This window comes from Roseateles sp. GW823-FHT07B05 (genome assembly GCF_058794515.1).
In genome coordinates, this window is the sequence record NZ_JBXAGX010000001.1 from 508,185 (window position 1) to 561,225 (window position 53,041).

The window sequence follows — 53,041 nt, forward strand, 5'->3', positions numbered from 1 at the left end:
TAGCGGGAAATTTCAGCTTGTCTCGCGATGGTAGGCGGCGATGCGTTCGACCTCGTTTTTCGACCCCAGCGCCACGGCCACGCGCTCGTGCAGCTTGGTGGGGTTCAGGTCCATGATGCGCTCGGTGCCGTTGACGGCCGCGCCGCCCGCCTGCTCGATGAGGAAGGCCATCGGGTTGGCCTCGTACATCAGGCGCAGCTTGCCGGGCTTGTCGGGCTCGCGCTGGTCCCAGGGGTAGAGGAACACGCCGCCGCGGGTCAGGATGCGGTGCACGTCGGCCACCATGCTGGCCACCCAGCGCATGTTGAAGTCCTTGCCGCGGGGGCCGGTGGAGCCGGCCAGGCATTCGTCGATGTAGCGCGTCACCGGCGGCGCCCAGTGGCGCATGTTGGACATGTTGATCGCGAACTCGCGGGTGTCGTCCGGGATCTTGACCTCGTCCTGCGTCAGCACCCAGGAGCCGGTCTCGCGGTCCAGCGTGAACATCGCGACGCCGTCGCCCACGGTCAGCACCAGCATGCTCTGCGGGCCGTAGACGCAGTAGCCGGCCGCGGCCTGCTGCTTGCCGGGTTGCAGGAAGTCTTCTTCCGCCACGCCGCGCGAATGGCCCACCTTGCGCAGCACGCTGAAGATGGTGCCGATGGAGACGTTGACGTCGATGTTGCTGGAGCCGTCCAGGGGATCGAACAGCAGCAGGTACTCGCCCTGAGGGTAGCGGTTGGGCACGACGTAGATGCTGTCCATCTCCTCGCTGGCCATGGCGGCGAGGTGGCCGCCCCATTCATTGGCCTCGATCAGCACCTCGTTGGCGATGATGTCGAGCTTCTTCTGGACTTCGCCCTGCACGTTCTCGCTGCCGGCGCTGCCCAGCACGCCACCCAGCGCGCCCTTGTTGACGGCGATGGCGATGCGCTTGCAGGCGCGCGCGACCACCTCGATCAGCAGCCGCAGCTCCTGCGGGATGTGGCCGTGCTCGCGCTGTTGCTCGATCAGGTATTGGGTGAGGCTGGTGTGTCGACTCATGGGCATGCTCAGTTTCCGGAAGCGAGGGCGCGCTCGACGATCTCGCGGACGTCGGTGGACAGGTCGGGCTTGGCGGCCACGCGGGCCACGGCCTCGCGGGCGGCGCTGCGGTAGGGCTCGGCCAGCACTGCCCAGCGGTCCATCGCGCGGGCGATGCGGCTGGCCAGCTGCGGGTTGATGGCGTCCACCGCCAGCACCTGCTCTGCCCAGAATACATAGCCGCCCGCGTCGGCACGATGAAAAGCGGCCGGGTTGAACATGCAAAGCGAAGCCAGCAGGCTGCGCGCGCGGTTCGGGTTCTTCAGCGTGAAGTCGGCGTGCTTGGTCAGCGCCTTGGCGCGGGCGAACACGCGGCCCTCGCTTTCCGGCGCGCGCGCCTGCAGCGCGAACCACTTGTCGATGACCAGCGCGTCGTCCTTGAACAGCGCGTGGAAACGCTCCAGCGCGGGCTGGGCCAGCTCGGCGCCGGCGTTGACCAGCGCGGCCAGCGCGCCGAGGCGGTCCGTCATGTTGGACGCGTCCTTGAAGCGCTGGTAGGCCTTGCCGGGCCAGACCGTGTCACCGGTGGCGCGGGCGTCCAGCACGAGCATGGACAGCGCCAGGTTGGCGAGAGCCCGCTTGCCGGACGACACCGGGTCGGGCGCGTAGCCGCCCTGCACCTGGTGCGCCTCGAAGGCGGCGGCCCAGTCGTCGCGCAGCGCGCTGGCGAGCTGCTGTTGAGCGGCCATGACCGCGGCGTGGATGGCCTGCGGGTCGACGACGTCCAGCTGCTCGGCGATGTAGGCCTCGCCGGGCAGCGTCAGCGCCAGTTCCTTGAAGGCGGGGTCCAGCTCGGGGTGCTTGAGCAGGGCGCGCATCGCGTCGATGAAGACGGGGCTGAGCTGCAGCGGCTGGCCGGCGCGCAGCGCGTGCAGGATGCGGTTCAGCGCCAGGCGCTGGCTGGCTTCCCAGCGGTTGAACGGGTCGCTGTCGTGGCGCATCAGCACCAGCAGCGCGGCGTCGGACAGGCCGTCGTCCAGCACCACCGGGGCCGAGAAGCCGCGCAGCAGCGACGGCACGGGCTCGCTGTCGATGTTCTCGAAGACGAAGGTCTGCTCGGCCTGGTCCAGCACCAGCACGGTCTCGGTGTCGCCGGCGGCGTTCAGTGCCAGCGCCGCACCGTGGCGGTCCAGCAGACCCATGACGACGGGGATGACCTGGGGCAGCTTGTCCGCCTGGCCCGGCGTGGCGGGCGTGTGCTGCGTCAGGCGCAGCGTGTAGGTGCGGGCGGCGGCGTCGTGCTCGCCATGCGCTTTCACGCGCGGCGTGCCGGCTTGCGAGTACCAGCGCTTGAAGGTGTCCAGGCGCGTGGCCAGCGCCGAGCCGGGGTTGGCGTCGGCGATGGCCGCTGCGAAATCGTCGCAGGTCACGGCCTGGCCGTCGTGGCGCTCGAAGTACAGCTTCATGCCGGCCTCGAAGCCCGCGCGGCCGACCAGCGTCTGGTACATGCGGACGACTTCCGAGCCCTTCTCGTAGACGGTGGCCGTGTAGAAGTTGTTGATCTCGCTGTAGCTGTCCGGGCGCACCGGGTGGGCCATGGCGCCGCTGTCCTCGGGGAACTGCAGCGCGCGCAGCTGGCGCACGTCCTGGATGCGGCAGACGGCGCGGGCCGACGACGTGCCGGCCATGTCCATGCTGAATTCCTGGTCGCGGAAGACGGTCAGGCCTTCCTTCAGCGACAGCTGGAACCAGTCGCGGCAGGTGACGCGGTTGCCGGTCCAGTTGTGGAAGTACTCGTGCGCGACGATGGACTCGATGCGCGCGAAGTCGGCATCCGTCGCGGTGGCGGGCGAGGCGAGCAGGGCGGCCGTGTTGAAGATGTTCAGGCCCTTGTTCTCCATCGCGCCCATGTTGAAGTCGGACACGCCGACGACCATGAAGCGCTCCAGATCCAGCGGCAGGCCGAAGCGGGCCTCGTCCCAGACCATCGACGCGATCAGCGAGTTCATCGCGTGCTCGGTCTTCTCCAGGTCGCCACGGCGCACGTAGACCTGCAGCAGGTGATCCTTGCCGGCGCGGGTGCGCACACGCTGCTCGCGCGCGACGAGGTCACCGGCGACGACGGCGAACAGGTAGCTGGGCTTGGGGAAGGGGTCGTTCCAGACGGCGAAGTGGCGGCCGTTCTCCAGCGTGCCACTGTCGACCAGGTTGCCGTTGGACAGCAGCACCGGGTACTTGGCCGCATCGGCGCGCAGCGTGACCGTGTAGACGGCCATCACGTCCGGGCGGTCCAGGAAGTAGGTGATGCGGCGGAAGCCCTCGGCCTCGCACTGCGTGAAGAAGCTGCCGCCCGACGTGTACAGACCCGACAGCGCCGTGTTCTTCTCGGGGCAGACGGTGTTGCGGATCTCGAACGTGAAGTCCTCGTCCGGCGGGTTGTCGATGACGAGCTCGTGGCCCTCCTGGCGGAAGGACACGCCGGCGCCGTTGATCAGCGCGCGCAGCAGGTTCAGTTCCTCGCCGTGCAGCCGCAGCGGGCCGTGCGGCACGGCGCGGTTGCGCTCGACCTGCATCTTGCTCGTGACCAGGGTCTTGGCGGGGTCGAGGTCGAAGGTCAGGTCGACCTTGCGAATCCAGAACGCCGGCTGCTGGTAGTCCAGACGTTGGATCAGGGGGGCGGTGCCTTCACGCATGAGGGGCTTCCTTGGGGGGCAGAAAAACGCGCCGCGGTGGCGGCGGGAAACACAAGGGGCCGCGCGGTGGCGGCCCCGGGCATCAGATGCCTTGCTTGAGCGACTCGGTGATGAAGGGGTCGAGGTCGCCGTCCAGCACCTTCTGCGTGGCGGACGTTTCGTAGTTCGTGCGCAGGTCCTTGATGCGGCTCTGGTCCAGCACATAGCTGCGGATCTGGTGACCCCAGCCGACGTCGGTCTTGGTGTCTTCCAGCGCCTGCTGCTCGGCCATGCGCTTCTTCATCTCATGGTCGTACAGACGCGAACGCAGGCGCTTCCAGGCCACGTCGCGGTTGCTGTGCTGGCTGCGGCCGTCCTGGCATTGCACGACGATGCCGGTCGGGATGTGCGTCAGGCGCACCGCCGAGTCGGTCTTGTTGATGTGCTGGCCACCGGCGCCGCTGGCGCGGAAGGTGTCGGTGCGCACATCGGCCGGGTTGATGTCGATCTCGATGGAGTCGTCGACTTCCGGGTACACGAACAGCGACGCGAACGAGGTGTGGCGGCCGCCGGACGAGTCGAACGGGCTCTTGCGCACGAGGCGGTGCACGCCGGTCTCGGTGCGCAGCAGGCCGAAGGCGTACTCGCCCTCGACCTTGATGGTGGCGCTCTTGATGCCGGCCACGTCGCCCGGCGTCTCGTCTTCCATCGTCGCCTTGAAGCCCTTGCGCTCGGCGTACTTCAGGTACTGGCGCAGCAGCATGCCGGCCCAGTCGCAGGCCTCGGTGCCGCCGGCGCCGGCCTGGATGTCGATGAAGCAGTTCAGCGGGTCGGCCGGGTTGTTGAACATGCGGCGGAACTCGAGTTCCTCGACCTTGGCCTGCAGCTGCGCGGCGTCGGCCTCGATGGCCAGCATGCCGGCCTCGTCACCTTCCTCGCGGCTCATCTCGAACAGCTCGGTGTTGTCGGCCAGAGAACTGGTCAGGTGCGTGATCGTTTCGACCACGGTCTCCAGCGTGCGCTTTTCCTTGCCCAGCTCCTGGGCGCGCTTCTGGTCGTTCCAGACGTTGGGGTTCTCGAGGGCGGCGTTGACCTCGTTCAGTCGCAGTGCTTTGCGATCGAAGTCAAAGATACCCCCTTAGCGCGTCGGTGCGCGCTGAGAGGTCGGCCAGGGAATTGCCGATTTGGTTGATGTGTTCGATGTCCATGACGGGCACAGCGGTGCAGTTCGGGAAAGGCCGCGATTTTTGCATGGGGCGGAGCAGGCACACTGCAGGCCGCCGGGGTGGGCTGCCGAGGGCGGCGCCCGGCGGGAGAAATCAGCACATGCATTCCATGCCCGCCTGGCGCGCGCTGGCCCACGCGGCCGTGCTTGCCACCAGCCTGATCTGCGCCACCCGCGCCGTGCAGGCCCAGGACACCGCCACCGCCCCCGTCGCTGCCAAGAAGCCCCGTGACGTCAGCGTGCACGGCGACCGCCGCATCGACGACTACTTCTGGCTGCGCGAGAAGGACGCCCCCGCCGTGCAGGCCCACCTGAAGGCCGAGGCCGCCTACGCGGACGCCTGGTTCAAGCCGCTGGCCGCGGCCGAGCAGCAGCTCTTCGAAGAGATGAAGGGCCGCGTGCAGCAGCGCGACCAGGGCGTGCCGCAGCGCCAGGGGCGCTGGTGGTACGTGAGCCGCATCGACGTGGGCCAGCAATACCCGGTGTACGTCCGTCGTGCCGCGCAGGGCGCCGACCGTGTGGACGACGCGAACGCGCCCGAGCAGGTGCTGCTGGACCTGAACGAACTGGCCAGGACGCGCAAGTTCGTGAACCTGAACGGCCTGTCCGTCAGCCCCGACGACCGGCTGCTGGCCTATGCCGTGGACGCCACCGGCGCGCGCGACTTCGAGCTGCACGTGCGCGACATCGCCACCGGCGAGGACCGCGTCGTCGCCACCACGCCGCATGCCGACGCCTTCGAGTGGGCGGCCGACAGCCGCACGCTGTTCTACATCCGCCACAACGACGCGCGCCGCTCGCACCAGCTGTGGCGGCACCGCCTGGGCACGGCGGCCGACACGCTGGTGCACGAGGAGAAGGACGAGCTGTTCAACCTGGTGCTGGCGAAGTCGCTGGACGGGCGCACGCTGATGCTGGGCTCGCGCTCCAAGGACACGATGGACTGGCGCGTGCTGCCGGCCGCGCGGCCCGAGGGCCGCTGGCGCGAGGTGCTGCCGCGCCGGGCCGGGCAGGAGTACGCCGTCACGCCGTTCGGCGCCGAGCTGCTGCTGCGCATCAACGACCGTGGCGTCAACTTCCGGCTGCTGCGGCTGCCGATGAAGCCGGGCGCCGGAGCGCTGTTCACGGCCAGGGACCTGGCGCGCGGCCGCGAGCTCATCGCGGCCCGCGACGACGCGATGGTCGAGCAGGCAGTGGCCTTCAAGACCCATGCCGTCGCGCAGATTCGCGAGGGCGGTTCGGTCAAGCTGCGCATCTACCCGCTGGCCGGCGGCGCGCCGCGCGACGTGGCCTTCCAGGAGCTGGCTTACGGCGCCACGCTGGCCAGCCAGCGCGAGTTCGATGCGACGCGCGTGCGCTTCGCCTACAACTCGCTGACGACGCCCACCAGCACCTACGAGGCCGACCTGGCCAGCGGCCAGCTGCAGCTGCTGAAGGTGGCGCCGGTGCAGGGCGGCTACGACGCCGGCCTGTACGCCAGCGAGCGGCTGTGGGCCACGGCGCCGGACGGCGTCAAGGTGCCCATCAGCCTCATCTACCGCAAGGACAAGCGCCGCGCCGGCCCGCAGCCGCTGCTGCTGTACGGCTACGGCAGCTACGGCATCCCCAGTGACCCGCGCTTCGGCAGCGGCCGGCTGTCGCTGCTGGACCGCGGCGTCGTCTACGCCATCGCCCATGTGCGCGGCGGCGGCGACCTGGGCCGGCAGTGGTACCTGGACGGCAAGCTCGGCAAGAAGATGAACACCTTCACCGACTTCGTCGCCTGCGCCGAAGCACTGGTGAAGCAGGGCTACACCCAGCCCAGCCAGCTCATCATCCACGGCGGCAGCGCCGGTGGCCTGCTGGTGGGCGCGGCCACCAACCTGCGGCCCGACCTGTTCAAGGCCGTCGTCGCGCAGGTGCCGTTCGTCGACGTCATCAACACCATGCTGGACGCCAGCCTGCCGCTGACGACCGAGGAGTACATCGAGTGGGGCAACCCCAACAAGGCCGCTGAGTACGCCTGGATGCGCGCCTACAGCCCCTACGACAACCTGAAGCCGGCCGCCTACCCGGCCGTGCTGGCCAAGACCGCCATCAACGACAGCCAGGTGCCGTACTGGGAGGCCGCCAAGTACGTCGCCCGGCTGCGCGAGCTGAACCAGGGCCGGGCGCCGGTGCTGTTCGACATCAACATGACGGCCGGCCACGGCGGCGCGTCGGGCCGCTTCGATGCGCTGCGCGAGGCGGCGCGCACCAACATCTTCATGCTCCAGCAATGGGGGCTGCTGCATGAGTAGCGACTACTGGCGCCGCACGCGCCGGCTGACCGCCGGGCTGCTGCTGGCCTGGGCGCTGGTGGCCTTCGTGCCGGTGGTGTTCGCGCGCGAGCTGAGCGTGGAGCTGTTCGGCTGGCCGCTGGCGTTCTGGCTGGCGTCGCAGGGGGCGCTGCTGGGCTTCTGCGCCATCGTCATCGTCTACGCCCGCCGCATGCGCCGGCTGGACGAGGACGCAGGTTCCTAGTGCTCCAGCGCCGCCAGCTCCATGCGACGCGTCTCGGCCTCGCCGAAGTGGCGCACATAGGCCTGCCGCACCCAACCGCTCTTGACCATCGCCGCCAGCTGGTCGCGCAGCCGGTGGGCGACGGCGGCGGGCACGGCGGCACGGTTCACGTACAGGCCCAGCACCTGCGGGCGCGCCTCGGGGATGCTGACGGTGGCGATGTCGGGCGCCAGCGCGCCGTCGCGGCGCAGCTTGATGTGCAGCGCGTTGGGCATGATGACCGCCTGCACGCGCCGGGCGGCCAGCTTGGCGGCGAGGTTGGCGAAGTCCGGTGAGTACTCGGCGCGGCGCGTCGCCAGCAGCTGTTCGAGGTGCAGGTCCACGCGCGTGTTGGTGCGGATGCCGCGCACCACGCCCAGCCGCAGCTCCGGCCGGCGGATCAGGTCGGCCAGGCTGGCGATGCCGGCGGCCGCCTCGGGGGCCAGCAGCAGGTCATGCTTGGTGTAGCCATAGGGCAGGTAGACGCCCAGCGCGTCGCGTTCCGGCGTTCGCATCACCGACGTGATGACGTCGACGCGGCCGACGTCGAAGTCCTGCAGCGCGCGGGCGCGGGGCATGAACACCAGCGTCAACCGGCAGCCGCTGCGGGCTGCCAGTTCCTGCGTCAGCTCGGGGATGAGGCCGCGGATCTGGCCCTGCTCCTGGTAGCTGCCGACGCCCAGGTCGGACACGGCCACCTGCAGCGGCCGTCCGCAGTCGGCCACCGCGGCCATGGCGCTGCCGCACAGCGCCATGGCCAGCAGCAGCCGGCGGGCGACGAGCAGGGGTGGGCAGCGACGGGCCATGGGCCCGATTCTCTGGCGCACCGCCGCGCCGCCGGCGCGCTTCAGGACAGAAAGCGTTCCAAATGCTCAGCCAGCGCCTCGGGCTGGTCGTGGTGCAGCATGTGGCCGGCGTCCTGCAGCACGACCCGCTGCACGTCCGGCACCACGGCCAGCCGGGCCTCGAACTCCTCGCGCGGGAAGCGCGTGCCCCAGAAGCGCGCCAGCTGGTCGTCACTGCCCTCCACCCACAGCGTGGGCGCCGCGATGCGCTGCCAGCAGGCCAGCACCTCGGCCTTGCGGTACAGCACCGGGTTGGCGAGCTTGTGCGCGGGGTCGGCGTTCAGCAGGAAGCCCTCGGGGGTCTCGCGCGCCCAGTAGCCGGCCAGCCAGGCGGCCTTGTCGGCGGCCAGGCGCGGGTTGTTCTTGCGCAGGCGCTCGGCGACGTCGGCCAGCGTCGCGTAGGGGCGCAGCGAGGGCGGGTCTTTCAGCTCGTCCAGCCAGCGCGCCAGCCGCTCGGGTGCGGCGGCGGGCGCGACGTCGGGCATGCCGAAGCCTTCGAGATTGATCAAGCGACGCACGCGTTGCGGGCGAACGCCGGCGTAGCTCATCGCCACGTTGCCGCCCATGCTGTGGCCCAGCAGGTCCACCGGCGCGCCGGGGCTGACGGCGTCCAGCAGCGCGTCCAGGTCGCCCAGGTAATCGGGGAACCAGTAGCAGTCGGCGCCGGTGGTGCCGCTGAGGCCGAAGCCGCGCCAGTCCAGCGCGATGACCTCGCGGTCCTCGGCAGAAGCGTCGACGACGAACTGGAACGACGCACCGACGTCCATCCAGCCGTGCACCATCACCAGCGGCGGGCGGCCCGGCAAGGCCTGGCCCCAGCGCAGCACATGGTGGCGCAGGCCGCGCAGGGTCAGGAATTCGCTGCGGTGCGGGCGACGAAGGGGGTAGACATGGGGCATATCCGCACTGTAGGCCACGGTTGTCCGCAGACAATGGGGTCACCATGCCCGCACCCCGCCACGACATCCGCGCCGCCGAGCCGCGCGACCTGAAAGACATCGTCCAGCTGATCAGCGAGCTGGCCGAGTTCGAGAACCTCACGCATCTGCTGGCCGTGACGCCCGACAGCCTTAAGCCGCACCTGTTCGGCGACGACCCGGTGGCCGAGTGCATGGTGGGCGAGATCAACGGCGAGGTCGTGGCCTTCGCGCTGTTCTACAAGAACTTCTCGACCTTCCTGTCCAAGCCGGGCCTGTACCTGGAAGACCTGTACGTGCGCCCCGCCCACCGCCGCAGCGGCCTGGGCCGCGCGCTGCTCATCGAGCTGGCGCGGCTGGCCTGCGAACGCGGCTACGGCCGCTTCGACTGGACCGTGCTGGACTGGAACGAGGACGCCATCCGCTTCTACGAGAAGCTGGGCGCCGACGTGATGCCCGAGTGGCGCATCTGCCGCCTGACCGGCGACGCGCTGGAGCGCTATGCCGATGGCGACCGGCCCAGCATGTGGTCGCCTTCCGCGTGGCTGGGGTTGTGAGCCCCTCGCCCAGGTCGCCCCGCTGAACGCGGGCGATCCTGGTCGGTCCCCCTGGGGGAAGGCGATGCTTGCGGCGTTGAGCCGCAAGCACATCGCCCACCGCGGGCCGGCTTGGGAGCGGCCCTGCGCTCGGTCCGCTATTCGGACGGCCCGGTTTCGGCCAAGGGCAATCCATGACGCCGGCCCGGGACGGGCTGGCTAGCATCGCCCCTCGTTCAAATCGGGGGGCTGATGGCTGAAGACCGCTACGAGCAGCTGCACGCCGCCTTCCGCTGGCAGGTGCCGGACGACTTCAACATCGCCGAGGCCTGCTGCGGCCGCTGGGCCCGCGAGACGCCCAAGGCCACGGCCATCTATTTCGACAGCGAGAGCGGCTGCCGCGCCGCCTACAGCTACGCGCAGCTGCAGCGCGCCGCCAACCGGCTGTCCAACGCGCTGCTGGTACAGGGCGTGCGCCGCGGCCACCGCGTCGCCATCGTGCTGCCGCAGCGCTTCGAGACGGCCGTGGCGCACATCGCCCTCCAGCAGATCGGCGCGGTGGCCATGCCGCTGTCGATGCTGTTCGGTGCCGAGGCGCTGGAGTTCCGGCTGCAGGACAGCGGCGCCGTGCTCGCCATCGCGGCCTGCGAGGCGATGCCGGCGCTGCGCGAGGTGCAGGACCGCTGCCCGGCGCTGCGCCGCATCGTCGTCGTCGGCGACTGCACGGTGCAGCCCGGCGAGCTGTGCTGGATGGAGGCGCTGCAGGCCGAGGCCGCGCGCTTCAAGCCCGTGGCCACGCAGGCCGGCGACCCGGCCATCCTCATCTACACCAGCGGCACCACCGGCAACCCCAAGGGCGCGCTGATCCCGCAGCGCGCGCTGATCGGCAACCTGAGCGGCTTCGTCGCCAGCCAGGACTGGTTCGGCTTCGATCCGTTCGACGCGCGCCAGCCGAGCGACGCTGTGTTCTGGAGCCCGGCCGACTGGGCCTGGACCGGCGGGCTGATGGACGCGCTGCTGCCGACGCTGTACTTCGGCCGGCCCATCGTCGCGTGGCAGGGCCGCTTCTCGGCCGCCAAGGCCTTCGAGCTGATGGCCAGCTATGGCGTGACGCACGCCTTCCTGTTCCCGACGGCGCTCAAGGCCATGATGAAGGCCGAGCCGCGGCCGCGCCGCCATGGGCTGAAGCTGCGCGCGCTGATGAGCGCCGGCGAGGCCGTCGGCGACGCGGTGTTCAGCTGGTGCCGCGATGCCTTGGGCGTGCCCGTCAACGAGATGTTCGGCCAGACCGAGATGAACTACGTCGTCGGCAACTGCCAGGCGCTGTGGCCGGCCAGACCCGGCAGCATGGGCCGGGCCTACCCGGGCCACCGCGTGGCCGTCATCGACGACGACGGCCGCGAGTGCGCGCCGGGCGAGGTCGGCGAGGTGGCCGTCAACGCGTTCGACCGCCATGGCACGCCCGACCCCGTGTTCTTCCTGGGCTACTGGAACAACGACGCCGCGACGAAGGCCAAGTTCACCGGCGACTGGTGCCGCACCGGCGACCTGGCCCGCAGCGACGCCGATGGCACGCTGTGGTACGAGGGCCGCGCCGACGACGTGTTCAAGAGCGCGGGCTACCGCATCGGCCCCGGTGAGATCGAGAACTGCCTGCTCAAGCACCCGGCTGTGGCCAACGCGGCCGTCGTGCCCAAGCCCGACGCGGAGCGCGGCGCGCTCGTCAAGGCCTACGTCGTGCTGGCCGACGGGCACGTGGGCAACGCGGCGCTCGTCGAGGCGCTGCAGGCCCACGTGAAGGCGCGGCTGGCGCCGTACGAGTACCCCAAGGACATCGAGTTCATCGACGCGCTGCCCATGACGACGACGGGCAAGGTGCAGCGCCGCGTGCTGAGGCTGCAGGAGATGAAACGCGGGCTCAGCGGAGGTTGATCGCCCGCATGCCGCCCGTGAAAAATGGGCTGATGTAAAGGACACCTTGTGGCGACAGCGCCAGTGCGCCGCCCAGGTTCTCTCCCCAGACACGAGCGTGCGTGGTCAGGTCGATGGCGTCGGTGGTCCAGCGACTGGACACGAACACATGGGTACGCGTGGCAACCAGCGAGCTCTCCAACTCCCCCAACGTCGTGGCGTTGCTGTGCCAACTCCATAGCAGCGCGCCACTGCTGGCCGAACGTGCCTCCAGGTCGCGGCCGTTGACGACGAAAACCGTCGACCCGGAGACGACCGGTGTCGTGCTGAAACCCCCCTGTTGTTGCCACAGCAACTGCCTGGTGTTCAGGTCAAAAGCCAGCAGCCGGCTGGTCCCGGTGACCTGGGTGTCAAGCGAATAGACCGAAACGAAGGCGTGACCTGCACCATCGAGGACGGGCGGCGCTGTTAAATAGGTCGGGAGGCCATCGACCGCAACGCTGTAAGCCAACTGGCCGCTGGCGGCATTCACCGCCATCAATGACTTGTCGGCGAAGAGATAGAGCAGGGCGCCATCGGTGGCCGGTGTGCAGGTGTCTTGCCGGCCTGGCAGTGTGGTCGTGGCTTCGGACGTAAGGGACTGCGCGTCGTAGCGCCCGAGGCCGCCACTGGCGGTGCGGCACGTGAACAGCTTGCCGCCGAGTGCCAGCGGACCGGGTGGGTGGTCGGTGGTGTTGCCGCCAATGCTTCGCTGACCGAGCAGCTGACCGGACGCCAGGTCGAACCGCCACAGCATCGTGCGGTCGTAGTCCGACGTGAACACATACACGCTGCCGTCAGCAACGGTGGGGCCGCCTGCCGTGTCATTGACGGTGCCCAGCGGGCGGCGCCAGGCTTCGCTGCCGTCGTGCTCTCGGCGTGCCACGAGCGCCGGGGCGCCGTTGTTGCGATCGGAGACCACCGTGATCAGCAGGCCGCCTGCTACGACTGCGAGGCTTTCGCGGGCTGTGGCTGATGCGGCTTCTAGTCTCCAGCGGCGGGAGAAGTCACTCGCCGATAGCGTCAGGGCAACTGTCGCACTGTGGCTGCTATCGCCGAGGTAGCCGCTCCATGCAGCGGCGCCAGGCACTGGGCTGAGCGGCTTGAGCGAGGTTTGAGGCTGGACTTTGATCTGATACGGCAGGCGCCAGGGCGAGCCGCTGACCGGCTTGCTGCACGTGGTGGGCAGGTCCTCGCAAACCCGCACTTCCAGAGTGCCGCTGTAGCTGCCAGCCTTGAGCGTGCTCGACAGCGGTAGCAATGCGTCATAGGCCAGCGTGGAGTTGGCGGTGATTTGGACGCCGTTGCCAAGGATGCCTGCGCTGTCCACGATCGCCACTTGAACCGGCGCGCTGTGCGGCTGGTTGGCTCGGGTTTGAACCAAGGCCGTGGTCGGTTCCCCCTCGTAGAAACTGGCGTTGAGCGTGCCCGGCTCGAAGCTCAGCTGAAAGCCGTTGGACGCACCACCTCCGCCTGCTCCTCCACCGCCACCGCCACCGCCACAGGCCGACAGCATGGCGGCGACTACCCAAGCCACTGCTCGCGTTGAGACCAGGCCAGCCTTCGCGGCGGCCGTAGCGGCGCGCCCGCGCCCGTCATGTGCGCACATGTTTTCCCCCTGCCTTTTGATGTTCTATGCCGTCCGCCACTTCGATGGCGCGACTTGGTCGGCAGTCTATCTTTGAGGTGAAGTGCCGCTGCGCACCTTGTCCCGGCGCGCGGGAGGCTTCATTTGCATGGGTAGGGTTGGCCCACCATCGCCACCGTGCGGGGTGCGACGCTGCTGTTGAAAGCGTTGTTGTCGGAGATGCGTGAGCGAAACACCTCTATACAGGTGCTTCCGCGGCGCAGGACGGTGCGGTACTCGCCGAGCGCGCCGACGGACTGGGCATGGTTTTCGACAGGCTCTTCCACCCACGCGCCGGCGCCGCCTGTGGCATCGGCAATGCGGTCCTCCAGCGTCGCCCGCGGCGTGTTGCTGCGCGGGTCGCTGAGCGCCGGGTTGCGCGCGGCCGCGCTGGACGCGGCATAGCCCGGTGGCAGCGTCAGCCGCAGCGTGGTGTGCGGCGGTTCGCTCGCAGGCGCCGCGCCCGGCGCGCGTGGGGCGGCTGCTGGCGGGGTGATGCCGGCGGGCATGTCGGCCTCCGTGGTGTAGGCGGGCGGCGAAATCAGTGGCACGGGCGCAGGCCTGGGCGGGCGCGTGATGCCGTTGATGTCATCGACGAGCGGCGGCACCCGTCGCTCGGGCTGGATCAGCCGAACGGTGGCGGATCGCCGTTCGCTGTCGGTCGCCAGGCCTTGCGGCCGGTGCAGCCACAGCGCCGCCAGCAACGCCGCGTGCAGCGCGACGACGACGGCGCGTGCCGCCCAGCGGTGGTTCATGCGCCTTGCAGCTTCACGCTGACGCGGCTGTTGGGCGGCGGCAGCAGGCGGGCGGCGTCGGGCCAGCTCTCCTGGCCGGTCAGCAGCGTGCACGGGCGGGGCTGGGCGGCCTTGCGCTCCAGCGGGTCGCGCTCGCCCGGGGCCACCGGCAGCGGCAGGCCCAGCAGCTTGCCGTCCTCGGCCCACTCCAGCTCCCAGGTGGGCGTGGCGCTGCACACGCGCACGCCCTCGATGCGCGGGAACAGCCAGCGCAGGTACCAGGGCAGCATCTCCTCGCGCAGCGTGCGGGCCACGCGCACGATCTGGCGCACCTTGGCCATGGTCACCTGCTCGGGCGTCACGTTCAGCTCCAGCGTGCCGCGCACGGCCATCTCACCCTTGGCCACGTTGGTCGCCAGGTCGGCCGTCTTGGCCTCGGCCTCGGGCAGGATGGGCAGCTCGAAGCCGCCCGCGGCATCGAGCTTGATGGGGTAGTCGGTGTCGTCGCTGCGCACGGCCATGCGGATGTCGGCCAGCGGCTTCTTGGTCTTCTCGGCCTCCACCTTGAAGTCCATGCGGAACAGGCCCTCGCCGTAGCGGCGGAGCTTGGCGATGACGGTGTTGATCTGCGCGTAGGGCAGCGCGCTGCCGTCGCGCTTGAGCTCGGTCCGGACCGGCGGCAGCACCACGGTCTCGGTGGGCGGCGTTTGGGCCTGGGCGGTGCTGGCGAGCAGCAGCAGGGCGGACAGCAGGAGGGGGCGCATGGCGGGGCGTGTGAGGTGTGGGGGGAGAAAGGAGGGCGGCGCGGCGTCAGCCCGTGCCGCCGGGGTCGTCCGGCTCGGGGCCGGGTTCCCAGGCGAGCAGATCGCCGGGCTGGCATTGCAGGACGTCGCAGATGCGGGACAGCGTGTCGAAGCGCACGCCGCGCACCTTGCCGCTCTTCAGCAGCGACAGGTTGGCCTCGGTGATGCCCACGCGCTCGGCCAGCTCGCGCGAACGCATCTTGCGCCGCGCGAGCATGACGTCGAGGGTGACGATGATGGGCATGTCAGCGCACCTCGCTAGCAAGTCGGTGGCGGATTTGCGGGACGAGCGCCGGGCCGCCCCAAGCCGGCCCGCCTGTGGCGATGTGCTCGCGGCTCGATGCCGCGAGCATCGCCGTCCCCTCGGGGGCCCGGCCAAGGTACTCCTTGGACGAGGGGCTCATACGAACTCGGCGTTCTCGTCCGCGACGCGCGCGGCTTCCAGCAGCACCTGCGCCAGCGCCAGCAGCAGCAGGCCGAACAGCAGCGCGAGGTAGTGGTCCGACGACAGGCCGAACCACAGCCGGCGCTCGCCCTTGCCGTTGCCCCAGGTCAGCGCCAGGATGGCCAGCGTGTGCCCCAGCGGCTGCGCGGCCGCCAGCGCGCACACGCCCAGGCCCAGCCGGCGCAGGTGCTGCGCCGGCCGGCGTGCCAGCAGCTCGCCCTGCGCGAAGCAGCCGAACAGCGACCACATCTGCCACAGCGCGAACAGGCTCACCGACGTGGGCAGCAGCATGGCCGCCAGGCCCCACAGCCGCGAGCCCACGTCCAGCTGCACCGTGCTCAGGCTCCAGGTCTTGGCCGCCACTTCCGCCACCCAGTCCGGCTGGGCCCAGAAGATGAACGGCAACGTGCCGATGAACACCACGCCCGCCAGGCACAGCAGCCGGACGATCCAGGACAGGCGGCGGATGCGCCGCAAGCCGTCGGCGGAAAAGGACTCGGGCATGGTGCTTTCGTGAAACAAGAAAAACTTACTGTAAAACAATAAATCGTTAACGCCTAACGGCATGCGCTGTTGACACGAAAATCGGGGGCATGAGCAAGAAGACCGCCCACGTCAGCGAAACGCCCGCCACGCAGATGCTCAAGCGCGCCGGCGTCGCCTTCACCGAGCATGTGTACGACTACGTGGAGCACGGCGGCACGGCCGAGTCGTCCAAGCAGCTGGGCGTGGACGAGCATGCCGTCGTGAAGACGCTGGTGATGCAGGACGAGAAGGCCGAGCCGCTGATCGTGCTGATGCATGGCGACCGCACGGTCAGCCTGAAGGAGCTGGCGCGGCAGATCCCGTGCAAGAAGGTGGAGCCCTGCAAGCCCGAGGTGGCGCAGCGCCACAGCGGCTACCAGGTCGGCGGCACGTCGCCGTTCGGCGTGCGCAAGGCCATGCCGGTGTTCGTCGAGGCCGGCATCCTGGCGCTGCCGAAGATCTGCATCAACGGCGGGCGGCGTGGCTACCTCGTCGGCATCGAACCGCGGGTGCTGACCGAGCTGCTCGGCGCGCGCCCGGTGACCTGCGCGAACTGAGCGGGCTATCCTCGCCCGCACCGCCGCAGCCGCACGGCGCAGGGAGCGTGTCATGAGCTTGTTGTTTCCAGACCTGGTGACGGACGCCGACGGCGTCTACCAGCCGTTGCCCGCGCCCTGGCTGCAGGCTGCGCTGCTGGGGGTTGGCGTGGTGGCCGCCGTGCTGATCACCTTCAGCAAGGGCGGGCCGTGGATGAGCTTCGTCGTCCCCATCGGGCTGGGCATCGGCTTCGCGGTGCGGGCTGCGCTGGAGTGGCGGCGCTGGGGGCCGCGTGGCCAGCCGCTGGTGCAGGTGGCAGGCGGCGTGCTGAGGCTGAAGCGCGCCCACTCGACCGCCGCGGACTTCGAGCACCCGCTGGCGCAATTGACGCATCTGATCGTCTACGGCGCCGTTGGGCAGCGCATCTACCGCTGCGTCCAGCCCGACGGCAGCTGGCGCGAGGCCCGGCCGCAGTGGAAGCCCCGGGCCGAGGCGCTGGTGATCGCGTTCCTGCAACAGCGCCTGCGCGAGCGCCTCGTCGTCGAGGAGCCGCAGACCGTCTTCGCGCAGGCGCGCGGCGACGGGCCTTACTTCGGCAGCTGAAGGCCGGCCGACGGCCGGGCAGGGGGTGGACCTGCCCGACAATCCCGCCCCATGGAAACCGTTCTCCCCCTGCTCGCCGCCGTGTGCGGCTACCTGATCGGCTCGCTGTCCTTCGCCGTCATCGTCAGCCGTGCGATGGGCCTGTCCGACCCGCGCTCCTACGGCTCCGGCAACCCCGGCGCCACCAACGTGCTGCGCTCCGGCAACAAGGCCGCCGCCATCCTCACCCTCGTCTTCGATGCGCTCAAGGGCTACCTGCCCGTGCTGGCCGTCTACCTCTGGGGCGCGCCCCACGGCCTGGGCGAAGGCACGGCCGCGCTGGTCGGCCTGGGCGCCTTCCTGGGCCACCTGTGGCCGGTGTTCTTCAGGTTCGAAGGCGGCAAGGGCGTGGCCACGGCGGCCGGTGTCATCTTCGGCCTGAACCCGCTGCTGGGCGTGGCCACGCTGGCGACCTGGGCCATCATTGCCTGGTTCAGCCGCTACTCGTCGCTGGCGGCCATCGTGTCGGCCGCGTTCGCGCCGATGTATCAGTTGCTCATTTGGGAAGCCGGCCCCACGGCGCTGGCGCTCATCATCATGGGCCTGCTGCTGGTGTGGCGCCACCAGGCCAACATCAAGAAGCTGATGGCCGGCACCGAGAGCAAGCTCGGGCAGAAAGCCGCCAACGCCAAACCGAACCCCTCCACCAAGCCCCGCAAGAAATCATGAGCAAGCAATCCATCGAACGCTTCGACGTCGGCGCCCGCATGTCCGAAATGGCCGTGCACAACGGCGTGGCCTACCTGGCCGGCCAGGTGCCCGAGGACACCAGCGTCGGCATCGAGGGCCAGACGGCCCAGGTGCTGGCCGCCATCGACAAGCTGCTGGCCCGCGCCGGCACCGACAAGAGCCACATCCTGCGCGCGCAGATCTTCCTGCCCGACCGTGCCGACTTCGCCGGCATGAACACCGCGTGGGAAGCCTGGGTGTCGCCCGGCCACACGCCGCCGCGCGCCACCGTCATCGCCGGCCTGGCCCGGCCGGAGTGGAAGGTCGAGATCGTTGTCACCGCGGCGGTCTTGTGAGGTTGTGGGACGAAGCGAGCAGCTTTGTCCCCGACTGACTAGTTCTGGGCTGCCCGCTGCAGCCAGAAACCGGTGTCGAAGCGTTGCTCGGCACCGGTTTTTTCATTGACGAGCCAGAACTCGCGGCCGTCGCCGCTGGCCCGCACCAGCTCGCCGGCATGCCGGCCCGCCGTCACGCGCCGGCCCACCGCGCTGGCCGGAAAGCCCGGCAGGCGCGCCAGCGCCTCCAGCGGCGTCGCCGCGCGCGGGTCGGCCGCCAGCCGCAGCTTGCGCACCAGCGGCCCGAGGAACCCGCCCGCCGCGTCCGCCGGCGACACGAACAGCACCAGCTTGGCCTGCGCGCGGCTCAGCGCCACGTTCAGCAGCCGCTGCGCCTCCTCGCCCTGCAGGAAGGGCTGGGCGCCGTCCGCCGGGTCGAACAGCACCACCGGCGCCTCGCTGCCCTGCGCACGGTGCACGGTGCTGACGCGCAGCGATTCCGGCAGCCCGTGCGCGCGCAGCCGCTGGCGGATCAGCGCGCGCTGGGCGCGAAACGGCGTCAGCACGATGAGCTCCTCGGGCTGCCATTGCCCGCTGGCCAGCGCCGTCTCCAGCAGCGCCGCGATGGCCTCGGCCGACTCGCGCCGCACCGGCCCGCGCTCGGCCGCCACCCAGCCGCCGTCGGTCTTGAGCGGGTGCACATGCACGTGCTCGCCGGCCGGGAGGTCGCCCAGCGCACGCCGGCGCGCCGCCAGCCAGTCCGGCGCGGCCTGCGCATCGGCCGCCACGCGCAGCACGCCGTCGTAGAACAGCTGGCTGACCAGTTCGCCCACCGGCGGCGCCATGCGCGACTGTTCGTCCAGCAGCGCCACCGACGGCGCGCGCCGGGGCATCTCCGCGAACGCCGACCGGCCCAGCCAGCGCCGGGCCAGCCGGTCCTCGCTGCGCTGCACCGGCGACAGCTGCTGCGGGTCGCCCGCGAACAGCCGCGCGCGGCCCAGCGGCATCAGCACCAGCGCATGCGCCAGGCTCACCTGGCTGGCCTCGTCGAACACCAGCAGGTCGAACGGCGGCTCGCCGTCGGGTGACAGCTCGCGCAGCGTCTTCAGCGTGAAGGCGGCGCGCGTGGTCGTCATGCTGGCGAGACGGCAGCGCCGCAGCACCTGCAGCGACGAGGCGCGCAGCTGGTCGCGCAGATCGGCCACGCGGTCAGCCCAGGCCTTCAGCGCGTGCGCGTCGCGCGCGGCGGGGCGGGCCGCCTCGGCGCGCGCCAGTCGGGCGATGAGGTCGCGGTCCTGCGTCGGGATGAGGTGCTCGCGCCCTGCGTAGGCGGCGGCGTCGAAGCGCGTGCCCAGGCGCTGCACGGCACCGCGCAGGGGCTCGCGGCGGCCCTTGTGCAGCGCCTTGTCGACGGCCAGCGTCGCCAGGTCCACCGCTTGGTTGGTGGTGGACAGCAGCAGCACGCGCGCGGCCGGGTGGCGCTCCAGGTACTCGGCCAGCAGCACGCCCAGCGTCGTCGTCTTGCCAGTGCCCGGCGGCCCCCACAGAAAGCCGCTGCTGAAGCCGCTCAGCGCCAGCGCCGCCCGTTGCGCCGGGCGCAGCCAGCGGAAGGGCTCGCCGGTCAGCGGCGTGCCGCCGCGCAGCGGCTGGGGCGCGGACAGGTCCGGCAGGCAGGCCAGCGCGGTTTCTGCCCAGGGCGTGTCCCACCAGGCATCGGCGACGGCGTTCAGGAAGCGCGTGGGGTAGATCCGGATCAGGTGCCCGGCCGGCGGCGGCGGGCTGCTGGCGTTCTGCAGCACCAGCTCGTCGTTCTCGGCAACGACGGCCAGCACGCTGGCGCCGCCCTTGGCCGGGCTGCCCCACCAGGCGGCTGCGCCGTCCAGGCTGTCGTCCAGCAGCGCCTGGGCCGACGCGGCGCCCGGCCGCTGCCCTTCGGCGAACACATAGCCGGGCTCCAGCGTCACGCGCCACAGCGTGCCGTCACGCTCGGCGTGCAGCACCTTGAAGTCGTAGTACTCGGGCGTGGCCGACAGCTCGGCGCCCAGCGCCGCGCGGATGTCGGCGAGGCTCATGGCAACAGGAAACTCGGAAGCAGAAAGGGTGTAACTGTAAATGCATACAGCATTGGGCGCCGCCTTGATCCCGCTCAAGACCCGCCACGCGTCGCGCGGTTAGCCTGCGCAGCCACCATCACTTCATCGGGTTGCCACGATGTCCATCGAGTTGTTCCGCCAGGACCGGCATGTCTGCGTCATGTTCGCGCGGCTGGGCGACGAGGGCGGCGACGCCGTGCAGTCCAACCAGTTCCTGCTCGTCAACGGCGACACCGGCGCCATCCTCGACCCCGGCGGCAACATCGCGTATCACGAGCTGTACCTGGGCATGTCGGCCTTCTTCCCGCCGCACAAGCTGGCGGCCATCCTGGCCTCGCATGCCGACCCGGACATCATCGCGTCGCTGGACCGCTGGATGACGGCCACCGACGCGCCGGTCTACATCTCGCGCGTGTGGGAGCGCTTCGCGCCGCACTTCTGCAAGCCCGGCAAGACGACGGGCCGCATCGTCGGCCTGCCGGATGCCGGCGAGCGGCTGCGGCTGGGCACGGGGGCGGACCGCTTCGAGCTGTGGGCGCTGCCGGCGCACTTCCTGCACGCCGAGGGCAACTTCCAGTTCTACGACCCGGTCAGCCGCATCCTGTTCTCGGGCGACCTGGGCGCCTCCATGGGCGTGAGCCTGAACCCGGAGCAGCCGGTCACGTCGCTGGCCGCGCACATCCCGCGCATGGAGGGCTTCCACCGCCGCTACATGGTCAGCAACAAGGTGCTGCGTCTGTGGGCGGCGATGGTGCGGCAGCTGGACATCCGCATGATCGCGCCGCAGCACGGCGCGCCCATGGTGGGCGCCGCCGTGCAGGAGTTCATCGCCTGGGCGGAGCAGCTGGAATGCGGCGTGGACCTGTTCGGCGCGGCGAACTACCGGGTGCCGGGCTGACGCTCGCCCGCGGCGGCGGGCCGGCATTCAGGGTTTTGCGTCGGCCAGCAGCGTCGGCGTGATGCTCAGCGACAGGTGCTCGCTGGCGACCGGGTCCTCGCGGCCTTGTTCGATCAGCGCCTTGATGCCGTTGCGGGTGATGAGGCGAGGGCGTGAGACGACGCTCAGCGGGTCGCCCTTGCTCACTTCGGCGCGCAGATCGATCTTGTCGTCGCCCAGGTCGTGCGCCACGATGGCCACGGCCACCTGGTCGGGCGCCGGTGCGCCGGGGCGGCCGTTGAGCATCAGCAGCGCGCGTTCGCCGAGGTGGACGCGCAAGGTCGTCTTGGCCGACTCGGTCTTGCGGTTCTCGGCGTTGCCGGTGCGGTAGCTCAACTCCAGCTTCAGTTCCACCAGCGGCCCCTCGGCCGCGGGCGCCTCGCCTTGCGCCGCGTAGGCCACGCCGGCCATCGCCAGCAGGCCCGCGGCCAGCGCGGCAGCGCCGGAGCGCGTGAGTCGGCGGGGATGGTTCAGCATGGCAATCCTTTCAACGAGCGGATGGGTCGTGCCCCAGCGGCTGGCCAGCGGCGCGCCGAGGTGGTGAAGGTCGTGGGCGGCGAGCAGCGCCTGCGTGTAGTCGGCCCGTGCTGCCGGGTGGGCGGCGAGCACGGCGGCGTCGCAGGCCAGCTCCTGGTCGGCCCGGAAGCGGCGCAGCGCCCACCAGGCCAGCGGGTTCCACCAATGCAGCGCCGCCAGCACGCAGGCGAGCAGGTTCCAGAGGTTGTCCAGCCGTTCGAGGTGCACGCGCTCGTGGGCCAGGATCAGATGGCGCTGTGCGGGCGGGAAGCGTTGCTCGAAATCCGCCGGCAAGGCCACGCGCGGGCGCAGCAGGCCGACGAGGGCCGGGCTGCTGCCAGCGGGCAGCCGGGCACCCAGCCGGGCCAGGCGCCCCTGCCGCCACGCCTGCCCCAGCAGCACGCCGGCCGTGCCCAGCAGCCACAGCGCCAGCCAGGCCGAGGCCGCGCCGGCCGGCGGCGCGGGCAGGGCGGGTGCTGCCAGCGGCTGGGCCGCGCCCGCGGCCTGCCACACCAGGCGCAACGGCTCGGTGGCCGGGCGCGGCAGCGCCGCGGTCAGCAGCAGGGCCGGCAGCAGCAGCCAGCCCCGGTAGAGCGCCCCGGCGCCCAGGCGTTGCAGCAGCGGGCGCAGCAGCGCCAGCAACGCCACCGCGACGCCGAACAGCGCCGCCTGCCGGAGCAGGCCGGCCAGCAGCGCCTCAGTCATGCCCCTGCTCCTTCAGCAGCGCCTTCAGCGCCGCCACGTCCTCGGGCTTCAACCGGCGCTCCGACGCGAACTGCGCCACCAGCGGCGCCAGCCGCCCGCCGAACAGCCGGTCGATCAGCGACAGGCCGGTGTCGGCCACCCAGGCGTCCTCGGGCAGGGCGGGGGCGTACAGGAAGCGGCGGCCGTCGCGCTCCGCCGTCACGGCGCCTTTCTTCAGCAGGCGGTTCAGCAGCGTCTTCACGGTGGCCATCGCCCAGCCGTGCTGCGGGGCCAGCGCCGCGGCGATCTCGTCGGCGGCCTGCGGGGCGCGCTGCCACAGCTGGCGCATGACCTGCGCTTCGGCGTCGCTGATGGGTGGGGGTGGGGTCTTGTTCATCGATTACGCCTGTAAACGTTGACGAATGATTACGCGTGTAATCGATCAGGTCAAGCGTTTCCTGTCATCGCGGCGCCACGTGGGGCACTTAGGCTTGGCGGCAAGGCCGCCGTTGCGGCCAGGAGTGACGACACGTGAGCCCCATCGACGACGAGCTGGTGAAGCGCATTCACCGCGACCTGCAGGACGATTTCGACGAGGAACTGGAGCTCGAACTGGAGGACCGCGATCACGGCGCCGCAGCCGGCGACGCGCCCGCCGACGAGGCAGACCAGCGAAAGCGCTACTTCCGCGAGCTGTTCCGGCTGCAGAGCGAGCTGGTGAAGCTGCAGGACTGGGTGCAGCACACGGGCCACAAGGTGGTCATCCTGTTCGAGGGGCGCGACGCGGCGGGCAAGGGCGGCGTCATCAAGCGCATCACGCAGCGGCTGAACCCGCGTGTGTGCCGCGTCGCCGCGCTGCCGGCGCCCAACGACCGTGAGCGCACGCAGTGGTATTTCCAGCGCTATGTGTCGCACCTGCCGGCGGCCGGCGAGATCGTGCTGTTCGACCGCAGCTGGTACAACCGCGCCGGCGTCGAGCGCGTGATGGGCTTCTGCACCGATGAGCAGTACGAGGAGTTCTTCCGCTCCGCGCCGGAGTTCGAGCGCATGCTGCAGCGCTCGGGCATCCAGCTCATCAAGTACTGGTTCTCGATCAGCGACGACGAGCAGCGCATCCGCTTCCTGAGTCGCATCCACGACCCGCTGAAGCAGTGGAAGCTCAGCCCGATGGACCTGGAGTCGCGCCGCCGCTGGGAGGCCTACACGGTGGCCAAGGAGGTGATGCTGGAGCGCACCCACACGCCGGAGTCGCCGTGGTGGGTCGTCAAGGCCGACGACAAGAAGCGTGCGCGGCTGAACTGCATCCGCCACCTGCTGGGCCAGATGCCCTACCGGGAGGTGCCGCACGCCGACATCGAGCTGCCGGCGCGCGAACGCCACGAGGACTACCTCCGCGGCCCGGTGCCCGAAGACATCATGGTGCCCGAGGTGTATTGAAGCGGGCCTAGCATGCGGGCATGAAGCTGCCCTGGTCACTGGTCGTCGTCGTCGCCGTTGCGTGGGGCGGCTCGTGGGCCTGGCGCAGCCATGTGTCGGCGAGCGACGGCGAGCGGCTGGCCGCTCGCGTGCAACCAGGCGACATCCGCATGATCTCGTCGGAGACCTGCGGCTGGTGCACCGCTGCGCGGCGCTGGATGACCCGGGAGGGCGTCCCGTTCCAGGAATGCTTCCTGGAGCGCGACGCGCAGTGCCGCGCGGATTACGTGGCCCGCGGCGGCCGCGGCACGCCCACGCTGGTGGTGCGCGGCCACACGGTGCTGGGCTTCGACCGCGCGCGGCTGCTGCAGCTGATCGAGAACGAGAACGAGAACGGGGCCGAGCCGAATCGGCAGCGCTGACTCAGCAGCGCTGGCGATTCGGCTCGGCGACGGTGGAAAAAGGCGTCATTCGCATGAAGTGGACGCCCGGCTCAGATGCGCTTGGTGGCGGGCTTGGCGGCGGCCAGCGTGGTGTTGCGCAGCAGCGTGGCTTCGCTGTAGCCGACGACGACGACGCGCGGCAGTTGGGCCACTTCGCGCACCGCGGTGCCGGTCACGACGACGCGGGGCAGCTGAGCGATTTCGCGAACGGCCTTGCCAGTGACGACGACGCGTTCCAGCTTGACGGTGGGCTGCGGCGCGGCGTTGGCGGCGAAGGTGACAGTCAGGGCGGCGGCGGCGCCGAGGACGGCGGTGAAGAGGGTGTCTTGCAGGTTCATGATGGACTCCGTTCGGTGGGTTTCGAACCGCGTGATTGCTGGTTCGATGGAGTCAGTTTCGTCATCACGGCGGCCTGCTTCCAGGCGCCTGCGATCAAGCGCGGGCGCTGCTGGATGAACTGCAGCAAGCCTGGATGAGCTGCGGAAAACCCGCGGCTCAGTCCAGCTGCAGCCCCAGCCGCGCCAGCTCGCCGCGGCCCTGGCGCACCAGCACGGGCTCCTCGCCCTGGCTGAGGTCCAGCACGGTGGTGGGCTGGGCCGGGCAGGCGCCGGCGTCCAGCACGAACGCGAGCTGGCGGTCCAGCCGGTCGCAGACGTCGGCGGCGTCGTTCATGGGCTCGCTGTCACCGGGCGGGATCAGCGTGGTGGACAGCAGCGGCTCCCCCAGCAGCGCCAGCAGCTCCTGCGTCACGCGGTGCTCCGGCACGCGCAGGCCGATGGTGCGGCGGCTGGGGTGGGACAGCCGCCGCGGCACTTCCTTGGTGGCCGGCAGGATGAAGGTGTAGGCGCCCGGCGTGGCCAGCTTCAGCAGCCGGTACTGGCGGTTGTCCACCATCGCGTAGGTGGCCAGCTCCGACAGGTCGCGGCACAGCAACGTCAGGTGGTGCTTGTCGTCCACGCCGCGCACGCGGCGCAGCGCCTCGGCGGCCGACTTGTCGTTCAGGTGGCAGACGAAGGCGTAGCTGGAGTCGGTGGGCACCGCGCCGATGCCGCCGGCCTGCAGCATCTGCACGCACTGGCGCAGGAAGCGCGGCTGCGGGTTGTCGGGGTGAACTTCGAAGAGCTGGGCCACCCGTGCATGCTACAGGCGCCGGTGGGCGAGAAGCGCCGATCGGGGTGTCGGCAGTCTTTACATCGCGGTGGGGGCCGGCGGCGGGCCGCCGGTGGCGCGCACCGCTTTTCTCCCATGGCAGCCACCACCGGCGGCGGCGGATGGTCTGGAATTTGCGTCGGCTCTCGAACATTGCCACTCGCTGGGGGAACCGACATGAAGCTGTTGCGAGATCTGGGCCTGCGTGCCATCGCCTGTGCGGCCCTGCTGTCCTCCGTGGCGTCGGCGCATGCCGGTGTCGTCTTCGGCCTGGACCCCACGGGCCTGACCGGCGGCATCTACCGCTGGGACGCCGCCGCCCGCACCATCAACGGCAATGAGCGCTCGCTGGACGGCGGCCTGCGCTATTCGCTGTCGGGCGGATCGTTCGAGGCCTTCCGCGACAGCTTCTCCTGGTCGGGCGGGACGCCGTCCGTCGCGGCCTTCACGCAGGCCGTCCAGGACTCCTTCGCGGCCTGGACGTCGGTGGACCCCGTGAGCCAGCTGGGCACGTCGCTGAGCTTCGTGGCCGACCTGGGCACGACCGTGCAGGGCGTGACGGGGGGCGGCATCAACATCAACGGCGCCGAGATCGACCTGATCGCGACGACGGACGCCTTCTTCTGGAACCCCGGCAACACCGGCCGGCAGGCGGAGACCTGGTTCGACGGCATCGACTCGCCCGTGACGCTGACCTCGGGCGTGGCGAACTATGCCGACTCGCGCGCCATCTCGGGCGTCGACCTCTACATCAACAGCAACAGCGGTGCGCTCTACACCCTGGACCTGTTCCGCCGCCTGCTGACCCACGAGCTCGGCCACGCGCTGGGCCTGGGCGACGTCGAGAACGAGATCAACCCCGGCGATTTCATCGACGACAACTTCAGCGCCGGCGACGCGGTCGGCACGCTGAACAACTCCTGGGCGCTGCTGGTGGACCCGCTGGACCCGTCCGGCTCGGCGGGCCTGCAACGCTATGGCATCGGCGACGGCACGACCCAGCTCGCGGGTATCGACCTACTGATGGAGTCCCGCGGCCTGGGCATCGGCGCCACCAATCCGGTCACCAACCTGGTGCCGCTCGGCAACGACGAGTACGGCACGCGCCAGTTCCTCTACCCGCAGCTGCAGGCCGCGGACAACGACCTGCCGGAGCCGGGCTCGCTGGCCTTGGCCGCGATCGCGCTGGTGGGGCTGCGCGCCGGCGCGCGGCGGCGTCGCGCCGCCGCCTGAGCGCGGTGCTCAGCCGGCGGCCGCGCCGGCGTGATGGATGCGGTGCTGCAGCGCCTGCCAGACCGGCGTGAGCCGGCCCGCCAGCGGCGGCAGCGCGCCCAGGTCGATGCGGCTCTCCTCGGGGCAGTGGAAGTCCGAGCCGCGCGAGGCCAGCAGGCCGAATTCCTGTGCGGTGTCGGCGTACTCCTGGAACTCGGCCGGCGTGTGGCTGCCGGTGACGACCTCGATGCCGCGGCCGCCGTGGGCGATGAACTCGGTGATGAGCGCGTATTCCTCGGTCGGCGTGAAGTCGTAGCGGCCCGGGTGGGCGATGACGGCGACGCCGCCGGCGCGCGTGATCCAGCCCACGGCGTCCTTCAGCGCGGCCCACTTGTGCGGCACGTAGCCGGGCTTGCCTTCGGTGAGGAAGCGGCGGAACACCTCGGGCACGTCGCTGCAGTGGCCGGCGTCGACGAGGAAGCGCGCGAAATGGGTGCGCGAGATCAGGTCGGGGTTGCCGACGTACTTCAGCGCGCCCTCGAAGGCGCCGGGGATGCCGGCCGCGGCCAGGCCGGCGGCCATCTCGCGGGCGCGCGGCTCGCGGCCGCCGCGGGTGGCCTTGAGGCCCTCGATCATCTCGGGGGCTTCATGGTCGAAGCCCAGGCCCACGATGTGCACGACGCGGCCGGCGAAGCTGACCGAGATCTCGGTGCCGGTCAGGTAGGCCAGCCCGTTGGCCTTGGCGGCGGCGATGGCGCGGGCCTGGCCGCCGATCTCGTCATGGTCGGTCAGCGACCACAGCTGCACGCCACCCGCCTTGGCCCGCTGGGCCAGGGCCTCGGGCGTGAGCGTGCCGTCCGAGATGACGGAGTGGCAGTGCAGGTCGGCGTTGAGCGTGGCGTCGAGGTTCACGCCCTGATTGTGTCAGTCCGGGTCAGAGCCGGAAGGCGTTGACGGTTTCATCCATGCCTTGCGCCTGGGCTCTCAGGCTGTCGGCCGACGCGGCGGCCTGTTCCACGAGCGCGGCGTTCTGCTGCGTCATCGCGTCGATGGCGCGCACGGCCTCGCCCACTTCGGTGGCCTGCTCGGATTCGGCGTGCGTCTGCTCGGCCATGCGGTGGATGAGCGCGCCCATGTCGCTCACCTGGCCCAGGATGGCGTCGACCGCGCTGCCGGCCTGAGCGGCCAGTGCGGTGCCGGCCTCCACCCGCTCGAAGGATTGCTGGATCAGCGACTTGATCTCGCGCGCCGCGCCGGCGCTGCGCTGCGCCAGCGCCCGCACCTCGCTGGCCACGACGGCGAAGCCGCGGCCGGCGTCGCCGGCCCGGGCAGCCTCGACGGCGGCGTTCAGCGCCAGGATGTTGGTCTGGAACGCGATGCCGTCGATGAGGCCGGTGATGTCAGCGATGCGGCGGCTGTCTTCGGCCATTCCCAGCATGCTGCGCACGACCTCGCCGACGACGCGCCCGCCCTGCGTCGCGACGGTGGCGGTCGAGCCCGCCAGTGCCTCGGCGCGGCGCGTGGCCTCGCTGCTGTGCCGGACGGCGTCGGTCAGCAGCTGCACGTGTGCGGCGGTCTGCTGCAGCCGGGCCGCGGCCTCCTCGGTGCGTTGGGCCAGGTCCTGGTTGCCGGTGGCGATCTCCCGCGCGGCGGTGCGGATGCCGCCGGCGTCGCCGTGGATGCGCTCGACCAGGCCGCGCAGGCGCAGCTGCATGTGGCCCAGGGCCGTCAGCACGCGGCCGAGCTCGTCGGCGCGGCCCGGCGGCACGGGCTGGCTGAGGTCGCCGGCGGCGATGCGCTCGGTCGCGGCCACCATCTGGCGCACCGGCTCCAGCAGCTGCCGGATGGCGCGCACCATCAGCCACAGCATGGTGGCCAGCGCGGCGGGCAGCAGCGCCATCAGCGCGTTGCGGCGGTGGGCGGCGCGCTCGGCGCGGGCCGACAGGCCGGCGTCCAGTGCCTGCATGACCTGGCCGCTGAGCCGCGCCTGCAGCGTGGCGGCCTCGGCGAGCTTGCCGGCCAGCTGGTCCAGCGGGTAGTTCACGTCGCGGGCGGCGGCGTCCAGCGTCTGGTCGACCTGCTCGCGCTGCGCGCGGGCCGCGTCCAGCAGCGGCGCGAGGCGCTGGTTCAGCTGGGCGTCGTCGGCCTGCAGCGCCAGCCGCAGGCTCTGCTGCATCTGCGCCGCGTGCTCGCGGTAGCGGGTGTGGGCGGTGGACATGCGGGCCGGGTCGTCCACGGCCGCGGCGCGGGCCAGCGCGGCCAGCTCGGACAGCGCGTCCTGCACGCGTGGCGCTGACTGCAGGCCGGCGTCGATGGCGTGGCGCGAGGCCGCGTCGGCGTCCAGCAGCAGGCCGGTACCGGCGTTCAGCTCGGCGATGGCCGTGAAGGCGGCGTCGGCGAGCGCCGATTGCGCAGACAGCAGGCGCGGCACGTCCAGCGGGCCGTCGGCCACGGCCTTTGCCAGGGCGGCCTGCCCCGTGCGCAGCGCGGCCAGGTGCTCGCGCTGGCTGGCGGCCAGCGGCGCCGGCAGGCCGTGGTCCAGCGCGGCGTCCAGGGACGCCAGCGCGGCCTGCACGGCCTGGGCGGCGGCCACGGCTTGCGGCCGGCTGTCCGGCCGGGTGGACAAGGCCTCGGCGGCCAGGCCGCGCTGGTCCTGCAACCGGGCCAGCAGCGCCTGCCAGGCCAGGTTGGCGGGCAGCGCGCGGTGTTGCTGTTCGGCCGTGTCGAGCTGGGTGGCATAGCCGCGCAGCAGCATGGCACCCGGCAGGGCGCCCAGCAGCAGCGACAGGCAGGCGACGACGGCGAGCCGCGTGCGCAGGCTCCAGGGTTGGGTGAGGTACTGCATGGCGGTGGGATGACGGGCGGTGGTGCTCGCCCCGGATGACGGATCAGGCCGCCAGCAGCGCGCGCGTTGGCGTGCGGCGGTCGACGAAGAAGCGGCTGCCGCCGGCGCGGCCCTTGGCCACGCGCTTGGGCTCGGCCAGCGCGGCGCTGAGCGCCCGGGCGCTGTCATAGCTGCCCGGCACGTGCAGCACGGCGCCGGCGGAGATGGTGGGCAGCGGGTGGAAGCTGGGCTGGTTCTGGCGGTTCAGCGTCACGTAGCCGCCGGCGGCCAGGTGCTCGGCCGAGAAGAAGCTGCGCACGCCGGCGTCGAAGGCCTCGCAGACGCGCGTGAGCCGGGCCTCCCAGTCGGCGCTGCCCAGCACCATGACGAAGTCGTCGCCGCCGATGTGGCCCACGAAGTCCAGCTGCGGGTCGGCGGCCTGCGTCAGCACGCGGGCAGCGAGGCGGATGATGTCGTCGCCGATGCGGTAGCCGTAGACGTCGTTGAAGGGCTTGAAGTGGTCGATGTCCCACACCACGGCGGCGAAGTTCTCGCCGGCCTCGATGAGGCGGTCCACGTGGTGGTCGATGGGCACGTTGCCCGGCAGCAGCGTCAGCGGGTTGGCATAGCGGGCGGCGTGCACCTGCAGGTCTGACACCGCCTTCAGCAGGTCGGAGCTGCGGCCGGAGCCGTGGTACGCGCCGTCGCGGGTGACGATGAAGCCGTCCATCAGCAGCCGCTCGTCAAGGTTGGCCAGGCCGTCGCTCATCGCGCGCAGCGGCGTGGCGACGTCGAACACCAGCGGGTGCGGGTCCATCAGCTCCACGCAGCTGCGCTTGTCGAAGATGTCCATGAAGTAGCGCTCGGTGCTGCGCTTGAGCACGTGCAGCGAGCGCAGCACGCCGATGGGGCGCTGCTGTTCGTCCAGCACGGGAATGGCGAGCAGCTGGTCGTCGGCGTGGAACAGGTCGACGATGCGGCGGCAGCTGCTGGCGGCCGTGACGGTGAGGGCGCGGCGCGCCAGCTGGGCGGCGCTGGTGATGGCGCCCTGGCTCAGCGGCAGTGCCAGGTCGTTCTGCAGCAGCCGGGGCTGGGCGTCGGCCGCCAGCCGGCCGCTCCACTGGGCGCTCAACGACGCGCGCGGCGTGGCGCTGGGCCGCGCGAACAGGTAGCCCTGGCAGATGGACAGGCCCAGGCGGCGCAGCACCTCCAGGTCGGGTTCCTGCTCCAGCCCCTCGGCGACGACCTCGCAGCCGCTGGTGACGGCCATCTCGACGATGGAGCGCACGAACTGCTGCTTCAGCGGCTCCTGCGCGATGCCGTCGATGAAGTGGCGGTCGATCTTGACGAAGTCGGGCCGCATCTCCATCCAGCGGCGCAGCGACGCGAAGCCTTCGCCCAGATCGTCCAGCGCGACGCGAAAGCCGCGCTCGCGCAGCGCCTGCAGCGCGTCGTCCAGCTGCGCCAGGTTCTCGACTGGGCGGGTCTCGGTCAGCTCGATGACGACGCGCGACGTCGGCAGGCCCAGCTCCGACAGCTCGCCGGCCAGCACGCCGGCGTGCGCGCGGGCGCCGAGCAGCGTGTCGGCCGTCACGTTGAGGAAGAGCTGGCCCGGCAGCCCCAGCGCCTTGAAGCGCTGGATGGCGCGGCGCACGATGAGGTGCTCCAGCTCGACAAGCCGGCCCAGGCGCGCGGCGGCCTCGAACAGCACCAGCGGCGAATGCAGCGGGCCGTCGGCGGGCCCGCGCGTCAAGGCCTCGAAGCCGTAGATCTCGCCCCGGTCGATGGCGACCAGCGGCTGGAAGTGGAGGTCGAAACTGCGCTGCTCGATCAGGCGATCGAGGGCATGGGCAAGAGGATCGGGCGCGTGGTCGCGCATGCGGGGCTCCGGGGTCGGCCGCCGGCCCGAGACATCCGGGCCTGGCTGGCGGGCCGGATTCTTGAAACACCTTGTGACACTCGGGTGACGTGGGCAGGCGACGCGGGCGCGCCTGCCAACTCCGTCACGGCTGCGCGGCTTCAATCACGTACTGCACGCGCTGTTGTCCCTGCCATTCATCGAGGCTGAGGCGGTAGGCCAGCACCACGCGCTCGGGCAGCATGTCCACGTGGTTGAACCAGATGCCGTCGATGAGCTTGCCGGCCTGGCGCAGCCGCAGCTTCAGGTGCTTCTCGCCCACCAGCCGCTGCGAGATCAGCTCGAAGCGGTCGCAGAACACCGGCGCCTCGAAGCCCTGGCCCCACACCTGCGCGTCCAGCAGCCGCGCCGTCTCGGGCGTGGCGGCGTCGGCCGGCAGCGTGCCGTCATGGCGCAGCGTGCGGGTCAGGTCCTGCTCGCTGAGCCATTCCTCGGCGACGCGCGCGAGCGCCAGCGCGAAGCGGTTGACGTCGTCCACCGCCAGCGTCGCGCCGGCCGCCATCGCATGGCCGCCGAACTTGGTGAGCAGGTCGGGCTCGCGCTTGGCGACGAGGTCCAGCGCGTCGCGCAGGTGAAAGCCCGGGATGGAGCGGCCCGAGCCCTTGAGATGCCCGTCGGCGCCGCGCGCGAACACGAAGGTGGGGCGGTGCACGCGGTCCTTGATGCGCGACGCGACGATGCCGACGACGCCCTCGTGGAAGTCCGCGTCGAACAGCGCCACGGCCGGCGGCAGCTCGCCCTGCAGCGCCTCGACGAGCCCATCCAGCCGCGCCTCGGCCATCTCGCGCATGCCGGCCTCGATGTCGCGGCGCTCGCGGTTGATGCTGTCCAGCTGCGTGGCCAGCGCCAGCGCGCGCTCGGGGTCGTCGGTGGTCAGCGCCTCGATGCCCAGCGTCATGTCGGACAGCCGGCCGGCCGCGTTGATGCGCGGGCCCAGCGCAAAGCCGAGGTCGAAGCCCTGGGCCTTGCTGGCGTCGCGCTTGGAGGCGCTGAACAGCGCCATCACGCCCGGCTGCGCGCGGCCGGCGCGCATGCGCTTCAAGCCTTGCGCGACGAGGCGGCGGTTGTTCGCGTCCAGCTTGACGACGTCGGCGACCGTGCCCAGCGCGACCAGGTCCAGCAGGCCGTCCAGGCGGGGGACGTCGGTGAACGCACCGCGCGCGCGCAGCTCGGCGCGCAGGCCCATCAGCACGTAGAAGGCCACGCCCACGCCGGCCAGCGACTTGCTCGCGAACGTGCAGCCGGGCTGGTTGGGGTTGACGATGGCCTCCGCTTCCGGCACGACGACTGCGCCGTCGACCAGCGCCGGCAGGTGGTGGTCGGTCACCAGCACCTTCAGCCCTTGCGCGCGGGCATGGGCCACGCCGGCGAGGCTGGCGATGCCGTTGTCCACGGTCACGAGCAACTGCGGCTGCTGCTCCAGCGCCAGGTCCACGATGGTGGGCGTGAGGCCGTAGCCGTGCACGGCGCGGTCGGGCACGACGTAGCCCAGCTGCTGCGGCTGCGCGCCCAGCAGGCGCAGGCCGCGCAGCATGACGGCGCAGGCGGTGGCGCCGTCGCAGTCGTAGTCAGCCACGATGACGATGCGTTCGCCCTGCTGGATCGCGTCGGCCAGCAGCGTGGCGGCCTCGGGCAGGCCCTTGAGGCCGCCGGGCGGCAGCAGCTGGGCCAGGTTCTCGTCCAGCTCCGCCGCGTCGCGCACGCCGCGCGCGGCCAGCAGCCGGGCCAGCAGCGGCGCCACGCCGGCCTGCTCCAGCGCCCACGCGGTGCGCGGGTTGACCTCGCGCTCGATCAGTCGCGGCGCGTTCACAGCGCCTCCAGCACGGCCGCCACGTCCGGTGCCTTGAAGCGGCGCCTGAGCTTCTCGACCAGCGACAGCGGCTGCGCGGTGAAGCGGCGCGCGAAGCGCTCGCCGCTCAAGGTCAGGCTGTCCAGCGGCTGCGCCAGCGGGCCGGCATCCAGCCGCTGCCAGGCCTCGGCCCAGGCGGCGAGGTCGCCGTTCAGCAGCGGCTCGGTCAGCCGCGCATCCACGGTCACGCCGGCGGGCTGGCCGTTGCTGCGGCCGATGTCGCCGATCCAGACCGAGTTGATCGCATGCTCGCCGCGCGCCTCGCGCTCCTGGTTCAGCGCATGGCCGTGCAGCAGCATCTGCGCCTCGTTCTGCCAGCGCCGCAGTACGCGCGATTCGGGCAGCCAGGGCTCGATGGGGCGGCCCGCGACGCGCTCGAAGCTGGCAGCCTGCTGGCCGTCCAGCGCGCTGGCATGGCCGATGGCCCAGCGGTGCGCATCCAGCAGCCGCCACTGCCAGCCCTCGGCCTCGGGCCACAGCTCGCGCAGCACCGCGGCGAAGCGGGCCGACTCGGATTCCGACAGGTTCAGCGCCGCCGGCGGCAGCACGTCCACGCCGTCGCTGCCCACGGCCAGGTGCACGGGCGTCATCAGCGCCCAGGCGAGTTCGGGCCCGGCGTCCACGTGCCAGGCTGCAGCGCTGGGCTCACGCTGGCCGCGCAGCGCGGCCAGTGCCAGCTGGTGCGGCGGCAGGGGCGAGAACTCGTCGCCGCCCCAGGTGTCGGTGGCGGTCAGCCGGGCCAGTTGCGCCGCGAGGTTGGGCAGGGCCAGGCTGGCAAACGCATGCCGCGCGGCCTCGTCCAGCGCGCCGGCATGGGGAATCATCAGGTGCATGGGGGTGGATTATCGGAACCTGGCGCAAACCCCTGGCGTTTCCACATGGTTGTCATAAAGCGTTCATACACTTTTCATCATGACGACCGCCAACCCGCCAATTCCACTGAAGCTGCTGAACCGCGAACAGGCCATCCTCGAGTTCAACCGCCGCGTGCTGGCCCAGGCCCAGCGCGAGGACGTGCCGCTGCTGGAGCGGCTGCGCTATGTGTGCATCGTGTCGAGCAACCTCGACGAGTTCTTCGAAGTGCGCTTCGCCGACATGCTGGAGGCCGCGCGCGACCCGCTGAGCACCGTGACGGGCCAGGACGTGGAACGTGTCGGCCGCGCCGCCCACACGCTGATCGACGAGCAGTACCACGTCTTCAACGAGCAGCTGATGCCGCTGCTGCTGAAGCAGCGCATCGTCATCCTGAACCACGCCGACCGCGACGAGGCGCAGCGCGGCTGGGTGGGCAAGTTCTTCGAGCGTGAGGTCAAGCCGCTGCTGGTGCCCGTGGGCCTGGACCCGGCGCACCCGTTCCCGCAGGTGGCCAACAAGTCGCTGCACTTCATCGCGCGGCTGTCGGGCAAGGACGCCTTCGGCCGCGACAACCGCATCGCCATCGTCAAGGTGCCGCGTGTGCTGCCGCGCGTCATCAAGCTGCCGGCGCATCTGTCCGAAGGCCGCCAGGCCTTCGTGCTGCTGACCAGCGTCATCCGTGCCCACCTGGAGGAGCTGTTCCCCGGCCGCAAGGTCGAGGCGTTCTCGCAGTTCCGCGTCACGCGCGACTCCGACCTGGAAGTGGACGAGGAGGAGATCGCCAACCTGCGCCACGCGCTGCGCTCGGGCCTGACGACGCGCCACTTCGGCCGCGCGGTGCGGCTGGAGGTCGTCAACACCTGCCCGACGGAGCTGTCGGAGTTCCTGCTTGAGCAGTTCGGCCTGCCGCACGCGGCGCTGTACCGCGTCAACGGCCCCGTCAACCTGGTGCGGCTCAACGAGCTCATCGACCAGACCGACGCGCCGGGCCTGCGCTTCAGGCCCTTCGAGCCGGCCTGGCCCTCCGGCCGGCTGCCGCGCCACAAGTCCATCTTCGACAAGCTGCGCAAGGGTGACGTGCTGCTGCACCACCCGTTCGAGAGCTTCGAGCCGGTCGTGCAGCTGCTGCGCGAGGCGGTCAACGACCCCGACGTGCTGGCCATCAAGCAGACCATCTACCGCACCGGCGCCAAGTCCGAGTTGATGGACCTGCTCATCGAGGCGGCGCGGCGCGGCAAGGAGGTGATGGCCGTCGTCGAGCTTAAGGCGCGCTTCGATGAAGAAGCCAACATCAACTGGGCCGAGCGGCTGGAGGCCGTGGGCGCGCAGGTGGTGTACGGCATCGTCGGCTACAAGACGCATGCCAAGCTGCTGCTCATCACGCGCCGCGAGGGCGCCAAGCTGCGCCGCTACGCGCACATCTCCACCGGCAACTACAACCCCAAGACGGCGCGGCTCTACACCGACCTGGGCCTGCTGACGGCCGATGCCGACTTGACGACCGACGCCGACTCGGTGTTCCGCCAGCTCGCGTCGCTGGGCAAGTTCAAGTCGCCGCGGCGCATGCTGCTGGCGCCGTTCAACATGCACAGCCGCATGGTGGAGCTGCTGGGCCAGGTGGAGGCCGCCGCGCGCGCCGGCTACAAGGCGGCGCGCGTGGTCGTGAAGATCAACGCGCTGACCGACGCCGAGCTCATCCATGCGCTGCTGAAGGCGGCGCAGGCGGGCGCCAAGGTGGACCTCATCGTGCGCGGCGCCTGCATGCTGCCGCCGGGCCTGCCGGGCGTCAGCGACAACATCGTCGTGCGCTCGGTCGTCGGCCGCTTCCTGGAGCACACGCGCATCTGCTACTTCCGCTGGGCGGAGGGGGACGACGGCGAGGCGCTGTTCCTGTCCAGCGCCGACTGGATGAGCCGCAACATGTTCCGCCGCATCGAGGTGGCCTGGCCGGTGCTGGATGCCCGGCTGCGCCAGCGCGTCATCGACGAGGCGCTGCAGCCCTATCTGCACGACACGATGGATGCGTGGCAGCTGGGCCCGGATGGCCGCTCCATGCGCATCGGCGGCGAAGGTGGCGTCAGTGCGCAGCAGGCGCTGATGCGGCGCTACTCTGACCCGGAGTGAGGTGACGATGGACCTGATCCTGTGGCGCCACGCCGAGGCCGAAGTCATCGCGCCCGGCCAGGACGACCTGCAGCGCGCGCTGACGCCCAAGGGCGAGCGCCAGGCGCGGCGCATGGCCGCGTGGCTGAACCACCGGCTGGCCGCGTCGACGCGCGTGCTCGTCAGCCCCGCGCTGCGCTGCCGCCAGACGGCGGACGCGCTAGGCCGCGAGGTGCGCATCGTGCCGTCCATTGCGCCGGACGCGCCCGTGGCCGCGCTGCTGGAGGCCGTGCGCTGGCCGCGCTCCAGCGAGCCGGTGCTGGTGTGCGGCCACCAGCCCACGCTGGGCCAGGTGGCCGCGCACCTGCTCGCCGGCGTGGAGCAGGACTGGGCGGTGAAGAAGGGTGCGGTCTGGTGGCTGCGCTGGCGTCAGCGTGACGGCGAACCCGAAGTGACGCTGCACGCGGTGCAGGGCCCCGACGCGCTCTGAGCGGTGCCGCTCAGTTGGGCGCGTAGGCCAGCCGCACGTAGATGGGTGCGAAGGCCTCGGCCTGCGTGATCTCCAGCAGACGCTCGCGCGCCAGCTCCAGCATCGCGATGAAGGTGACGACGAGCACGGCCTGGCCGCGGCTGACGTCGAACAGATGCTCGAACTCGACGAAGCGCTGCCCCTGCAGCCGGCGCAGCACGATGCTCATGTGCTCGCGCACCGACAGCTGCTCGCGGCTGATCTTGTGGTGCTGGTTGAGCTTGGCACGCCGCAGGATGTCCAGCCAGGCCTCGCGCAGGTCGTTGGTATCGACGTCGGGGAAGGCGGGCGTCAGCGACTGCTCGATGTGGACCTGCGCGCGCAGGAAGTCGCGCCCCAGCTGCGGCAGGCGGTCCAGCCGGGCGGCGGCCAGCTTCATCTGCTCGTACTCCAGCAGCCGGCGCACGAGCTCGGCGCGCGGGTCTTCCACTTCCTTGCCGTCCTCGCTCTTCTTGGGCGGCAGCAGCATGCGCGACTTGATCTCGATGAGCATCGCGGCCATCAGCAGGTACTCGCTGGCCAGCTCCAGGTTGTGCACGCGGATCTGCTCGACATAGCTCAGGTACTGGCGCGTCACATCGGCCAGCGGGATGTCGAGGATGTTGAAGTTCTGCTTGCGGATCAGGTACAGCAGCAGGTCCAGCGGGCCCTGGAACGCCTCCAGGAAGACCTCCAGCGCATCCGGCGGGATGTAGAGGTCCAGCGGCATCTGGAACAGCGGCTCGCCGTACAGGCGAGCAACGGCCACCGTATCGACCGCTTCCGGCAGATCCGACGAAATCTCGGTGTTGTCGTCCGTGGTGACCGCGGTCATCGGCGGGCCATATCAGCACCCCATGGGTGGGGCGCGATGGACCTTATGCCTTGGTCTGGTAGACGTAGGGCTGCTGCGGCACGCGTGCCTCGTTGAAGCCGGCCTGGGCGGAGCGGTCCTGCTCCTTGTCCCACAGCAGGGCGCGGCCGGCGCGCTGTTCGGCTTCCAGCGTGGGGCGCTGCGCCTTCAGCTGGTCGATGAATTGGGTGACTTCGGACTTGTAGGGTTTCCAGAACAGCGGCATGGCAAAGCTTTCAGACGAATCGGGGCATTTTATCGGGCGCGGGCGCGGGTCAGGTCGTCCAGCGCCGGCACCAGGCCCAGGAAGGCCAGCGCACCGGCCAGCGGCAGCGTCGCCGCATAGCCGATCGCCTTGAACGCCCAGGCGCCAGCCACGCCGCCCACGGCGAAGGCCAGCAGCAGGCCGCCCAGCAGCCGCAGCCGCGGCGCGTTGACGGGCATCGGCGTGCCGCCCATGCCGTACAGCGCGCGGCCCAGCTCGATGCCCAGGTCGGTGACGATGCCGGTGACGTGCGTGGTGCGGATCTCGGCGCGCGAGACCTTGGTGATCAGCGCGTTCTGCAGCCCCATCGTGAAGCACAGCACGGCCACGGTGGCGGGCACCAGCAGGCCCTGCAGGCTGGCCAGCCAGGCGCCCATCAGGCCGAAGGCCAGCAGGCAGGCGGCTTCCAGCAGCAGCGGCAGCGCGTAGATGCTGTGCGCCAGCCGCTGACGGCCCAGGTTGACGAGCACCGCCGTCGTCGCCGCGCCGGCGAGGAAGAACAGCAGCGCCCCCACGGCCATCATCCAGGCCTCGTGCTGGCCCAGCACCAGGCCGTCGGCCGCGGCGGACACCAGGCCGGTCATGTGCGAGGTGTAGTGGTGAACGGCCAGGAAGCCGCCGGCGTTGGTGGCGCCGGCCACGAAGGCCAGCAGCCAGCCCAGGTGGGCGTTGCCCTCGGCCGTGCGCTCCACGGCAAGCAGGCGGCGGGCGTAGGACGCGGGCATGGACAGCGGTGACGCCCAGGCCCGCCGGGGTTCAGCGCACCCGCATGCCGGGCTGGGCGCCGGCGTGGGGCTCGAGGACGAAGATGCCGGGCGTGGATTTCTCATCGGCATGGCTGGCAGCAAGGACCATGCCTTCGCTGACGCCGAACTTCATCTTGCGCGGCGCCAGGTTGGCGACCAGCACGGTGAGCTTGCCTTCGAGGGCTTCGGGCTTGTAGGCGCTGCGGATGCCGCTGAACACGTTGCGCGTGCGGCCCTCGCCGGCGTCCAGCGTCAGGCGCAGCAGCTTGTCGGAGCCTTCCACCAGCTCGGCCTTAACGATCTTGGCGATGCGCAGGTCGACCTTGGCGAAGTCGTCGATCTTGATCTCGGCGGCGATGTCCTCGCCACCCGGCACCACCTTCGGGGCCGGCGGGGCCTCGAACAGCTGCTCGACCTTGGCCACGTCCACGCGCTGCATCAGGTGCTGGTAGGCGCCGATCTGGTGGGCGCCGAGCGCGCGCGCGGCGTCGGCCCATTGCAGCGGCTCGACCTTCAGGAAGGCTTCCACCTGCGCGGCCAGGGCCGGCAGCACGGGCTTGAGGTAGATCGTCAGCAGCCGGAAGGCCTCGATGCAGACGCTGCAGACGTCGTGCAGCGCGGCGTCCATGCCGGGTTGCTTGGCCAGCTCCCAGGGCTTGTGCGTGTCGACGTACTCGTTGACCTTGTCGGCCAGCGCCATGGTCTCGCGCAGCGCCTTGCCGAACTCGCGGGTCTCGTACAGCTCGGCGATGGTGCCGCTCTGCGCGCGCAGCGCGTCCAGCAGCGCGCGGCCTTCCACGCCGAGGTCGGCGCTGAGGTGGCCGTCGAAGCGCTTGGTCAGGAAGCCGGCGGCGCGCGACGCGATGTTGATGTACTTGCCGACCAGGTCGCTGTTGATGCGGGCGGCGAAGTCCTCGGGGTTGAAGTCGATGTCCTCGACGCGGGCATTGAGCTTGGCCGCGATGTAGTAGCGCAGCCATTCGGCGTTCAGGCCCAGGCTCAGGTACTTCAGCGGGTCCAGCCCGGTGCCGCGGCTCTTGCTCATCTTCTCGCCGCCGTTGACGGTCATGAAGCCGTGCACGAAGACATGGTCGGGCGTCTTGCGGCCGCTGAAGTGCAGCATCGCCGGCCAGAACAGCGTGTGGAAGTAGGTGATGTCCTTGCCGATGAAGTGGATCTGCTCCACCGCCGGGTTGGCCATGAAGGCGTCGTAGTCGCGGCCGGTCTTGGCGAAGTAGTTCTTCAGCGACGCGAGGTAGCCGACGGGAGCGTCCAGCCAGACGTAGAAGTACTTGCCCGGCGCGTCGGGGATCTCGATGCCGAAGTAGGGCGCGTCGCGGCTGATGTCCCAGTCCGACAGCTTGTTGTTGCCGTCCTCGTCGGTCTCGAACCACTCGCGGATCTTGTTCAGCACCTCGGGCTGCAGCCGGCCGGGCTCCTGCGTCCATTGCGTCAGGAACTCGACGCAGCGCGGGTCGCTGAGCTTGAAGAAATAGTGCTCGCTGCTCTTGAGCACCGGCGTGGCGCCGGACAGCACGGAGTACGGGTTCTTCAGCTCGGTCGGCGCGTAGACGGCGCCGCAGACCTCGCAGGAGTCGCCGTACTGGTCCTTCGCGCCGCACTTGGGGCATTCGCCTTTGATGAAGCGGTCCGGCAGGAACATGGACTTGGCCGGGTCGAAGAACTGTTCGATGGTCTTCGTCGAGATCAGCTCGTTATGACGCAGCGACAGGTAGACGGCCTTGGAGAGCTCGTGGTTCTCCGGCCCGTCGGTCGAGTGCCAGTTGTCGAAGCTGATGTGAAAGCCGTCCAGGTACTGCTTGCGGCCGGCGGCGATGCCGGCGACGAAGTCCTGGGGCGTCTTCCCGGCCTTCTCGGCCGAGATCATGATGGGCGCGCCGTGGGCGTCGTCCGCGCAGACGAAGTGCACCTCGTGGCCCGCCATGCGCTGGAAGCGCACCCAGGTGTCGGCCTGGGTGTATTCCATGATGTGGCCGATGTGGAAACCGGCGTTCGCGTAGGGCAGGGCGGTGGTGACGAAAAGCTGGCGGGGCATGAGCGCTGGGGCGGCGGGGCCGGACGGGGGAAACCCCGGATTCTAGGTTTGCGGTTCTGCGGGGGCGGCGGGATCGGCGCCGGCATCGCCTTCGGCCTGGGGCTCGTCGGGCGCGCTGGCGTCGTCGGGCTTGCCGCTGAGCTTGCGCTGGCGCTTTTCTTCGGCCTTGCGCTTCTTGGCCAGCTCGCGCTGGCGTTTTTCATAGCTGTAGTTCGGGGTGGCCAAATGGACTCTCCTTTGAGGGGTGGCCGGCCCAATGTAGCGCCCCCGGGCGGTGCCGGCGCTCCCAAGTTGGCGCCGAAAGCTCCACAACGCATCAAGGAACACGTTTAAGTCACTGATTCGTAATACTTCTTCCAGCTATCCACCGAGTCTGTGGAAAACTTTGTGGAGAACTGCCCTCCATCGCCGCCAAGCCCTTGTGTGATGCGGCTCCGCTTAGGTTGCCGTTTTTTTGAGCAGTGGCAGGCTTTCTATATGAATCAACCACTTAGCGCTGCACCTAGGGGTTGTGCTCGAACCAGGCGCGTCAGGGTCCAAAAGACTTGACGATTGCCAAAAGTGGGGATAAGTCAAGCCGCGAAGTGCAGATGTCACGGCTGTGGAGGACGCCGGGGCCGCGTTGTCCCCGCGAACTGTGGACAAGTCTGTGGGCCGGCTGACGACAGCGGCGCTAAGTGCTTGATCGGCCACTGCCTGCGCTGCGGTGCCCGTTTTTGAGGCGCTGCCGGCCGGTGCTGTTGGGGTGAGCCCCCAAGGTGCGCCGGGTGCCCGCGGCTAAACTCCCGGCCTTTTGAACAGGCGGCAGCGGGGCATGACGGACGGGATGAGGGAGACCGCGAAGGACAGCAGTGGGCGCAACAGGAGCGCCGGGCGCGCCGGCACGTTCGAGCTGAAGTCGCGCCGCCTGAGCCTGCTGGGCCTGGTGCTGCACAGCGCCGACATGGCCGAGCTCGCCGCCGACTGGGCCGCGCGTGCCGGCCAGGGCGGCTTCGAGCATGAGCCCGTCGTCATCGACCTGGGCCAGGTGCCCCGCGCCCCGGCCGCCCCGGCGGGCGAAGGCCAGGCCGCGCTGGCGCTGGACGGCCCCGCGCCGGTGGACCTGCGGGCTATCGTCGAGTTGCTGCGGGCCAGCCAGCTGCAGCCCGTGGCCGTGGCCGGCGCGACGGCCGAGGAACTGGCGCTGGCGCACGAGCTGGGCCTGGCCGATGCGGCCGACGAGCCGGTGACCGCCGCATCCGTTGCGCCCGCGGAAACCGTGCGCGAGGTGGTCCGCGAGATCACCGTCGAGAAGATCATCGAGAAGCCCGTGCCGGTGGCGACGCCGGCGCCCACGCTGGTGGTGGACAAGCCGCTGCGCTCCGGCCAGCGCGTCTACGCCAAGGGCGGCGACCTCGTCGTGCTGGCGCTCGTGAACCATGGCGCGGAGGTCATCGCCGACGGCAGCGTGCACGTGTACGCGCCGCTGCGCGGCAAGGCCATTGCCGGTGCGCGCGGCGACACCTCGGCGCGCATCTACGCGCACAGCCTGGAGGCCGAGCTGCTGTCCATCGCCGGCATCTACCGCACGACCGAGAACCCGCTGCCCGCCGACGTGGCCGGCAAGCCGGCCCAGGTGTACCTGGATGGCGAGAAGCTGCTGATGCAGCCGCTGGCCTTCTGAGCCCCGATTGAACCGAACTGAACGAACAGGAAAGCCCCAGATGACCACCAAGATCGTCGTCGTCACCTCCGGCAAGGGCGGGGTCGGCAAGACCACCACCAGCGCGAGCTTCGCCACCGGCCTCGCGATGCGCGGCCTCAAGACCTGCGTCATCGACTTCGACGTGGGCCTGCGCAACCTGGACCTCATCATGGGCGTGGAGCGCCGCGTCGTGTACGACCTCATCAACGTGGTCAACGACGAGATCAAGCTCACGCAGGCGCTGATCAAGGACAAGCAGCTGGACAAGCTCTACATCCTGGCCGCCTCGCAGACGCGCGACAAGGACGCGCTGAAGCAGGAAGGCGTGGAGCGCGTGCTCGAAGAACTGAAGGCGATGGAGTTCGACTACATCGTCTGCGACTCGCCGGCCGGCATCGAGACCGGCGCGCTGATGGCCATGCACTACGCCGACGAGGCGCTGGTGGTGACCAACCCCGAGGTCTCGTCGGTGCGCGACAGCGACCGCATCCTGGGCATGCTGAGCAGCAAGACCAAGCGCGCCATCGAGGGCGGCGAGCCCGTGAAGGAGCATCTGCTCATCACGCGCTACAACCCGAACCGTGTCGAGGGCGGGCAGATGCTGAGCCTGGACGACATCCACGAGATCCTGCGCACGCCGCTGATCGGTGTGATCCCGGAAAGCGAGAGCGTGCTGCAGGCCTCCAACCAGGGCACGCCGGCCATCCATCTGCAGGGCACCGACGTGGCCGAGGCCTACAAGGACGTCGTCGCGCGCTTCCTGGGCGAGGACAAGCCCATGCGCTTCACCGAAGCCGTGAAGCAGAGTTGGTTCAAGCGCGTCTTCGGCGGCAAGTAAGGGGGGCCTTGAGATGGGATTCCTGAACTTCTTCCTCGGCGAAAAGAAGAGCTCGGCCAGCGTCGCCAAGGAGCGGCTGCAGCTGATCCTCGCGCACGAGCGCAATGGCCGCAGCAGCAGCCCCGACTACCTGCCGCAGCTGCAGCGCGAGCTGGTGGCCGTCATCAGCAAGTACGTGTCGATCAACCCGGACGACATCAAGGTGCACATGGAGCGCCAGGGCGATCTGGAAGTGCTCGAAGTGAAGATCGAGCTTCCGGAAACCAATCCACGTTAAGGCGCTGCACTTGGGCCGAGCGCCGGGCTGCCAAGGGCCAGAGGCCCTTGGCCTGTCGTAGGCACAAGCAGTCCGCAGGGACTGCTTGTGTCCGACTCCAGTTCGCCAAGCCGGCCCGTCTGGCGATGTGCTCGCGGCTCAATGCCGTGAGCATCGCCGTCCCCTCGGGGGACCGGCTGGACTTGCCGGCGTTCAGCCGGTGCAAGACCAGTCGAGGGGCTGACTACCTGGCCGCGCGGGCCTGCTCGCGCCGCATGAACAGGTAGAGGCTCTCCACCTTGGCGCGCGCCCACGGCGTCTTGCGCAGGAACTTGAGGCTGGACGCGACGCTGGGATCGATGCGGAAGCACTTGATCTCGATGCGCTGCCCCAGTTCGGCCCAGCCGAAGTACTCGACCAGCGCGGTGACGATGGCCTCCAGCGTCATGCCGTGCAGCGGGTCTTTGGACAGGTTGGTGGGGATGGGCTGCATCGTGCGAAGTAGGTGGTTTTGGTATTCGGGCCGAGCGCCGGGCCGCTCCCAAGCCGGCCCGCGCTGGCGATGTGCGAGCGGGGCAAGCCCCGTGAGCATCGCCGTCCCCTCGGGGGACCGGCTGGGCTCGCCCGCGTTCAGCGTGGCGAGATCAGACGAGGGGCGAATCACTCATGGGTGAACTGGTCGGAGTTCTTGCCCTTGAACTGGGCGTAATAGCGTTTGATCTCGACCATGTCAGCCTCGACGTCGCCGGTCGGGTGGAACAGCGGCCCCAGGCCCACGAGCTTGCGCGGGTAGTCCATGTGCGCCATGACGATGGGCAGCTTCGCCGTGACGGCGATCCAGTAGAACCCCGTCTTCCAGTACACCGTCTTGCTGCGCGTGCCCTCGGGCGGCACGATGAGCTGCACCGGGCCGTCGGCGGCCACCAGGGCCTCGGCCGACGCGGCCACGAGGTTGCTGGACTTGCTGCGGTCCACCGGGATGCCGCCCAGCCAGCGCATCAGCCCACCGAACGGAAACTTGAAGATGGACGCCTTGCCCATCCAGTAGGGCGTCAGACGCAGCGCGAACGACGCGAACAGCGTGTAGGGCAGGTCCCAGTTGCTGGTGTGCGGGGCGGCGATGAAGACGCTCTTGCGCGCCTCGGGAGGCAGTTGGCCCTGAACGGTCCAGCCAGCCAGCCTGAGCCAGGTGACGGAGACGGCGCGCAGCAGGGTGCTGACGACGGGCGTCGTGAAGATGGTGCGATGCATGGGTGCGATTGTCCCGTGTCATGGAACTGCCTCAATCTGAGGCAGCGCAAGAAAACCCCTTTTGCGCCAAGCACTTGGCGTCTTCGCCCGCAGGGTGTGCACGGGTTTGTCCACAGGCGCTGTGGACGGCGGAACGACCGCTGTCACGGAACTGCCTCAATCTGAGGCAATGCAGGAAATCCCTTGTCGCCACAGGCACTTGCAGCCGCCGCCCGCAGGGTGTGCACGGGTTTGTCCACAGGCGCTGTGGATGGCGGCTGCGGCTCAGTTGTCTGTTCGTGCAGTCCGTCGCACCGGGGCTTGCCGTGCGCCGGTCGGGCCACGATGCTGCGCGCCGTTCCATCCACTCGTTAGCTGCCATGCGCCCACCTTCGATCCCCGTCGCCGTCCTGCTGTCGCTGTTGATCGGCGCGGCGCATGCCGGCCAGCCCGCCACGCCGGCAGCCATGACGGCCTACGCCAACCAGTTGCTCGACGCGCAAAAGATCGCGGTCGACGGCCCCGGCGTGAGCGTGCTCGTCGCGCGTGGTGACCAGCTGCTCTACCAGGGCGCGCGCGGCATGGCCAGCGTCGAGCTGGGCGTGCCCCTGCAGCCGGACCACCTGCTGCGCATCGGCTCGGTCACCAAGCAGATTGCCGCCGCGGCGCTGCTCAGGCAGATCGACGACGGCAAGGCGAAGCTGGACGACCCGCTGTCCAAATTCCTGCCCGACTATCCGAACGGCGCCAACATCACGCTGCTGCAGCTGCTCAACCACACGTCGGGCGTGAAGAGCTACACCGGCATCCCCGGCTACATGGCCGGCCCGATCCGCCGCGACCTGAACACCGCCGAGCTCATCAAGGCCTTCAAGGACCAGCCCGTGGACTTCGCGCCCGGCGAGAAGTGGGCCTACAACAACTCCGGCTACGTGCTGCTGGGGGCCGTCGTCGAGGTCATCTCGGGCAAGCCCTGGCACGAGTCCATCGACGCGCTGCTGCTCAAGCCGGCAGGCATCACCGGGGTGTACTACCCAGCCGGCGACCGGTTGTTCAAGGGCATGGCGCAGGGCTACACGCTGAACGGCCAGGGCCAGGTGGCGCCGGCCGGCTTCCTCAGCATGACGCAGCCGCACGCGGCCGGCGCGCTGGTCGCCAGCACCGACGGCCTGTGGCGCTGGAACCGGGCGCTGCACGGCGGCAAGCTGATCGGACAGGCCAGCTACGCGCGCATGACGACGCCCGAGGGCCCGGCCAAGCCGCACCACTACGGCTTCGGCATCGGCACCGGCACGCTGCGCGGCCAGGCGATGCTGTCGCATAGCGGCGGCATCCATGGCTTCGCGTCGATGCTGAGCTACCTGCCGGCCAGCCAGACCACCGTCGTCATCCTGCGCAACAGCGACGGCCCGGGTTTTGCGATGGACACCGTGGCGCGCAAGCTGGCCGCGTTCGCCATCGGCGAGCCCTTCGCCGAGCACAAGGCCGTGGCCGTGCCGGCCGAGCAGCTGAAGAGCGCCGAGGGACTCTATGGCCTCGACGACAAGCAGACCCGCACGCTGCGCGTGAAGGACGGCCAGCTGCAGAGCCAGCGTGGTGGCGGCGGCACCGCGGTGCTGCTGCCGCTGGGCCAGGACCGCTTCGCATTTCCTGAGTCGCTGAGCGAGCTGCAGCTGGAGCGCGGCGCCGACGGCAAGGTCATCGCGTTGCGCGTCTTCAACAACGGCGAGACCACCGGCGAGCGCTGGGTGCGCAGCGGCGAGCTGCCGGCCGAGCCGGCCTTCATCACACTGGGCGCGGCGCAGCTGCAGCCGCTGGTGGGCGAGTACGCATCGCCGCAGCTGGCAATCAAGGTCTTCCTCGACGACCAGGGCCGGCTGCAAGGCCAGGCGGTGGGCCAGCGGTCGTTCCTGCTGCAGGCCAGCGCGCCGCGGCGCTTCCACGTGCCCGAGGTCGGCGCGCAGCTGGACTTCAGCGCGGAGGACGGCCCGCCCGCGTCGGCCACGCTGACGCAGAACGGTCAGGTGATCGTGATGACGCGCCGGTAGGCCGGTAGTCAGGGCCGGCGCAGCGTCACATCGCTGCGCGGTTCGGCCACGCAGGGCAGGATGAAGCCGTCGGCCTTCTCCTCGGCCGACAGGCCTGGCCAGGGGATGCGGTGCTCGATGTGGCCGTCGATGAGCTGGGAGATGCAGGTGCGGCAAGTGCCGTTGCGGCAGGACCAGGGCAGGGCGATGCCGGCGGCCAGCGCGGCGAGCAGCAGGGGCTGGTCCGGCGCACAGTCGAAAATGGTGCCTTGCGGCTCCAGCCTGATCCTGAATTTCTCCGATGACATCGCCCCATCTTGCCAGCCCTGCAGGCGCCGCCCGCTACCTCGCCGGCTACCCGCCTGAGCTGATCGCCCAGGCTGAGACGCTGCGCAGCGAAGGCCGCCTGGCCGACTACCTCTCGCGCCGCTTTCCCGAGCGCCACGAGGTGCGCAGCGACGGCGCGTTGTTCAGCTACGTCAACGACCTCAAGACCCGCCACCTGCGCAACGCCGAGCCGCTGAACTTCGTCGGTTACGACGCCAAGCTGCGCGTGCTGCAGCATGCCCTGGGCACGCATACGCGGCGCACGCAGGTGCAGGGCAGCAAGCTGAAGATGCGCCGCGAGATCCGCGTCGCCACGCTGTTCAAGGACGCGCCGGCCGCGCTGCTGCGCATGATCGTCGTGCACGAGCTGGCCCATCTGCGCGAACTGGAGCACAACAAGGCCTTCTACAAGCTCTGCCAGCACATGGAGCCTGACTACTTCCAGCTGGAATTCGATTTGCGGCTGTACCTGCTGAGCCTGGAGGAATCCAAGTGATCTTGCTGGCGCCCATGGAAGGCCTGCTGGACCACATCCTGCGCGACGTGCTGACCCGCGTCGGCGGTGTGGACCGCTGCGTCAGCGAGTTCATCCGCGTGACCGACCAGTTGCTGCCCGCCCGCGTGTTCACGCGCATCGTGCCGGAGCTGAAGCACGGCGGCCGCACGGCAGCGGGCGTGCCGGTGCATCCGCAGCTGCTGGGCTCCGACGTGCACTGCCTGGCCGAGAACGCGGCGCGGCTGGCCGAGCTGAAGCCCGACGGCATCGACCTGAACTTCGGCTGCCCGGCCAAGTGCGTGAACCGCCACCGCGGCGGCGCCGTGCTGCTGGACGAGCCGGAGCTCATCCACGACATCGTCGCCGCCGTGCGCCGCGCGGTGCCGGCGGACGTGATGGTGTCCGCCAAGATGCGGCTGGGCTACATGGACGACAGCCGCACGCTGGACGTGGCCCGCGCCATCCATGCGGCGGGCGGCAGCGAGATCGTCGTGCATGCCCGCACCAAGGCCGATGGCTACAAGCCGCCGGCCTACTGGGAGCGCATCGCTGCCGTGCGCGAGGCGGTGCCGCTCACCGTCATCGCCAACGGCGAGATCTGGACCGTCGAGCACGCCGGGCTGGCGCGTGAGCGCAGCGGCTGCGAGCACCTGATGCTGGGCCGCGGCATGGTGGCCGACCCCGGCCTCGCGCTGCGCGTGGCCGGCCTGCGCGCCGCGCCGCTGCCGTGGGCCGAGCTGCTGCCGCTGATGCAGGTCTTCTTTGCGCAGGTGCGCGCCACCGTCGCCGCGCGCCACCAGGGCGGGCGCCTGAAGCAGTGGCTGCACTACCTGAAGCGCGCCTACCCCGAGGCCGAGGCCGCCTACGCCGAGCTGCGCACCGTCAACGACGCCGACGAGCTGGCGCTGCGCCTGTTCGGCCCTCAGCAGGCCTGAGCGGCCGCCGGCAGCGGCGCACGCGTTGCGTCCGTCCGCACGCTGGCCCAAGCCACGGCCAGCCCGCCCAGCGTCAGCGCGGCGGCAGCCCAGGGCAGCGTGGCCAGGCCCGGGCCGTGGGCGATGACCGCGCCGCCCAGCCAGGCGCCCAGCGCATTGCCGAGGTTGAAGGCGGCGATGTTCAGGCTGGACGCCATGCTTTGGCCGGCGCCCTCGGCCTGGCTCAGCACGCGCAGCTGCAGCGGCGACACGGTGGCGAAGCCGGCCGCGCCCAGCAGGCCGATGAACAGCACGGCCAGCAGCTGGCTGTGCATCGCGAAGCCCATCGCCACCAGCACGCCGGCCAGCACGGCCAGCGAGCCCAGCAGCGCGCGCACCGGCGCGCGGTCGGCCCAGCGGCCGCCGACGACGTTGCCGACGATCATGCCGACGCCGAACACCAGCAGCACGGCCGACACGCCGGCCTCGCCGAAGCCGCTGATGCGCGTCAGCAGCGGCTGCACGAACGTGAACACCGTGAACACGCCGGCAAAGCCCAGCACGGTGGCGCCAAGCCCCAGCAGCACGTGGCCGCGCTGCAGCACCTTGAACTCCTCGCGCAGCGACACGGCGCTGCCGGCACCGGCTTCCCGGGCCGACACGAAGACGGCGATGACGGCCATGGCGACGAGGCCGATGGCGCTGACGGCCCAGAACGTCGAGCGCCAGCCATGCTGCAGGCCCAGCCAGGCGCCGGCGGGCACGCCCAGCAGCGTGGCGACCGTCAGGCCGGTGAACATCGTCGAGATGGCCGAGGCCTTGCGGTCCGCCGGCACGACGCTGGTGGCGACGACGGCGCCGACGCCGAAGAAGGTGCCGTGGGCCAACGATGTGATGACACGCGCCAGCATCAGCACCGCGTAGTTGGGCGCCAGCGCGCAGGCGACATTGCCCAGCGTGAAGATGGCCATCAGCGCCAGCAGCGCGGTCTTGCGCGGCACGCGGCTGGTGGCTGCCGTCAGCAGCGGTGCGCCGACGAACACGCCCAGCGCGTAGCCGGAGATCAGCAGACCGGCGGTGGCCAGGCTCACCTGCAGGTCGGCGGCCAGCTGCAGCAGCAGGCCCATGATGACGAATTCAGTCGTGCCGATGCCGAAGGCGCCGACGGTCAGCGCGTAGAGGGCCCAGGGCCGGCGCGCGGCGGCTGGGATGGGGGCGGTGGCCATGGTGGAGGTCTTTCCGGTGATTGGATGGCCTGCAGTCTGGGGTTTTGCATTCGATGTAAAAACCACCAGAACGCTCAATCACTTTCAACAAAGTCTTCATAAACGGGGCGCCCGCCATGAGCCGCATCGACGACCTCCAGCTGTTCCTGCGCGTGTTCGACGCCGGCTCCATCAGCGCCGCGGCACGGCGGCTGGATCTGTCGGTGGCGGTGGCCAGCCAGCGCTTGAGGTCGCTGGAGCAGTCGCTGGGTGTGCGGCTGTTCCACCGCACGACGCGCAGCCTCACGCCCACGCCCGAGGGCCTGGCGCTGGCCGAGCAGGGGCGGCCGCTGGTGGACGACCTGCAGACGCTGGTGTCGGGCCTGGGCCAGGCCGGTACCGCGGTGACCGGCACGCTGCGGCTGACGACGTCGGCCACGTTCGCGCGCCAGTACGTGTCGCCGCTGCTGCCGGCGTTCATGCGGCGGCACCCGCAGCTCAGGCTCAGCGTGGACCTGTCCGACCAGATGCACGACCTCGTGACGGCCGGCTTCGACCTGGCCTTGCGCATCGGCGCGATGGAGGACTCCAGTCTCGTCGCGAAGCGGTTGGCGGCCAACCGCCGCGTGCTGTGCGCGTCGGCCGACTACCTGCGCCGGCGCGGCGCCCCGGCCCGGCCCGAGGACCTCGCGCAGCACGACTGCCTCATCCTCGTCGGCAGCCAGGGCCGGGCGGATGTGTGGCGCATGAAGGACAAACGTGGCCGCGAGGTGGCGGTGCGCGTGGATGGCCCGCTGGACAGCAGCCAGGGCGAGGTGCTGCGCGACGCGGCGGTGGCGGGGATGGGCATCGCCATCCACTCGACCTGGCACGTGGCCGATGACCTGCGCGCGGGGCGGCTGCAGGTGGTGCTGCCGGATTGCAAGCTGCCCGAGACCGGCATCCACGCGGTGATGCCGCAGCGCCGGCTGGTGCCGGCGCGCGTGACGGCCTTCGTCGACTTCATGGCCGAGCAGCTGGGCGGCGTGCCGCCATGGGAGCGCGACGCAGCGACGAAGCCGCGTCGGTCAAGCTGACTCAGGACGGTTGCTTGGTGATGCGCAGGTAAGGCTTGGGCGCCTTCCAGCCGGCGGGGAACAGCGTCTTGGCATCTTCGTCGGACACCGAGCCGGCAATGATGACGTCGTCGCCGGGCTGCCAGTTTGCCGGTGTGGCGACCTTGTGCCTTGCGGTCAGCTGCAGGCTGTCCAGCACGCGCACGATCTCCTCGAAGTTGCGGCCCGTCGTCATCGGGTAGGTCAGGATCAGCTTGATACGCTTGTCCGGGCCGACGATGAAGACCGAGCGCACGGTGGCATTGGTGGCGGCAGTGCGGCCCTCCGACGTGCCCTCGAGGTCGGCCGGCAGCATGTTGTAGAGCTTGGCGACGTTGAGGTCGTGGTCACCGATCAGCGGGTACTTCGGCAGGTGGCCCTGGGTCTCCTCGATGTCGGCGGCCCACTTGTGGTGGTTGTCCACGGGGTCCACGCTCAGGCCGATGAGTTTGGTGTTGCGGCGCGTGAACTCGGGTTCGATCTTGGCCAGGTAGCCCAGCTCGGTGGTGCACACCGGCGTGAAGTCCTTGGGGTGCGAGAACAGCACGACCCACTGGTCGCCGATGAAGTCGTGGAACCTGACCTCGCCTTGCGTGGTCTGGGCGGTGAAGTCGGGGGCGATGTCGTTGATGCGCAGGGACATGGGGCGGTCTCCGTGAGGGGGCAGGGGGCGCCAAATGATAGGAAGGCGGGCCGTTCACGTCCCGCATGAGCTTGCTCGCATTTCGCCTATCGCTGCGCGGCGCCGAACGAGGCGCGGTAGTCCCGCGGCGCCAGGCCCACGCGGGCCTGGAAGTGGTGGCGCAGCGCCTGCACGCTGCCGAAGCCGGCCTCGGCTGCGATGCGTTCCACCGGCAGCGCGCTGGCCTCCAGCAGCCGCCGCGCCTCGGCCACGCGCTCGGCGATGAGCCAGTCGCCCGGCGACTGCCCGGTGGCCTCGGTGAAGCGGCGCAGCAGCGTGCGCGGGCTCATGGCCGCAAGGTGGGCCATCTGCGCCAGCGTCCACGGCGCGCGCAGGTCGGCGCGCACCTCGTCCATCAGGCCGGCGAGCCGGTGGGTGCGGTCGCGCGGCACCGGCCGCTCGATGAACTGCGCCTGGCCGCCGCCGCGGTGCGCCGGCATGACGAGCCGCCGCGCCACGCTGTTGGCCGCCTCCACGCCGAAGTCCTGCCTCACCAGGTGCAGCATCAGGTCCATGCCTGCGGCGCTGCCAGCGGACGTGAACACGCGGTCCTCCTCCACGTAGAGCACGTCGGCGTCCACGGCGATGGCCGGGTGGCGCGCGCGCAGCCGCTCGGCATAACGCCAGTGCGTGGCGGCGCGGCGGCCGTCCAGCAGGCCGGTGGCGGCGAGCACGAAGGCGCCCGAGCAGATGGACGCCAGCCGCGCGCCGCGCTGCCAGGCCTGGCGCAGCCGCTTCGCCAGCGCGTCGGGCACCGGCACGTCAGCCCCCTTCCAGCCGGCCATGACGATGAGGTCGGCGCGGTCCAGCAGGGCGATGCCGCCGTCGCTCGTCACGGTGAGACCGCCATGCGCGCGCAGCGGCCCGGGCTCGATGGCGGCGCTGGCGAAGCGGTACCAGCCCGGCCCCATCTCTGGCCGGCTCAGCCCGAAGATCTCGGCGGCGATGGCGAACTCGAAGGTGCACAGACCGTCGTAGACGGGCGCGACGACCAGCGGTCCGGTCGTTGTTGGCGCGATCTTGGCGATGTTGGTCATTGGCGCCAATTGTGGTGCCGCGCCGGCGCGCCGACGATGTCTGCACCTTTCCACGGAGCCCGCCATGCCTTCTGCCGTCGCCGCCATTCCCGCCGCCCCGTCCGCCGACGCGGCCGCCCATTTCGCCGCCGAGTTCACGTTCGAGACCGATTGCTGGGACGTGCACGACAGCCTCCGCCAGGGCGCCGCCGACTTCGTGCTGCTGGACGTGCGCTCCGCCGAGCTGTACGCCCGCGGCCACGTGCCCGGCGCCATCCACTTTCCGCACGGCAAGCTCATCGAGAGCAAGCTCGCCGCCTGGCCCATGGACACGCTGTTCGTCACCTACTGCGCCGGCCCGCACTGCAACGGCGCGGCCCGTGGCGCGCTGCGGCTGGCGCGGCTGGGCCGGCCGGTGAAGATCATGGCCGGCGGCATCACCGGCTGGGTCGACGAAGGCTTTGCGCTGGCGACGGCGCCGCTGGAGGCCTGAGAGCGGCCGCTTAGCATGCGGGTCATGAAGATCCTCATGACCCTCCTGGCCACCGCCTGCGCCACCAGCGCCGCGCTGGCGCAGCCGCCCGCCCTCAGCCTCGAACGCATCACCGCCGACCCGCCGCTGGCCGGCCGCCTGCCGCGCCAGCCGGAGGTGTCGCCCGGCGGCCAGTGGGTCAGCTTCCTGCGCCCGTCGCAGGCCGACAGCGAGGTGCTGGAGCTGTGGGCGCAGCCGGCGGCCGGCGGCGAGCCGCGCAAGCTCGTCGCCGCGGCGGACCTGCTGGGCGGCGCCGAGCAGAAGCTGTCCGAGGCCGAGAAGATGGCGCTGGAGCGCAAGCGCATCAGCCAGCGCGGCATCACCGGCTA

54 protein-coding genes (1 of these 54 running past the window's edge) are annotated in these 53,041 nt (G+C 70.5%); 23 read left to right on the forward strand and 31 right to left on the reverse strand.

Annotated features, from left to right (window positions below; translation table 11 throughout):
- Positions 1-12: 12 nt before the first annotated feature.
- The 3 genes from AC1Q7O_RS01945 to prfB all read right to left on the reverse strand — a co-directional run bounded on the left by AC1Q7O_RS01945 (position 13) and on the right by prfB (position 4,882).
- Positions 13-1,023 (reverse strand): class 1 fructose-bisphosphatase, encoded by a 1,011-nt coding sequence (locus tag AC1Q7O_RS01945; RefSeq protein WP_492662109.1) that lies wholly within the window; start codon positions 1,021-1,023, stop codon positions 13-15.
- 8 nt (positions 1,024-1,031) lie between these two features.
- A complete protein-coding gene (pepN, locus tag AC1Q7O_RS01950; protein ID WP_492662110.1) occupies positions 1,032-3,695 on the reverse strand; it encodes an aminopeptidase N in 2,664 nt (887 codons plus the stop codon).
- A gap of 82 nt (positions 3,696-3,777) precedes the next feature.
- Positions 3,778-4,882 (reverse strand): peptide chain release factor 2 gene (gene prfB, locus AC1Q7O_RS01955; protein ID WP_492662111.1). Its coding sequence is split into 2 segments (ribosomal slippage): positions 3,778-4,800 and positions 4,802-4,882, totalling 1,104 coding nucleotides; the frame shifts between segments, so codons are not numbered across the junction.
- Positions 4,883-5,009: 127 nt separating this feature from the next.
- Here prfB and AC1Q7O_RS01960 point away from each other — a divergent pair.
- Both AC1Q7O_RS01960 and AC1Q7O_RS01965 read left to right on the forward strand, forming a co-directional pair.
- Positions 5,010-7,178, forward strand: coding sequence for a S9 family peptidase (locus AC1Q7O_RS01960; protein ID WP_492662655.1), 2,169 nt, complete (start codon positions 5,010-5,012; stop codon positions 7,176-7,178).
- The gene (locus AC1Q7O_RS01965) at positions 7,171-7,401 is read left to right on the forward strand and encodes a DUF4212 domain-containing protein (protein ID WP_492662113.1); all 231 of its coding nucleotides are present in this window, start codon (positions 7,171-7,173) and stop codon (positions 7,399-7,401) included. Before AC1Q7O_RS01960 ends, AC1Q7O_RS01965 begins: the two co-directional genes overlap by 8 nt.
- On the opposite strand, the gene AC1Q7O_RS01970 is transcribed toward AC1Q7O_RS01965, so the two are convergent.
- Both AC1Q7O_RS01970 and AC1Q7O_RS01975 read right to left on the reverse strand, forming a co-directional pair.
- The gene (locus AC1Q7O_RS01970; protein WP_492662114.1) at positions 7,398-8,225 is read right to left on the reverse strand and encodes a substrate-binding periplasmic protein; all 828 of its coding nucleotides are present in this window, start codon (positions 8,223-8,225) and stop codon (positions 7,398-7,400) included. The two genes, AC1Q7O_RS01965 and AC1Q7O_RS01970, sit on opposite strands and share 4 nt — an antisense overlap.
- 41 nt (positions 8,226-8,266) lie before the next feature.
- A complete protein-coding gene (locus tag AC1Q7O_RS01975) occupies positions 8,267-9,163 on the reverse strand; it encodes an alpha/beta fold hydrolase (protein ID WP_492662115.1) in 897 nt (298 codons plus the stop codon).
- Positions 9,164-9,207: 44 nt separating this feature from the next.
- Here AC1Q7O_RS01975 and AC1Q7O_RS01980 point away from each other — a divergent pair, with 44 nt between their 5' ends.
- Positions 9,208-9,738 (forward strand): GNAT family N-acetyltransferase, encoded by a 531-nt coding sequence (locus tag AC1Q7O_RS01980; protein WP_492662116.1) that lies wholly within the window; start codon positions 9,208-9,210, stop codon positions 9,736-9,738.
- 231 nt (positions 9,739-9,969) lie between these two features.
- Positions 9,970-11,649 carry an acetate--CoA ligase gene (locus AC1Q7O_RS01985; protein WP_492662117.1) on the forward strand — a complete coding sequence of 560 codons (1,680 nt, stop codon included), beginning with the start codon at positions 9,970-9,972 and terminating at the stop codon, positions 11,647-11,649.
- On the opposite strand, the gene AC1Q7O_RS01990 is transcribed toward AC1Q7O_RS01985, so the two are convergent.
- The 5 genes from AC1Q7O_RS01990 to AC1Q7O_RS02010 form a co-directional block, all read right to left on the reverse strand.
- On the reverse strand, positions 11,636-13,183 hold the full coding sequence (locus AC1Q7O_RS01990) for an outer membrane protein assembly factor BamB family protein (RefSeq protein ID WP_492662656.1): 1,548 nt from the start codon (positions 13,181-13,183) through the stop codon (positions 11,636-11,638). The two genes, AC1Q7O_RS01985 and AC1Q7O_RS01990, sit on opposite strands and share 14 nt — an antisense overlap.
- Positions 13,184-13,395: 212 nt before the next feature.
- Entirely contained in the window at positions 13,396-14,049 is a 654-nt protein-coding gene (locus AC1Q7O_RS01995; RefSeq protein ID WP_492662119.1) for a hypothetical protein, read from the reverse strand.
- Entirely contained in the window at positions 14,046-14,792 is a 747-nt protein-coding gene (locus AC1Q7O_RS02000) for a hypothetical protein (protein WP_492662120.1), read from the reverse strand. The genes AC1Q7O_RS01995 and AC1Q7O_RS02000 overlap by 4 nt, the downstream gene beginning before the upstream one ends.
- Positions 14,793-14,838: 46 nt before the next feature.
- A complete protein-coding gene (locus AC1Q7O_RS02005; protein WP_492662121.1) occupies positions 14,839-15,075 on the reverse strand; it encodes a helix-turn-helix domain-containing protein in 237 nt (78 codons plus the stop codon).
- A gap of 156 nt (positions 15,076-15,231) precedes the next feature.
- Entirely contained in the window at positions 15,232-15,780 is a 549-nt protein-coding gene (locus AC1Q7O_RS02010; RefSeq protein WP_492662122.1) for a DUF2975 domain-containing protein, read from the reverse strand.
- Positions 15,781-15,869: 89 nt separating this feature from the next.
- Here AC1Q7O_RS02010 and AC1Q7O_RS02015 point away from each other — a divergent pair, with 89 nt between their 5' ends.
- The 4 genes from AC1Q7O_RS02015 to AC1Q7O_RS02030 are packed head-to-tail and all read left to right on the forward strand — an operon-like array spanning position 15,870 to position 18,005.
- On the forward strand, positions 15,870-16,358 hold the full coding sequence (locus AC1Q7O_RS02015) for an aminoacyl-tRNA deacylase (protein WP_492662123.1): 489 nt from the start codon (positions 15,870-15,872) through the stop codon (positions 16,356-16,358).
- A 52-nt stretch (positions 16,359-16,410) separates the two neighbouring features.
- Positions 16,411-16,941: a hypothetical protein gene (locus tag AC1Q7O_RS02020; protein ID WP_492662124.1), complete on the forward strand. Its 531-nt coding sequence runs from the start codon at positions 16,411-16,413 to the stop codon at positions 16,939-16,941.
- Positions 16,942-16,992: 51 nt separating this feature from the next.
- On the forward strand, positions 16,993-17,649 hold the full coding sequence (plsY, locus tag AC1Q7O_RS02025) for a glycerol-3-phosphate 1-O-acyltransferase PlsY (protein WP_492662125.1): 657 nt from the start codon (positions 16,993-16,995) through the stop codon (positions 17,647-17,649).
- Positions 17,646-18,005: a RidA family protein gene (locus tag AC1Q7O_RS02030; protein WP_492662126.1), complete on the forward strand. Its 360-nt coding sequence runs from the start codon at positions 17,646-17,648 to the stop codon at positions 18,003-18,005. The genes plsY and AC1Q7O_RS02030 overlap by 4 nt, the downstream gene beginning before the upstream one ends.
- A gap of 38 nt (positions 18,006-18,043) precedes the next feature.
- Here the strand turns inward: AC1Q7O_RS02030 and AC1Q7O_RS02035 are convergent, their stop codons facing one another.
- On the reverse strand, positions 18,044-20,056 hold the full coding sequence (locus tag AC1Q7O_RS02035; RefSeq protein WP_492662127.1) for a DEAD/DEAH box helicase: 2,013 nt from the start codon (positions 20,054-20,056) through the stop codon (positions 18,044-18,046).
- 139 nt (positions 20,057-20,195) lie between these two features.
- On the opposite strand from AC1Q7O_RS02035, the gene AC1Q7O_RS02040 reads away from it, so the two are divergent.
- Entirely contained in the window at positions 20,196-20,975 is a 780-nt protein-coding gene (locus tag AC1Q7O_RS02040) for an oxygen-binding di-iron domain-containing protein (protein ID WP_492662128.1), read from the forward strand.
- A 27-nt stretch (positions 20,976-21,002) separates the two neighbouring features.
- On the opposite strand, the gene AC1Q7O_RS02045 is transcribed toward AC1Q7O_RS02040, so the two are convergent.
- Both AC1Q7O_RS02045 and AC1Q7O_RS02050 read right to left on the reverse strand, forming a co-directional pair.
- A complete protein-coding gene (locus tag AC1Q7O_RS02045; RefSeq protein WP_492662657.1) occupies positions 21,003-22,235 on the reverse strand; it encodes a M56 family metallopeptidase in 1,233 nt (410 codons plus the stop codon).
- On the reverse strand, positions 22,228-22,611 hold the full coding sequence (locus tag AC1Q7O_RS02050) for a BlaI/MecI/CopY family transcriptional regulator (RefSeq protein WP_492658653.1): 384 nt from the start codon (positions 22,609-22,611) through the stop codon (positions 22,228-22,230). The genes AC1Q7O_RS02045 and AC1Q7O_RS02050 overlap by 8 nt, the downstream gene beginning before the upstream one ends.
- A gap of 134 nt (positions 22,612-22,745) precedes the next feature.
- Between AC1Q7O_RS02050 and ppk2 the strand changes: the two genes are divergently transcribed.
- A complete protein-coding gene (gene ppk2 / locus AC1Q7O_RS02055) occupies positions 22,746-23,651 on the forward strand; it encodes a polyphosphate kinase 2 (RefSeq protein WP_492658652.1) in 906 nt (301 codons plus the stop codon).
- Positions 23,652-23,671: 20 nt separating this feature from the next.
- A complete protein-coding gene (locus AC1Q7O_RS02060; RefSeq protein ID WP_492658651.1) occupies positions 23,672-24,052 on the forward strand; it encodes a glutaredoxin family protein in 381 nt (126 codons plus the stop codon).
- A gap of 71 nt (positions 24,053-24,123) precedes the next feature.
- Here AC1Q7O_RS02060 and AC1Q7O_RS02065 read toward each other — a convergent pair whose 3' ends face one another.
- Together AC1Q7O_RS02065 and AC1Q7O_RS02070 are read right to left on the reverse strand one after the other, a co-directional pair.
- Complete coding sequence (locus AC1Q7O_RS02065; RefSeq protein ID WP_492658650.1) at positions 24,124-24,411, reverse strand: hypothetical protein; 288 nt, start codon at positions 24,409-24,411, stop codon at positions 24,124-24,126.
- Positions 24,412-24,568: 157 nt separating this feature from the next.
- Complete coding sequence (locus AC1Q7O_RS02070) at positions 24,569-25,204, reverse strand: L-threonylcarbamoyladenylate synthase (protein ID WP_492658649.1); 636 nt, start codon at positions 25,202-25,204, stop codon at positions 24,569-24,571.
- A 195-nt stretch (positions 25,205-25,399) separates the two neighbouring features.
- Between AC1Q7O_RS02070 and AC1Q7O_RS02075 the strand changes: the two genes are divergently transcribed.
- On the forward strand, positions 25,400-26,455 hold the full coding sequence (locus AC1Q7O_RS02075) for a PEP-CTERM sorting domain-containing protein (RefSeq protein WP_492658648.1): 1,056 nt from the start codon (positions 25,400-25,402) through the stop codon (positions 26,453-26,455).
- Between the two features lie 9 nt (positions 26,456-26,464).
- On the opposite strand, the gene AC1Q7O_RS02080 is transcribed toward AC1Q7O_RS02075, so the two are convergent.
- The 5 genes from AC1Q7O_RS02080 to AC1Q7O_RS02100 all read right to left on the reverse strand — a co-directional run bounded on the left by AC1Q7O_RS02080 (position 26,465) and on the right by AC1Q7O_RS02100 (position 33,858).
- Entirely contained in the window at positions 26,465-27,346 is an 882-nt protein-coding gene (locus AC1Q7O_RS02080; protein ID WP_492658647.1) for a 3',5'-nucleoside bisphosphate phosphatase, read from the reverse strand.
- 22 nt (positions 27,347-27,368) lie between these two features.
- A complete protein-coding gene (locus AC1Q7O_RS02085; protein ID WP_492658646.1) occupies positions 27,369-29,279 on the reverse strand; it encodes a methyl-accepting chemotaxis protein in 1,911 nt (636 codons plus the stop codon).
- Positions 29,280-29,322: 43 nt separating this feature from the next.
- The gene (locus AC1Q7O_RS02090; RefSeq protein WP_492658645.1) at positions 29,323-31,137 is read right to left on the reverse strand and encodes a bifunctional diguanylate cyclase/phosphodiesterase; all 1,815 of its coding nucleotides are present in this window, start codon (positions 31,135-31,137) and stop codon (positions 29,323-29,325) included.
- A 124-nt stretch (positions 31,138-31,261) separates the two neighbouring features.
- Positions 31,262-32,986 (reverse strand): single-stranded-DNA-specific exonuclease RecJ, encoded by a 1,725-nt coding sequence (recJ, locus tag AC1Q7O_RS02095; RefSeq protein WP_492658644.1) that lies wholly within the window; start codon positions 32,984-32,986, stop codon positions 31,262-31,264.
- On the reverse strand, positions 32,983-33,858 hold the full coding sequence (locus tag AC1Q7O_RS02100; protein ID WP_492658643.1) for a hypothetical protein: 876 nt from the start codon (positions 33,856-33,858) through the stop codon (positions 32,983-32,985). The genes recJ and AC1Q7O_RS02100 overlap by 4 nt, the downstream gene beginning before the upstream one ends.
- Positions 33,859-33,937: 79 nt before the next feature.
- Here AC1Q7O_RS02100 and ppk1 point away from each other — a divergent pair, with 79 nt between their 5' ends.
- Both ppk1 and AC1Q7O_RS02110 read left to right on the forward strand, forming a co-directional pair.
- Positions 33,938-36,004: a polyphosphate kinase 1 gene (gene ppk1, locus AC1Q7O_RS02105; protein ID WP_492658642.1), complete on the forward strand. Its 2,067-nt coding sequence runs from the start codon at positions 33,938-33,940 to the stop codon at positions 36,002-36,004.
- Positions 36,005-36,011: 7 nt separating this feature from the next.
- Complete coding sequence (locus AC1Q7O_RS02110; RefSeq protein WP_492658641.1) at positions 36,012-36,473, forward strand: SixA phosphatase family protein; 462 nt, start codon at positions 36,012-36,014, stop codon at positions 36,471-36,473.
- A 10-nt stretch (positions 36,474-36,483) separates the two neighbouring features.
- Here AC1Q7O_RS02110 and AC1Q7O_RS02115 read toward each other — a convergent pair whose 3' ends face one another.
- From AC1Q7O_RS02115 to AC1Q7O_RS02135, 5 genes are read right to left on the reverse strand one after another with little or no spacing between them, the layout of a single operon-like run.
- Entirely contained in the window at positions 36,484-37,326 is an 843-nt protein-coding gene (locus tag AC1Q7O_RS02115) for a segregation and condensation protein A (protein WP_492658640.1), read from the reverse strand.
- Between the two features lie 43 nt (positions 37,327-37,369).
- Entirely contained in the window at positions 37,370-37,570 is a 201-nt protein-coding gene (locus AC1Q7O_RS02120; RefSeq protein ID WP_394511516.1) for a DUF3460 family protein, read from the reverse strand.
- 29 nt (positions 37,571-37,599) lie between these two features.
- The gene (locus tag AC1Q7O_RS02125) at positions 37,600-38,334 is read right to left on the reverse strand and encodes a YoaK family protein (protein ID WP_492658639.1); all 735 of its coding nucleotides are present in this window, start codon (positions 38,332-38,334) and stop codon (positions 37,600-37,602) included.
- 31 nt (positions 38,335-38,365) lie between these two features.
- Positions 38,366-40,411 carry a methionine--tRNA ligase gene (gene metG, locus AC1Q7O_RS02130; RefSeq protein ID WP_492658638.1) on the reverse strand — a complete coding sequence of 682 codons (2,046 nt, stop codon included), beginning with the start codon at positions 40,409-40,411 and terminating at the stop codon, positions 38,366-38,368.
- A 42-nt stretch (positions 40,412-40,453) separates the two neighbouring features.
- A complete protein-coding gene (locus tag AC1Q7O_RS02135; RefSeq protein WP_492658637.1) occupies positions 40,454-40,636 on the reverse strand; it encodes a hypothetical protein in 183 nt (60 codons plus the stop codon).
- A gap of 601 nt (positions 40,637-41,237) precedes the next feature.
- On the opposite strand from AC1Q7O_RS02135, the gene minC reads away from it, so the two are divergent.
- Genes minC through minE form a run of 3 tightly spaced genes read left to right on the forward strand, consistent with a single transcriptional unit; the run spans position 41,238 to position 43,210 of the window.
- On the forward strand, positions 41,238-42,074 hold the full coding sequence (gene minC, locus AC1Q7O_RS02140) for a septum site-determining protein MinC (protein WP_492658636.1): 837 nt from the start codon (positions 41,238-41,240) through the stop codon (positions 42,072-42,074).
- 40 nt (positions 42,075-42,114) lie between these two features.
- Positions 42,115-42,933: a septum site-determining protein MinD gene (gene minD / locus AC1Q7O_RS02145; protein WP_492658635.1), complete on the forward strand. Its 819-nt coding sequence runs from the start codon at positions 42,115-42,117 to the stop codon at positions 42,931-42,933.
- A 13-nt stretch (positions 42,934-42,946) separates the two neighbouring features.
- The gene (gene minE, locus AC1Q7O_RS02150) at positions 42,947-43,210 is read left to right on the forward strand and encodes a cell division topological specificity factor MinE (protein WP_492658634.1); all 264 of its coding nucleotides are present in this window, start codon (positions 42,947-42,949) and stop codon (positions 43,208-43,210) included.
- A gap of 223 nt (positions 43,211-43,433) precedes the next feature.
- On the opposite strand, the gene AC1Q7O_RS02155 is transcribed toward minE, so the two are convergent.
- Both AC1Q7O_RS02155 and AC1Q7O_RS02160 read right to left on the reverse strand, forming a co-directional pair.
- Positions 43,434-43,682 carry a VF530 family protein gene (locus AC1Q7O_RS02155; RefSeq protein WP_492658633.1) on the reverse strand — a complete coding sequence of 83 codons (249 nt, stop codon included), beginning with the start codon at positions 43,680-43,682 and terminating at the stop codon, positions 43,434-43,436.
- Between the two features lie 167 nt (positions 43,683-43,849).
- Positions 43,850-44,440 (reverse strand): 1-acyl-sn-glycerol-3-phosphate acyltransferase, encoded by a 591-nt coding sequence (locus AC1Q7O_RS02160; protein ID WP_492658632.1) that lies wholly within the window; start codon positions 44,438-44,440, stop codon positions 43,850-43,852.
- Between the two features lie 359 nt (positions 44,441-44,799).
- Here AC1Q7O_RS02160 and AC1Q7O_RS02165 point away from each other — a divergent pair, with 359 nt between their 5' ends.
- Entirely contained in the window at positions 44,800-46,467 is a 1,668-nt protein-coding gene (locus AC1Q7O_RS02165) for a serine hydrolase domain-containing protein (RefSeq protein WP_492658631.1), read from the forward strand.
- An 8-nt stretch (positions 46,468-46,475) separates the two neighbouring features.
- On the opposite strand, the gene AC1Q7O_RS02170 is transcribed toward AC1Q7O_RS02165, so the two are convergent.
- Positions 46,476-46,754: a 2Fe-2S iron-sulfur cluster-binding protein gene (locus AC1Q7O_RS02170; protein WP_492658630.1), complete on the reverse strand. Its 279-nt coding sequence runs from the start codon at positions 46,752-46,754 to the stop codon at positions 46,476-46,478.
- Here AC1Q7O_RS02170 and AC1Q7O_RS02175 point away from each other — a divergent pair.
- Entirely contained in the window at positions 46,748-47,269 is a 522-nt protein-coding gene (locus AC1Q7O_RS02175) for a M48 metallopeptidase family protein (RefSeq protein WP_492658629.1), read from the forward strand. The genes AC1Q7O_RS02170 and AC1Q7O_RS02175 overlap by 7 nt on opposite strands.
- Before the next feature lie 14 nt (positions 47,270-47,283).
- Positions 47,284-48,204 (forward strand): tRNA dihydrouridine synthase, encoded by a 921-nt coding sequence (locus tag AC1Q7O_RS02180; RefSeq protein WP_492658662.1) that lies wholly within the window; start codon positions 47,284-47,286, stop codon positions 48,202-48,204.
- Here the strand turns inward: AC1Q7O_RS02180 and AC1Q7O_RS02185 are convergent.
- Positions 48,192-49,409, reverse strand: a complete 1,218-nt coding sequence (locus AC1Q7O_RS02185) for an MFS transporter (RefSeq protein WP_492658628.1) — start codon at positions 49,407-49,409, stop codon at positions 48,192-48,194. The two genes, AC1Q7O_RS02180 and AC1Q7O_RS02185, sit on opposite strands and share 13 nt — an antisense overlap.
- Before the next feature lie 116 nt (positions 49,410-49,525).
- On the opposite strand from AC1Q7O_RS02185, the gene AC1Q7O_RS02190 reads away from it, so the two are divergent.
- Entirely contained in the window at positions 49,526-50,464 is a 939-nt protein-coding gene (locus AC1Q7O_RS02190) for a LysR family transcriptional regulator (RefSeq protein ID WP_492658627.1), read from the forward strand.
- A gap of 1 nt (position 50,465) precedes the next feature.
- On the opposite strand, the gene AC1Q7O_RS02195 is transcribed toward AC1Q7O_RS02190, so the two are convergent.
- Together AC1Q7O_RS02195 and ftrA are read right to left on the reverse strand one after the other, a co-directional pair.
- Positions 50,466-51,125 carry a peroxiredoxin gene (locus AC1Q7O_RS02195; protein ID WP_492658626.1) on the reverse strand — a complete coding sequence of 220 codons (660 nt, stop codon included), beginning with the start codon at positions 51,123-51,125 and terminating at the stop codon, positions 50,466-50,468.
- A gap of 86 nt (positions 51,126-51,211) precedes the next feature.
- Positions 51,212-52,201 carry a transcriptional regulator FtrA gene (gene ftrA / locus AC1Q7O_RS02200; RefSeq protein WP_492658625.1) on the reverse strand — a complete coding sequence of 330 codons (990 nt, stop codon included), beginning with the start codon at positions 52,199-52,201 and terminating at the stop codon, positions 51,212-51,214.
- Positions 52,202-52,265: 64 nt separating this feature from the next.
- Here ftrA and AC1Q7O_RS02205 point away from each other — a divergent pair, with 64 nt between their 5' ends.
- Both AC1Q7O_RS02205 and AC1Q7O_RS02210 read left to right on the forward strand, forming a co-directional pair.
- Positions 52,266-52,673, forward strand: coding sequence for a rhodanese-like domain-containing protein (locus AC1Q7O_RS02205; protein WP_492658624.1), 408 nt, complete (start codon positions 52,266-52,268; stop codon positions 52,671-52,673).
- A gap of 24 nt (positions 52,674-52,697) precedes the next feature.
- Positions 52,698-53,041, forward strand: partial view of an alpha/beta fold hydrolase gene (locus tag AC1Q7O_RS02210; RefSeq protein WP_492662658.1) — the start only. 1,870 nt of this gene lie beyond the right edge of the window; only the first 344 of its 2,214 coding nucleotides appear in the window; its start codon is at positions 52,698-52,700; the stop codon falls past the right edge of the window.

What these genes read in the sequence shown, in the direction of transcription:
- AC1Q7O_RS01945 (WP_492662109.1), bottom strand. Translation starts at nt 1,023, where the DNA reads ATGAGTCGACACACCAGCCTCACCCAATACCTGATCGAGCAACAGCGC.
- pepN (WP_492662110.1), bottom strand. Translation starts at nt 3,695, where the DNA reads ATGCGTGAAGGCACCGCCCCCCTGATCCAACGTCTGGACTACCAGCAG.
- AC1Q7O_RS01960 (WP_492662655.1), top strand. Translation starts at nt 5,010, where the DNA reads ATGCCCGCCTGGCGCGCGCTGGCCCACGCGGCCGTGCTTGCCACCAGC.
- AC1Q7O_RS01965 (WP_492662113.1), top strand. Translation starts at nt 7,171, where the DNA reads ATGAGTAGCGACTACTGGCGCCGCACGCGCCGGCTGACCGCCGGGCTG.
- AC1Q7O_RS01970 (WP_492662114.1), bottom strand. Translation starts at nt 8,225, where the DNA reads ATGGCCCGTCGCTGCCCACCCCTGCTCGTCGCCCGCCGGCTGCTGCTG.
- AC1Q7O_RS01975 (WP_492662115.1), bottom strand. Translation starts at nt 9,163, where the DNA reads ATGCCCCATGTCTACCCCCTTCGTCGCCCGCACCGCAGCGAATTCCTG.
- AC1Q7O_RS01980 (WP_492662116.1), top strand. Translation starts at nt 9,208, where the DNA reads ATGCCCGCACCCCGCCACGACATCCGCGCCGCCGAGCCGCGCGACCTG.
- AC1Q7O_RS01985 (WP_492662117.1), top strand. Translation starts at nt 9,970, where the DNA reads ATGGCTGAAGACCGCTACGAGCAGCTGCACGCCGCCTTCCGCTGGCAG.
- AC1Q7O_RS01990 (WP_492662656.1), bottom strand. Translation starts at nt 13,183, where the DNA reads ATGCTGTCGGCCTGTGGCGGTGGCGGTGGCGGTGGAGGAGCAGGCGGA.
- AC1Q7O_RS01995 (WP_492662119.1), bottom strand. Translation starts at nt 14,049, where the DNA reads ATGAACCACCGCTGGGCGGCACGCGCCGTCGTCGTCGCGCTGCACGCG.
- AC1Q7O_RS02000 (WP_492662120.1), bottom strand. Translation starts at nt 14,792, where the DNA reads ATGCGCCCCCTCCTGCTGTCCGCCCTGCTGCTGCTCGCCAGCACCGCC.
- AC1Q7O_RS02005 (WP_492662121.1), bottom strand. Translation starts at nt 15,075, where the DNA reads ATGCCCATCATCGTCACCCTCGACGTCATGCTCGCGCGGCGCAAGATG.
- AC1Q7O_RS02010 (WP_492662122.1), bottom strand. Translation starts at nt 15,780, where the DNA reads ATGCCCGAGTCCTTTTCCGCCGACGGCTTGCGGCGCATCCGCCGCCTG.
- AC1Q7O_RS02015 (WP_492662123.1), top strand. Translation starts at nt 15,870, where the DNA reads ATGAGCAAGAAGACCGCCCACGTCAGCGAAACGCCCGCCACGCAGATG.
- AC1Q7O_RS02020 (WP_492662124.1), top strand. Translation starts at nt 16,411, where the DNA reads ATGAGCTTGTTGTTTCCAGACCTGGTGACGGACGCCGACGGCGTCTAC.
- plsY (WP_492662125.1), top strand. Translation starts at nt 16,993, where the DNA reads ATGGAAACCGTTCTCCCCCTGCTCGCCGCCGTGTGCGGCTACCTGATC.
- AC1Q7O_RS02030 (WP_492662126.1), top strand. Translation starts at nt 17,646, where the DNA reads ATGAGCAAGCAATCCATCGAACGCTTCGACGTCGGCGCCCGCATGTCC.
- AC1Q7O_RS02035 (WP_492662127.1), bottom strand. Translation starts at nt 20,056, where the DNA reads ATGAGCCTCGCCGACATCCGCGCGGCGCTGGGCGCCGAGCTGTCGGCC.
- AC1Q7O_RS02040 (WP_492662128.1), top strand. Translation starts at nt 20,196, where the DNA reads ATGTCCATCGAGTTGTTCCGCCAGGACCGGCATGTCTGCGTCATGTTC.
- AC1Q7O_RS02045 (WP_492662657.1), bottom strand. Translation starts at nt 22,235, where the DNA reads ATGACTGAGGCGCTGCTGGCCGGCCTGCTCCGGCAGGCGGCGCTGTTC.
- AC1Q7O_RS02050 (WP_492658653.1), bottom strand. Translation starts at nt 22,611, where the DNA reads ATGAACAAGACCCCACCCCCACCCATCAGCGACGCCGAAGCGCAGGTC.
- AC1Q7O_RS02060 (WP_492658651.1), top strand. Translation starts at nt 23,672, where the DNA reads ATGAAGCTGCCCTGGTCACTGGTCGTCGTCGTCGCCGTTGCGTGGGGC.
- AC1Q7O_RS02065 (WP_492658650.1), bottom strand. Translation starts at nt 24,411, where the DNA reads ATGAACCTGCAAGACACCCTCTTCACCGCCGTCCTCGGCGCCGCCGCC.
- AC1Q7O_RS02075 (WP_492658648.1), top strand. Translation starts at nt 25,400, where the DNA reads ATGAAGCTGTTGCGAGATCTGGGCCTGCGTGCCATCGCCTGTGCGGCC.
- AC1Q7O_RS02085 (WP_492658646.1), bottom strand. Translation starts at nt 29,279, where the DNA reads ATGCAGTACCTCACCCAACCCTGGAGCCTGCGCACGCGGCTCGCCGTC.
- AC1Q7O_RS02090 (WP_492658645.1), bottom strand. Translation starts at nt 31,137, where the DNA reads ATGCGCGACCACGCGCCCGATCCTCTTGCCCATGCCCTCGATCGCCTG.
- AC1Q7O_RS02100 (WP_492658643.1), bottom strand. Translation starts at nt 33,858, where the DNA reads ATGCACCTGATGATTCCCCATGCCGGCGCGCTGGACGAGGCCGCGCGG.
- ppk1 (WP_492658642.1), top strand. Translation starts at nt 33,938, where the DNA reads ATGACGACCGCCAACCCGCCAATTCCACTGAAGCTGCTGAACCGCGAA.
- AC1Q7O_RS02110 (WP_492658641.1), top strand. Translation starts at nt 36,012, where the DNA reads ATGGACCTGATCCTGTGGCGCCACGCCGAGGCCGAAGTCATCGCGCCC.
- AC1Q7O_RS02115 (WP_492658640.1), bottom strand. Translation starts at nt 37,326, where the DNA reads ATGACCGCGGTCACCACGGACGACAACACCGAGATTTCGTCGGATCTG.
- AC1Q7O_RS02120 (WP_394511516.1), bottom strand. Translation starts at nt 37,570, where the DNA reads ATGCCGCTGTTCTGGAAACCCTACAAGTCCGAAGTCACCCAATTCATC.
- AC1Q7O_RS02125 (WP_492658639.1), bottom strand. Translation starts at nt 38,334, where the DNA reads ATGCCCGCGTCCTACGCCCGCCGCCTGCTTGCCGTGGAGCGCACGGCC.
- metG (WP_492658638.1), bottom strand. Translation starts at nt 40,411, where the DNA reads ATGCCCCGCCAGCTTTTCGTCACCACCGCCCTGCCCTACGCGAACGCC.
- minC (WP_492658636.1), top strand. Translation starts at nt 41,238, where the DNA reads ATGAGGGAGACCGCGAAGGACAGCAGTGGGCGCAACAGGAGCGCCGGG.
- minD (WP_492658635.1), top strand. Translation starts at nt 42,115, where the DNA reads ATGACCACCAAGATCGTCGTCGTCACCTCCGGCAAGGGCGGGGTCGGC.
- minE (WP_492658634.1), top strand. Translation starts at nt 42,947, where the DNA reads ATGGGATTCCTGAACTTCTTCCTCGGCGAAAAGAAGAGCTCGGCCAGC.
- AC1Q7O_RS02155 (WP_492658633.1), bottom strand. Translation starts at nt 43,682, where the DNA reads ATGCAGCCCATCCCCACCAACCTGTCCAAAGACCCGCTGCACGGCATG.
- AC1Q7O_RS02160 (WP_492658632.1), bottom strand. Translation starts at nt 44,440, where the DNA reads ATGCATCGCACCATCTTCACGACGCCCGTCGTCAGCACCCTGCTGCGC.
- AC1Q7O_RS02165 (WP_492658631.1), top strand. Translation starts at nt 44,800, where the DNA reads ATGCGCCCACCTTCGATCCCCGTCGCCGTCCTGCTGTCGCTGTTGATC.
- AC1Q7O_RS02175 (WP_492658629.1), top strand. Translation starts at nt 46,748, where the DNA reads ATGACATCGCCCCATCTTGCCAGCCCTGCAGGCGCCGCCCGCTACCTC.
- AC1Q7O_RS02170 (WP_492658630.1), bottom strand. Translation starts at nt 46,754, where the DNA reads ATGTCATCGGAGAAATTCAGGATCAGGCTGGAGCCGCAAGGCACCATT.
- AC1Q7O_RS02180 (WP_492658662.1), top strand. Translation starts at nt 47,284, where the DNA reads ATGGAAGGCCTGCTGGACCACATCCTGCGCGACGTGCTGACCCGCGTC.
- AC1Q7O_RS02185 (WP_492658628.1), bottom strand. Translation starts at nt 49,409, where the DNA reads ATGGCCACCGCCCCCATCCCAGCCGCCGCGCGCCGGCCCTGGGCCCTC.
- AC1Q7O_RS02190 (WP_492658627.1), top strand. Translation starts at nt 49,526, where the DNA reads ATGAGCCGCATCGACGACCTCCAGCTGTTCCTGCGCGTGTTCGACGCC.
- AC1Q7O_RS02195 (WP_492658626.1), bottom strand. Translation starts at nt 51,125, where the DNA reads ATGTCCCTGCGCATCAACGACATCGCCCCCGACTTCACCGCCCAGACC.
- ftrA (WP_492658625.1), bottom strand. Translation starts at nt 52,201, where the DNA reads ATGACCAACATCGCCAAGATCGCGCCAACAACGACCGGACCGCTGGTC.
- AC1Q7O_RS02205 (WP_492658624.1), top strand. Translation starts at nt 52,266, where the DNA reads ATGCCTTCTGCCGTCGCCGCCATTCCCGCCGCCCCGTCCGCCGACGCG.